At 72.0% G+C, this 57,671-nt stretch carries 43 protein-coding genes and 1 pseudogene (1 of these 44 running past the window's edge); 27 read left to right on the forward strand and 17 right to left on the reverse strand.

What is annotated here, in order from left to right; translation table 11 throughout:
• Positions 1-838 (reverse strand): PucR family transcriptional regulator ligand-binding domain-containing protein (locus ABZY11_RS07890; protein WP_356478290.1); only part of this gene is annotated, 838 nt, incomplete at its 3' end.
• A gap of 187 nt (positions 839-1,025) precedes the next feature.
• Here ABZY11_RS07890 and speB point away from each other — a divergent pair.
• The 6 genes and pseudogenes from speB (at position 1,026) to ABZY11_RS07920 (ending at position 9,609) form a co-directional block, all read left to right on the forward strand.
• Positions 1,026-1,994 (forward strand): agmatinase, encoded by a 969-nt coding sequence (speB, locus tag ABZY11_RS07895; protein ID WP_356478291.1) that lies wholly within the window; start codon positions 1,026-1,028, stop codon positions 1,992-1,994.
• Positions 1,991-2,229: pseudogene (locus ABZY11_RS07900) on the forward strand (thiamine pyrophosphate-binding protein); the annotation flags it as partial. The gene speB and the pseudogene ABZY11_RS07900, both read left to right, overlap by 4 nt.
• A gap of 329 nt (positions 2,230-2,558) precedes the next feature.
• Entirely contained in the window at positions 2,559-3,521 is a 963-nt protein-coding gene (locus ABZY11_RS07905) for a serine hydrolase (RefSeq protein ID WP_356478292.1), read from the forward strand.
• Between the two features lie 152 nt (positions 3,522-3,673).
• On the forward strand, positions 3,674-7,429 hold the full coding sequence (locus ABZY11_RS07910; protein ID WP_356478293.1) for an ABC transporter ATP-binding protein: 3,756 nt from the start codon (positions 3,674-3,676) through the stop codon (positions 7,427-7,429).
• Positions 7,430-7,667: 238 nt separating this feature from the next.
• A complete protein-coding gene (locus ABZY11_RS07915) occupies positions 7,668-8,039 on the forward strand; it encodes a hypothetical protein (RefSeq protein ID WP_356478294.1) in 372 nt (123 codons plus the stop codon).
• A 100-nt stretch (positions 8,040-8,139) separates the two neighbouring features.
• Positions 8,140-9,609 carry a S28 family serine protease gene (locus ABZY11_RS07920; protein WP_356478295.1) on the forward strand — a complete coding sequence of 490 codons (1,470 nt, stop codon included), beginning with the start codon at positions 8,140-8,142 and terminating at the stop codon, positions 9,607-9,609.
• Between the two features lie 57 nt (positions 9,610-9,666).
• Here the strand turns inward: ABZY11_RS07920 and ABZY11_RS07925 are convergent, their stop codons facing one another.
• Together ABZY11_RS07925 and ABZY11_RS07930 are read right to left on the reverse strand one after the other, a co-directional pair.
• Positions 9,667-11,532: a glycoside hydrolase family 3 protein gene (locus tag ABZY11_RS07925; protein WP_356478296.1), complete on the reverse strand. Its 1,866-nt coding sequence runs from the start codon at positions 11,530-11,532 to the stop codon at positions 9,667-9,669.
• 215 nt (positions 11,533-11,747) lie between these two features.
• On the reverse strand, positions 11,748-12,662 hold the full coding sequence (locus ABZY11_RS07930; RefSeq protein WP_356478343.1) for a LysR substrate-binding domain-containing protein: 915 nt from the start codon (positions 12,660-12,662) through the stop codon (positions 11,748-11,750).
• Between the two features lie 114 nt (positions 12,663-12,776).
• Here ABZY11_RS07930 and ABZY11_RS07935 point away from each other — a divergent pair, with 114 nt between their 5' ends.
• Complete coding sequence (locus ABZY11_RS07935; protein WP_356478297.1) at positions 12,777-13,694, forward strand: EamA family transporter; 918 nt, start codon at positions 12,777-12,779, stop codon at positions 13,692-13,694.
• Between the two features lie 30 nt (positions 13,695-13,724).
• On the opposite strand, the gene ABZY11_RS07940 is transcribed toward ABZY11_RS07935, so the two are convergent.
• The 5 genes from ABZY11_RS07940 to ABZY11_RS07960 form a co-directional block, all read right to left on the reverse strand.
• On the reverse strand, positions 13,725-14,513 hold the full coding sequence (locus ABZY11_RS07940) for a sugar phosphate isomerase/epimerase family protein (protein ID WP_356478298.1): 789 nt from the start codon (positions 14,511-14,513) through the stop codon (positions 13,725-13,727).
• 186 nt (positions 14,514-14,699) lie between these two features.
• Entirely contained in the window at positions 14,700-17,618 is a 2,919-nt protein-coding gene (locus ABZY11_RS07945; RefSeq protein WP_356478299.1) for an AAA family ATPase, read from the reverse strand.
• Positions 17,619-17,688: 70 nt separating this feature from the next.
• Positions 17,689-17,877: a hypothetical protein gene (locus ABZY11_RS07950; RefSeq protein WP_356478300.1), complete on the reverse strand. Its 189-nt coding sequence runs from the start codon at positions 17,875-17,877 to the stop codon at positions 17,689-17,691.
• 293 nt (positions 17,878-18,170) lie between these two features.
• Positions 18,171-21,209: a type 2 lanthipeptide synthetase LanM family protein gene (locus ABZY11_RS07955; RefSeq protein WP_356478301.1), complete on the reverse strand. Its 3,039-nt coding sequence runs from the start codon at positions 21,207-21,209 to the stop codon at positions 18,171-18,173.
• Between the two features lie 225 nt (positions 21,210-21,434).
• Complete coding sequence (locus ABZY11_RS07960; protein ID WP_356478302.1) at positions 21,435-22,502, reverse strand: LacI family DNA-binding transcriptional regulator; 1,068 nt, start codon at positions 22,500-22,502, stop codon at positions 21,435-21,437.
• Positions 22,503-22,610: 108 nt separating this feature from the next.
• Between ABZY11_RS07960 and ABZY11_RS07965 the strand changes: the two genes are divergently transcribed.
• From ABZY11_RS07965 to ABZY11_RS07975, 3 genes are read left to right on the forward strand one after another with little or no spacing between them, the layout of a single operon-like run.
• On the forward strand, positions 22,611-23,762 hold the full coding sequence (locus tag ABZY11_RS07965) for a Gfo/Idh/MocA family oxidoreductase (RefSeq protein ID WP_356478303.1): 1,152 nt from the start codon (positions 22,611-22,613) through the stop codon (positions 23,760-23,762).
• Positions 23,763-23,800: 38 nt separating this feature from the next.
• Positions 23,801-24,943, forward strand: a complete 1,143-nt coding sequence (locus ABZY11_RS07970; RefSeq protein ID WP_356478304.1) for a dihydrodipicolinate synthase family protein — start codon at positions 23,801-23,803, stop codon at positions 24,941-24,943.
• A complete protein-coding gene (locus tag ABZY11_RS07975; protein ID WP_356478305.1) occupies positions 24,940-25,767 on the forward strand; it encodes a sugar phosphate isomerase/epimerase family protein in 828 nt (275 codons plus the stop codon). Before ABZY11_RS07970 ends, ABZY11_RS07975 begins: the two co-directional genes overlap by 4 nt.
• 683 nt (positions 25,768-26,450) lie before the next feature.
• On the opposite strand, the gene ABZY11_RS07980 is transcribed toward ABZY11_RS07975, so the two are convergent.
• Complete coding sequence (locus tag ABZY11_RS07980) at positions 26,451-28,016, reverse strand: serine protease (protein WP_356478306.1); 1,566 nt, start codon at positions 28,014-28,016, stop codon at positions 26,451-26,453.
• 142 nt (positions 28,017-28,158) lie between these two features.
• Between ABZY11_RS07980 and ABZY11_RS07985 the strand changes: the two genes are divergently transcribed.
• The 4 genes from ABZY11_RS07985 to ABZY11_RS08000 all read left to right on the forward strand — a co-directional run bounded on the left by ABZY11_RS07985 (position 28,159) and on the right by ABZY11_RS08000 (position 33,878).
• Positions 28,159-28,983, forward strand: a complete 825-nt coding sequence (locus tag ABZY11_RS07985; protein ID WP_356478307.1) for an RNA polymerase sigma factor — start codon at positions 28,159-28,161, stop codon at positions 28,981-28,983.
• A complete protein-coding gene (locus tag ABZY11_RS07990; RefSeq protein ID WP_356478308.1) occupies positions 28,980-30,071 on the forward strand; it encodes a CU044_5270 family protein in 1,092 nt (363 codons plus the stop codon). Before ABZY11_RS07985 ends, ABZY11_RS07990 begins: the two co-directional genes overlap by 4 nt.
• Positions 30,072-30,159: 88 nt before the next feature.
• Positions 30,160-32,391, forward strand: coding sequence for an ATP-dependent RecD-like DNA helicase (locus ABZY11_RS07995; RefSeq protein ID WP_356478309.1), 2,232 nt, complete (start codon positions 30,160-30,162; stop codon positions 32,389-32,391).
• Between the two features lie 197 nt (positions 32,392-32,588).
• Positions 32,589-33,878 (forward strand): citrate synthase, encoded by a 1,290-nt coding sequence (locus ABZY11_RS08000; protein WP_356478310.1) that lies wholly within the window; start codon positions 32,589-32,591, stop codon positions 33,876-33,878.
• Positions 33,879-34,405: 527 nt separating this feature from the next.
• On the opposite strand, the gene ABZY11_RS08005 is transcribed toward ABZY11_RS08000, so the two are convergent.
• The 5 genes from ABZY11_RS08005 to ABZY11_RS08025 form a co-directional block, all read right to left on the reverse strand.
• Positions 34,406-36,844, reverse strand: a complete 2,439-nt coding sequence (locus tag ABZY11_RS08005) for a heavy metal translocating P-type ATPase (protein ID WP_356478311.1) — start codon at positions 36,842-36,844, stop codon at positions 34,406-34,408.
• A 120-nt stretch (positions 36,845-36,964) separates the two neighbouring features.
• Positions 36,965-37,273, reverse strand: coding sequence for a heavy-metal-associated domain-containing protein (locus tag ABZY11_RS08010; protein ID WP_356478312.1), 309 nt, complete (start codon positions 37,271-37,273; stop codon positions 36,965-36,967).
• A 628-nt stretch (positions 37,274-37,901) separates the two neighbouring features.
• Positions 37,902-38,099, reverse strand: a complete 198-nt coding sequence (locus ABZY11_RS08015) for a MarR family transcriptional regulator (RefSeq protein ID WP_356478313.1) — start codon at positions 38,097-38,099, stop codon at positions 37,902-37,904.
• A 208-nt stretch (positions 38,100-38,307) separates the two neighbouring features.
• Positions 38,308-38,760, reverse strand: coding sequence for a peptidoglycan-binding protein (locus ABZY11_RS08020; RefSeq protein WP_356478314.1), 453 nt, complete (start codon positions 38,758-38,760; stop codon positions 38,308-38,310).
• A gap of 98 nt (positions 38,761-38,858) precedes the next feature.
• Positions 38,859-39,818, reverse strand: a complete 960-nt coding sequence (locus ABZY11_RS08025; protein ID WP_356478315.1) for a sugar phosphate isomerase/epimerase — start codon at positions 39,816-39,818, stop codon at positions 38,859-38,861.
• Between the two features lie 132 nt (positions 39,819-39,950).
• Between ABZY11_RS08025 and iolC the strand changes: the two genes are divergently transcribed.
• The 5 genes from iolC to mmsA are packed head-to-tail and all read left to right on the forward strand — an operon-like array spanning position 39,951 to position 46,145.
• On the forward strand, positions 39,951-40,949 hold the full coding sequence (gene iolC, locus ABZY11_RS08030; protein WP_356478316.1) for a 5-dehydro-2-deoxygluconokinase: 999 nt from the start codon (positions 39,951-39,953) through the stop codon (positions 40,947-40,949).
• On the forward strand, positions 40,946-41,875 hold the full coding sequence (locus ABZY11_RS08035; protein ID WP_356478317.1) for a deoxyribose-phosphate aldolase: 930 nt from the start codon (positions 40,946-40,948) through the stop codon (positions 41,873-41,875). Before iolC ends, ABZY11_RS08035 begins: the two co-directional genes overlap by 4 nt.
• Positions 41,872-42,756 (forward strand): 5-deoxy-glucuronate isomerase, encoded by an 885-nt coding sequence (gene iolB / locus ABZY11_RS08040; RefSeq protein WP_356478318.1) that lies wholly within the window; start codon positions 41,872-41,874, stop codon positions 42,754-42,756. Before ABZY11_RS08035 ends, iolB begins: the two co-directional genes overlap by 4 nt.
• On the forward strand, positions 42,753-44,633 hold the full coding sequence (gene iolD / locus ABZY11_RS08045) for a 3D-(3,5/4)-trihydroxycyclohexane-1,2-dione acylhydrolase (decyclizing) (RefSeq protein WP_356478319.1): 1,881 nt from the start codon (positions 42,753-42,755) through the stop codon (positions 44,631-44,633). Before iolB ends, iolD begins: the two co-directional genes overlap by 4 nt.
• A 12-nt stretch (positions 44,634-44,645) precedes the next feature.
• Positions 44,646-46,145 (forward strand): CoA-acylating methylmalonate-semialdehyde dehydrogenase, encoded by a 1,500-nt coding sequence (gene mmsA, locus ABZY11_RS08050; RefSeq protein WP_356478320.1) that lies wholly within the window; start codon positions 44,646-44,648, stop codon positions 46,143-46,145.
• Positions 46,146-46,210: 65 nt separating this feature from the next.
• On the opposite strand, the gene ABZY11_RS08055 is transcribed toward mmsA, so the two are convergent.
• Positions 46,211-46,633, reverse strand: coding sequence for a hypothetical protein (locus tag ABZY11_RS08055; protein ID WP_356478321.1), 423 nt, complete (start codon positions 46,631-46,633; stop codon positions 46,211-46,213).
• Between the two features lie 131 nt (positions 46,634-46,764).
• Positions 46,765-47,493: a VC0807 family protein gene (locus ABZY11_RS08060; RefSeq protein WP_356478322.1), complete on the reverse strand. Its 729-nt coding sequence runs from the start codon at positions 47,491-47,493 to the stop codon at positions 46,765-46,767.
• Between the two features lie 214 nt (positions 47,494-47,707).
• On the opposite strand from ABZY11_RS08060, the gene ABZY11_RS08065 reads away from it, so the two are divergent.
• Positions 47,708-48,313, forward strand: a complete 606-nt coding sequence (locus ABZY11_RS08065) for a DUF4291 domain-containing protein (RefSeq protein ID WP_356478323.1) — start codon at positions 47,708-47,710, stop codon at positions 48,311-48,313.
• A gap of 63 nt (positions 48,314-48,376) precedes the next feature.
• Positions 48,377-49,099 (forward strand): DUF981 domain-containing protein, encoded by a 723-nt coding sequence (locus ABZY11_RS08070; RefSeq protein WP_356478324.1) that lies wholly within the window; start codon positions 48,377-48,379, stop codon positions 49,097-49,099.
• A gap of 5 nt (positions 49,100-49,104) precedes the next feature.
• On the opposite strand, the gene ABZY11_RS08075 is transcribed toward ABZY11_RS08070, so the two are convergent.
• A complete protein-coding gene (locus ABZY11_RS08075) occupies positions 49,105-49,668 on the reverse strand; it encodes a hypothetical protein (protein WP_356478325.1) in 564 nt (187 codons plus the stop codon).
• A 190-nt stretch (positions 49,669-49,858) separates the two neighbouring features.
• On the opposite strand from ABZY11_RS08075, the gene ABZY11_RS08080 reads away from it, so the two are divergent.
• From ABZY11_RS08080 to ABZY11_RS08105, 6 genes are all read left to right on the forward strand, one after another.
• Positions 49,859-52,519, forward strand: a complete 2,661-nt coding sequence (locus tag ABZY11_RS08080; protein ID WP_356478326.1) for an alpha/beta fold hydrolase — start codon at positions 49,859-49,861, stop codon at positions 52,517-52,519.
• The gene (locus ABZY11_RS08085) at positions 52,516-53,394 is read left to right on the forward strand and encodes an ABC transporter permease (RefSeq protein WP_356478327.1); all 879 of its coding nucleotides are present in this window, start codon (positions 52,516-52,518) and stop codon (positions 53,392-53,394) included. The genes ABZY11_RS08080 and ABZY11_RS08085 overlap by 4 nt, the downstream gene beginning before the upstream one ends.
• Before the next feature lie 118 nt (positions 53,395-53,512).
• Positions 53,513-55,114 carry a von Willebrand factor type A domain-containing protein gene (locus ABZY11_RS08090; protein ID WP_356478328.1) on the forward strand — a complete coding sequence of 534 codons (1,602 nt, stop codon included), beginning with the start codon at positions 53,513-53,515 and terminating at the stop codon, positions 55,112-55,114.
• Between the two features lie 47 nt (positions 55,115-55,161).
• Positions 55,162-55,629 carry a DUF1772 domain-containing protein gene (locus ABZY11_RS08095; protein WP_356478329.1) on the forward strand — a complete coding sequence of 156 codons (468 nt, stop codon included), beginning with the start codon at positions 55,162-55,164 and terminating at the stop codon, positions 55,627-55,629.
• Positions 55,630-55,850: 221 nt separating this feature from the next.
• Positions 55,851-57,362, forward strand: a complete 1,512-nt coding sequence (locus ABZY11_RS08100) for an FG-GAP-like repeat-containing protein (RefSeq protein WP_356478330.1) — start codon at positions 55,851-55,853, stop codon at positions 57,360-57,362.
• A 95-nt stretch (positions 57,363-57,457) separates the two neighbouring features.
• Positions 57,458-57,671, forward strand: the 5' end (the start) of a protein-coding gene (locus ABZY11_RS08105) for a sensor domain-containing protein (protein ID WP_356478331.1). The gene runs 737 nt beyond the window's last position; only the first 214 of its 951 coding nucleotides appear in the window; it begins with the start codon at positions 57,458-57,460; the stop codon falls past the right edge of the window.

Genomic DNA, 57,671 nt, shown 5'->3' on the forward strand with positions numbered 1-57,671 from the left:
CGGCCGACCGGCCCGCGGCGTCCGCGCCCTGGTGCGGGGCGGCCAGCAGGGAGAGCAGAACGACCGCGACCCCGGCGATGGTGTGGTCGCCCGCCTCGCGCCGGTCCGTCGCCAGCGCCAGGACGAGCCCCTGCCCGCCGCCCAGCGCGTACGCGGACAGATGGGCGTCCCGCAGCGTGTCGGTGGCGGACGTCGGGGCGGGGCGTGCCCCGGCCGCGACCACCCGGGTCAGCCTGGCCAGCGCCGCCCCGACATCGGGGGCGGGGCGGCGGCCCGAGGCGTGCAGCTCCTCGCCGTCCGCGGCGATCAGCGCCGCCCGGCCCTCCAGCTGAGCCGCCAGCTGGTGCAGCACCGCCGGGACCGGGTCCGCCCGGGCCGCCGCCGCGGCCAGGGCCTGCTGGGCGCGCGTCACCCGGCGCAGCTCACGGTGCCGGGCCTCCGCCATCAGCCGCCACACCGCACGGGCGATCGCGGTGAACGGAGTCTCGGGCGGCACCTCCAGCAGCGGCAGCCCGTGCCGGTCGCACGCCTCGATCAGCGCCTGCGGCACCGTGTCGAACACCGGCGTCACCCCGAAACCGAGCGCCGCCGCTCCCGCCTCCACCAGCCGGGCCACGAACGCGTCCGGGTCCTTCAGCTGCACCCCGGCGCTCAGCAGCAGCTCACCGCCGAGCAGATACGGGTACGGGTCGGCCATCTCCGAGGTGTGCACCCACAGCAGATCCGCCTCGGCAGGACCCGCGATCCGGTGCAGTCCCAGCTCCTCGTGGGCGAGCAGCTCGGTGAGTGGGATCGGGGGAGTGGGCGGCGGGGCAGGCACGACCGGGGCTTCCGGCATGGACGGTCCATCCATCAGAGACTTCAATTATGGATGAAACGTACACTTCAGTGCCGTCTGCGGGCCACCTACCGTCTTCACCGTGTACGACGTGCGCGCATGTGACACAAAGCGCGCACCGCCTCAGCGTCACCCCGCATCGCAACAAGAAGCGGCTCCCCGCATCGCAGCAAGGAAGGCACCCATCATGAGCAGCAACGAAACGCCGCGTGGCCCCGTCGACTCCTCCCGCGTCCCGCGGTACGCCGGACCCGCGACCTTCGCCCGGCTGCCCCGCCTCGACGAGGTCCACGCCGCCGATGTCGCCGTCGTCGGCGTGCCCTTCGACACCGGTGTCTCCTACCGTCCCGGCGCCCGCTTCGGCGGCAACGCGATCCGTGAGGCCTCGCGGCTGCTGCGCCCGTACAACCCCGCGCAGGACGCCTCGCCGTTCGCCCTCGCGCAGGTCGCCGACGCCGGTGACATCGCCGCGAACCCGTTCGACATCAACGAGGCCGTCGAGACGATCGAGGCCGCGGCCGACGATCTGCTCTCCACCGGCGCCCGACTGATGACGCTCGGCGGCGACCACACCATCGCGCTGCCCCTGCTGCGCTCCGTGGCCAAGAAGCACGGCCCGGTCGCGCTGCTCCACTTCGACGCGCACCTCGACACCTGGGACACCTACTTCGGCGCCGAGTACACCCACGGCACCCCGTTCCGCCGCGCCGTCGAGGAGGGCATCCTCGACACCTCCGCCCTCTCCCACGTCGGCACCCGCGGTCCGCTCTACGGCAAGCAGGACCTGGACGACGACGCGAAGATGGGCTTCGGCATCGTCACCTCCGCCGACGTCATGCGGCGCGGCGTCGACGAGGTCGCCGACCAGCTGCGCCAGCGCATCGGCGACCGGCCGCTGTACATCTCCATCGACATCGACGTGCTGGACCCGGCGCACGCCCCCGGCACCGGCACCCCCGAGGCCGGCGGTCTGACCTCCCGCGAGCTGCTCGAAATCGTCCGCGGGCTGTCCTCCTGCAACCTGGTCTCCGCCGACCTGGTCGAGGTCGCCCCCGCGTACGACCACGCCGAGATCACCTCCGTCGCCGCCTCCCACACGGCGTACGAGCTGACGACGATCATGTCCCGCCAGATCGCAGAGGCCCGCACGAAGTGAGCCACGGCCACCATGACGAGCGGCCGCGGCTCACCCCCGAGCGGATCGCGGCCGCTCTGCACCCGCCGGCCGGGCGCAACGGCGGTGACCTCGTCGTCGAGACCCTCCAGGGCCTCGGCGCGACCACCGTCTTCGGCCTGCCCGGCCAGCACGCCTCGGCATGTTCGACGCGCTGCGCCGCTCCTCGCTGACCCACTTCGGGCTGCGCGTCGAGAACAACGCCGGCTTCGCCTCGGTCCGCGAGGCGCTGCCCGACATCGCCCCCAGCTTCTGGGACATGACGATCCTCGCCCACTGGGCCTGGTCCGCCTCAGACGCCCGCCACCCGAACACGATGCCCTCCGCCCGGGGCGCGGGCGGCCTCGCCCACGGCTGAACCGCACGCACGGCACGCGCTCCGGGGTCCGCCCCGGCGCCGGGGCGGAGCGTCGGCAGAGCCCCGGGCGTCACGACCCCGTCACATGACCCGTGCCTCGTGCAACTTTTCGTACGCCAGGGAGTCATTCCTTTCGGGCGTGCAGGGGGCGCGCCCGTACAGATGACTCAGGGGACGGGGAAAGCCTCATGTCTGGATCCCACATATCGCGCCGTGCGCGCGGCGCGCTGTCCGTCGCGCTCGCCGCGGGCGTGCTCGCACCCGTGGCGCTCGGCGCCGCACCCGCCGCGGCGGCGACGCCGACGGTGAGCTGCACATCCGCCAAGGCCGGGCTCGCCGCGAAGCTGTCGAAGGACATCACCGCCGCGCTCAAGGGCCGGAAATCGACGACGGCCGTGGCGCTCCACGACCGCAGGACCAACACCAACTGCACCCTGCGGGCGACCACCGAGTACGACTCCGCCAGTGTCGTGAAGGCGACCGTGCTGGCGACGCTGCTCTGGGACAACAAGAAGCACAACCGCTATCTCACCCAGCGCGAGATCAACCTCGCCACCGCCATGATCACCAAGTCCGACAACAACGCGACCACCAGCCTGTGGAAGCAGCTCGGGGTGACCAAGGTCAAGGCGTTCCTCAAGGCCGCCGGGATGACACACACCGTGCCCGGCTCCGGTGGCTACTGGGGGCTGACCCAGATCACCGCCCAGGACGAGCTGCGGCTGCTGAACCTGCTCACCGCCAAGAACTCCGTGCTGAGCGACAACTCGCGCGCCTACGAGCTGGGCCTGATGCGCAAGGTCGTCTCCTCGCAGCGCTGGGGCACCCCCGCCGGAGCCCCGTCCGGGGTGACCGTGCAGGTCAAGAACGGCTGGCTGCCGCGCGCCACCCACGGCTGGCGGGTGCACAGCATCGGCGCCTTCACGGGCAAGGGCCACGACTACGCGATCACCGTGCTCACCCAGGACAACAAGACGATGAACGACGGCATCAACACCATCCAGGCCGTCGCCCGCGCCGTGCACAAGGACCTCAACACGGCCGCCGCCACCGCGACGACCGTGGCCCCGCCCGCCGCCCCGCAGGAAGCGGTGCCCGCGGTGCCGGAGGCGCCGGCCGTACGGATGCTCACCGCGACGCCGCGGTCGTAGCCGACCGCCCGAGGAGCCCGGCCGTACGCAGGTCGTAGGCAGGACGTCGCACCGGCCTACGACCAGCGGCCCGTCTTTTGTAACGGCGGGATGAAATCCGCTGCCCACCGCGTTGGTGCCTTCCGGTAGACCAGGTCTGACGGGAGGCACCGGTGACGGACGCAGGGGACGTACAGAGCGCGACACAGGCCCCGGGCTGGGCCCGGCGGCTGTGCGGCTACGCATGGCGCTACCGGCGCAATGTGCTGCTGGCGCTCGGCTCATCGCTCGCCGGCATGGCGGTGATGGCGCTCGTCCCGCTGATCACCAAGGTGATCATCGACGACGTCGTGGTCGGCCACACACGGTCCCTCGCCGTCTGGACCGGGCTCCTCATGGTCGCCGCCGCGCTGGTGTACGTCGCCACGTACATCCGCCGGTACTACGGCGGCCGGCTCGCCCTCGACGTGCAGCACGATCTCCGTACCGAGATGTACGGGACGATCACCCGCCTCGACGGGAAGCGGCAGGACGAGCTGTCCACCGGCCAGGTCGTCGGGCGGGCCACCAGCGACCTGCAACTGATCCAGGGGCTCCTGTTCATGCTCCCGATGACCATCGGGAACGTGCTGCTCTTCATCATCTCCCTGGTGATCATGGCGTGGCTCTCGCCGCTGCTCACCCTGGTCGCGATCGCCGTGGCCCCCGCACTCTGGTACATCGCCCGCCGCTCCCGCGCCCGGCTCTTCCCCGCCACCTGGTACGCCCAGGGGCAGGCCGCCGCCGTCGCCGGAGTCGTCGACGGAGCCGTCTCCGGGGTCCGGGTCGTCAAGGGGTTCGGGCAGGAGGAGCAGGAGACCGGCAAGCTGCGCGAGGTCGGGCGCAGGCTCTTCGCCGGGCGGCTGCGGACGATCCGGCTGAACTCCCGCTACACCCCAGCCCTCCAGGCCGTCCCCGCGCTCGGCCAGGTCGCGATGCTGGCCCTCGGCGGCTGGCTCGCCACCCGGGGCGAGATCACCCTCGGCACCTTCGTCGCGTTCTCCACCTACCTCGCCCAGCTCGTCGGCCCGGTCCGGATGCTCGCCATGGTCCTCACCGTCGGACAGCAGGCCAGAGCCGGCGTCGAGCGCGTACTGGAACTGATCGACACCGAGCCGACCATGAAGGACGGCACCAAGGACCTCCCGGCGGACGCCCCCGCGAGCGTCGAGTTCGACGACGTCCGGTTCGGCTACGACGATGAGCGCCCCGTCCTCGACGGGTTCTCGCTGACCATCGAGCCCGGCGAGACCGTCGCCGTCGTCGGCGCCTCCGGCAGCGGGAAGTCCACCGTCTCGCTGCTGCTGCCCCGCTTCTACGACGTGACGCACGGCGCCGTCCTGGTCGGCGGCCACGACGTCCGCGAACTGACCCACGAGTCGCTGCGCGCCGCCATCGGCCTCGTACCGGAGGACAGCTTCCTGTTCTCCGACACCGTCCGCGCCAACATCGCGTACGGATTCCCGGACGCCACCCAGGAACAGATCGAGGAGGCGGCCCGCGCCGCCCAGGCCGACCGGTTCATCGCGGATCTGCCCGAGGGCTACGACACCAAGGTCGGCGAGCACGGACTCACCCTCTCCGGCGGCCAGCGCCAGCGCGTCGCGCTCGCCCGCGCCATCCTCACCGACCCCCGGCTGCTCCTCCTCGACGACGCCACCTCCGCCGTCGACGCCCGGGTCGAGCACGAGATCCACGAGGCGCTGCGCCAGGTGATGGCCGGGCGGACCACCCTGCTGATCGCCCACCGCCGCTCCACCCTCGGCCTCGCCGACCGGATCGCCGTCCTGGAGCACGGCCGGCTCGCCGACATCGGCACGCACGAGGAGCTGGAGCGCCGCTCCCCGCTCTACCGGCGGCTGCTCACCGACCCGGACGAGCTGGGCGGCACCTCGCCCGGACACCAGCCGACCGCCGTCGCGGCCGACACCACCCCCGAGGACGAGCGAGCGCTCCAGGAGGAACTGGACGCCGAGTTCGACGCCGAGCGCGGCATCAGCCCCCACCTGTGGGTCCGCAAGGAGGAGCCGCGCGACACCGGGGCGGCCGGCATGCCCGCCACCCCCGAGCTGCTCGCCCAGGTCGAGGCGCTGCCGCCCGCCACCGACACCCCCGGTATCGACGAGGCACGGGCCGTCGCCGCCGAGGACTCCTACGGGCTGCGCAGGCTGCTGCGCGGCTTCGGGCTGCCGCTGCTGGTGAGCCTGATGCTGGTCGCGGTCGACGCGGGCGCCGGTCTGCTGCTGCCGGTACTGATCCGGCACGGCATCGACCAGGGTGTCTCGCAGCTCGCGCTCGGCGCGGTCTGGGCGGCGTCCGCGCTGGCCCTGGTGGTCGTCCTCGTGCAGTGGGCCGCCCAGATCGGCGAGACCCGGATGACGGGCCGCACCGGCGAACGGGTGCTGTACTCACTGCGGCTGAAGATCTTCGCGCAGCTCCAGCGGCTCGGCCTGGACTACTACGAGCGCGAGCTGACCGGCCGCATCATGACCCGGATGACGACGGATGTGGACGCGCTGTCGACGTTCCTGCAGACCGGACTGGTCACGGCCTTCGTCTCCGTCGTCACCTTCTTCGGCATCATGGTCGCGCTGCTGGTGCTCGACGCGCAGCTGGCCCTGGTCGTCTTCGCGACGCTGCCGGTGCTGGTCATCGGCACCTTCTTCTTCCGCCGCAAGAGCGTCAAGGCGTACGAGCTGGCCCGCGAACGCATCAGCGTCGTCAACGCCGATCTCCAGGAGTCCGTCTCCGGGCTGCGGATCGTGCAGGCGTTCCGCCGCGAGCGCGACGGCGCCGACCGGTTCGCGGAGCGCAGCGACCACTACCGCGAGGCCAGGGTCCGCGGCCAGTGGCTGATCTCGGTCTACTTCCCGTTCGTGCAGCTGCTGTCGTCGGTGGCGGCGGCCGCCGTCCTGATCGTCGGCGCGGGCCGGGTCGACAACGGCACGCTCACCACCGGTGCGCTGGTCGCGTACCTGCTCTACATCGATCTGTTCTTCGCCCCGGTGCAGCAGCTCTCCCAGGTCTTCGACGGCTACCAGCAGGCCACCGTCTCCCTCGGCCGCATCCAGGAGCTGCTGCGCGAGCCGACCTCCACCGACACCGCGGACGAACCGCTGGACGTGCTGTCGCTGCGCGGCGAGATCGCCTTCGAGGACGTGTCCTTCGCGTACGGCTCCGGCGACGAAGCCGAGGAGGCGCTGGCCGGGGTCGACCTGCGGATACCGGCCGGGCAGACGGTCGCGTTCGTGGGCGAGACCGGCGCGGGGAAGTCCACCCTGGTCAAGCTCGTCGCCCGGTTCTACGACCCCACGGGCGGCCGGGTCACGGCGGACGGCACCGATCTGCGCCGCCTCGACCTCACCGCGTACCGGCACCGGCTCGGAGTCGTACCGCAGGAGGCGTACCTCTTCGCGGGCACGGTCCGGGACGCCATCGCCTACGGGCGGCCCGAGGCCACCGACGCCGAGGTGGAGGCGGCGGCGCGGGCGGTCGGCGCCCACGACATGATCGCCACCCTGGACGGCGGCTATCTGCACGAGGTCGCCGAGCGGGGCCGCAACCTCTCGGCCGGTCAGCGCCAGCTGATCGCGCTCGCCCGCGCCGAACTCGTCGACCCGGACATCCTGTTGCTCGACGAGGCGACCGCCTCGCTCGACCTGGCCAGCGAGGCCCTGGTCAACCAGGCCACCGACCGCCTCACCGGCCGCCGCACCACCCTGGTCGTCGCCCACCGGCTGACCACGGCCGCCCGCGCCGACCGGGTCGTGGTGATGGACCACGGCCGGGTCGTCGAGGACGGCACGCACGACGAACTCCTGGCCGCGGAAGGGCACTACGCCGTCCTGTGGCGCACGTTCATCGGGGAGGACGAGCCCGCGCAGGTGTGAGCACCGGGCCGTCCACCGCGGCGCTGTCGCCCGGGGCGCGGAGCGCGTCCGACGCAACCTTCGGATGGTCTCCTGCGTCGTACGCATGTATGCACATGCGCCACCCAAGGGCGTAAGTGTTCGACTGGCGATGGAGTTGCTGGTGTTCAGAAGGACGAGAAAGTCCGGAAAGACCGACTTGTCCGAAGAGGGTGATGGTGCGGGCCGGTCCGGGGGCGGGAGTCGTGGAGCCCGCCGGTTGCTGGTGCGTTCGGTCGTCCTGTCGCTGGTGGCCGCCCTCGGCCTGGTGCTCGGTGGTCCCGCGGTCGGCCGCGCCGACGCCGCGACGGTCTGCGCCGGGCGCCCCGCGAAGACGGTCCCGTTCAAGACCGGCGAACTGCGCGTCTACAAGAACCGTTCCTACGCCTGCGCGATGGCGGTCGCCAAGAAGCCGGGCCCGCGCCGCGCGATGTCCGTGACGATCCAGGCGCGCGGCGGCAGACCCGTCGTCGACAGCGGCAAATACACCAAGCAGGCCGGCCCGGTGACGGTCCACGCACTGAACCGGTGCGTCAGGGCCTCGGCCAAGATCTCCGGCAAGTCGGGCTCCACGGGCTGGATCCTCTGCTGATCGGCCCCGACCCGCGGTTTCTCCGTGCCGACCGGGTCTGGCGGCACGGGAGTTGCCCCGCTAGGTTCACGGCGAAAGCTGTGATTCCTGGGGAGGGTGTATGCGCAAGGCGTTCAGAGGGTTCCTGTCGCTCGCGGTGCTCATCGGCACGGCAGGTGTGACGGGAGCCTCGGCCGGGGCGGCCACCGCCGCGGAACCGGCCGCGTTCCACAGCGGGTCCGCCGCCGACGACGGCACCGGCACGGACATCAAGGACCGCATCCTGGCCATCCCGGGGATGAGCCTCATCGAGGAGAAGCCCTACCCGGGTTACCGCTACTTCGTCCTCAACTACACCCAGCCGATCGACCACCGGCACCCGTCCAAGGGCACCTTCCAGCAGCGCATCACCCTGCTGCACAAGGACACGTCCCGCCCGACGGTCTTCTTCACCAGCGGATACAACGTCTCCACGAACCCCGGCCGTTCCGAACCGACCCGGATCGTCGACGGCAACCAGGTCTCCCTGGAGTACCGCTACTTCACCCCGTCCCGCCCGGCACCCGCCGACTGGTCCAAGCTCGACATCCGGCAGGCCGCCGGTGACCAGCACCGCGTCTTCACCGCGCTGAAGCGGATCTACACCAAGAACTGGCTGGCCACCGGCGGCTCCAAGGGGGGCATGACGGCCACCTACTTCGAGCGCTACTACCCCGAGGACATGGACGGCGTCGTCGCGTACGTCGCGCCCAACGACGTGGTCGACAAGGAGGATTCGGCCTACGACCGGTTCTTCGAGAACGTGGGCACCAAGGAGTGCCGCGACAGGCTGAACGGTGTCCAGCGCGAGGCGCTGGTCCGCCGCGAGCCGATGGAGAAGAAGTACGAGGAGTACGCCGCCGCGAACGGCTACACCTTCGAGACCACCGGCTCGCTCGACAAGGCGTACGAGGCCGTCGTCCTGGACTACGTCTGGGCGTACTGGCAGTACAGCCTGCTCTCCGACTGCGACACCGTTCCGGCCGATGCGAAGTCCGCCCCCGACCAGGCGATCTGGGACTCCATCGACTCGATCTCCGGCTTCTCCACCTACACCGACCAGGGCCTGGAGCGGTACACCCCGTACTACTACCAGGCGGGCACCCAGCTCGGTTCGCCCGACATCCGCCAGCCGTGGCTCGGCGGTCTCAGCCGGTACGGGTACCAGCCGCCGCGCACCTTCGTGCCGCGCTCCATCCCGATGAAGTTCCAGCCGTCGGTGATGCGCGACGTCGACAACTGGGTGAAGCGCCACGCCGACCGGATGCTGTACGTGTACGGGGAGAACGACCCGTGGGGCGCGGAGCGCTTCCGGCCCGGTGCGGGCTCCCGCGACAGCTATGTCATGACCGTGCCCGGCGGCAACCACGGCGCGAGCGTGGCCGGGCTCGCCGAGGACGACCGGGCGAAGGCCACCGCGGCCGTCCTGCGCTGGGCGGGCGTCGCCCCGGCCGCCGTGCGGGACGACCCGGCGAAGGCGAAGCCGCTCGCGAAGTTCGACGCACGGCTCGACAAGCGGGACGTGCTGAACGAGCGCGGGCTGCGGCCGTAGCCGTTCCGGGCGCCGGGGAGGGGCTGTGCGCGCCGCGCACAGCCCCTCCGCGCTCCGCTAGTACGTCAGCCCGTAACCGACCGGGTGCAGCACCTGGGCCGGGTCGTCCGCGCGCTGCACCGGGACCGGCAGGGTGCCCTGCGGTTCGGCGCGGCCCGCGATCACCCGGGCGGCGGCCCGCAGTTCGACATCGGTCCAGGAGTACGTGGCCAGGTTCGCCGCGAACCCGGTCCCGGACAGTTGGGCGATGTCGTACGGATTGCGGATCGCGACCGTGATCACCGGGATGCCGGTCGCCGCGAGGGCGCTCACCAGGGTGCGCTGCGAGCTGGTCGCCGAGACGTTGTACGTCGCCACGACCACCGCGTCCTTGCCCTGCGCGGCCGCCACCGCCTCGTCGATCTTCGCCTTGGCGGGGGCGGTGCCGGTGGACAGCGAGGTCGCCGCGTAGCCCAGTTCGCCGAACGCGGTGGCCAGTGTGGTGGTCGGCGGTCCGGTGGTGCCGGACGGGGAGGCGGGATCGGCGCCGACCACCAGCAGGTTGCGGTGGGAGCGGCGGGAGAGCGGCAGCACCGCACCGTCGTTGGCGAGCAGCGTGGTGGTGCGCTCGGCGATCCGGTCGGCGGCGGCGAGGTGCGACCGGGTGCCCACGGTGCGGTCCACCCCCGCGTGGCTGACGAACGGGTCGTCGAACAGCCCGAGCTTCGTCTTCAGCCGCAGGATGCGCAGGATCGATTCATCAATCCGGGCCTCGCTGATCTCACCGCTCTTCACGGCCTCCAGGACGGCGTTCCAGGAGACGTCGAGGCGCGGCGGGTTGAGCAGCTGGTCGACGCCGGCCTTGAGGGCGAGGACCGGCACGCGCTCGTCGCCGTACTTCGTCCGCACCCCCTCCATGCCGAGCGAGTCGGTCACCACGACACCGTCGTAGCCGAGCTCCTCGCGCAGGATGCCGGTGAGGATCGGGCGGGACAGCGTCGCCGGGTCCTCTGCCGGGTCCAGGGCCGGGACCACGATGTGCGCGGTCATGATCGAGTCGATGCCCGCGGCGATCGCGGCCCGGAACGGCGGCTCGTCCAGCTCCGCCCACTGCTCCCGGGTGTGCCGGATGACGGGCAGGCCGGTGTGGCTGTCGGTGTTGGTGTCGCCGTGGCCCGGGAAGTGCTTGGCCGTCGAGGCGATCCCGCTGCTCTGATACCCCTTCACCTGCGCGGCGACCATCCCGGCCACGGACTGCGGGTCGGAGCCGAAGGAGCGTACGCCGATCACCGGGTTGGCCGGGTTGACGTTGACGTCGGCGTCCGGGGCGTAGTTCTGGTTGATGCCGATCGCGGCCAGCTCGGCGCCCGCGATCTGCCCGGCCCGGCGGGCGTCGGAGCGCGAACCGCCCGCGCCCAGCGCCATCGCGCCCGGCATCAGGGTGGCGGGCTCGCCGACCCGGCAGACGATGCCGTGCTCCTGGTCGGTGGAGACGAGGAGCGGCAGGGGAGTGGGGCCGGCGAGACCGGCGCGCTGGATGCCGTTGGAGAGGTCGGCGATCTGGTGCGGGTCGCGGGTGTTGTGCGCCCAGGCGAAGTAGATGATCCCGCCGACGTGGTACCTGGCGATCATCTCGGCGGCCGTGCGGACCCCGATCTCGGCCAGGTTGGCGTCGATGTCGGCCTGGTCGGGGTCGGTGGCGGAGTGCCCGTACACCCGCATCACGAAGAGCTGCCCGACCTTCTCCTCCAGGGACATCCCGGAGATGATCCGCTTGAGGCGCTTGGTGGTGGCGGCTGAATTGTGCTGTCCGCTGCTGGGTCCGCCGCTTGCGGACCTCTGGGCGGCGACGGCGCCGGGGGCGATGCCCGCGCCCGTGACGGCGACAACTGCCGTCGCGGCGGTGGCGGTGAGGAGGGTGCGTCTGGAGGGGCGGTGGTGCACGTGAGCTCCTTCGGCCGTACTCGGGGACGAGGGGTGGTGAAAGAAACTTCCAAGGAGCACGGATATCCAGAAAATAACTTCCGGTCAAGGGTCCGGACAGATTTGAGCCCGTGCGGCGTGGCCGGGCCCCTGCCGCGGTCGTGCTTCGGCCCCGCCTCGGCCTCGCCCCGGTCCCGCTCTGCCCGGCCCCGCCCCGACTCTGTCTCAGCCCTGCCTCAGTCCTGGCTCAGTCCCACCACGGCCCCGTGCGACCGCAGCGCGGACACCGCCGCCGTGATCGCGGGCCGCCGGGCCGCCTCCGTACGCCACAGCGCGTACAGCCGCCGCACCGGTACGGGATCGAGCGGCACCGCCACCACTCCCGGCGGCAGTTGCCCCCGTCCCAGGCGCGGGATCATCGCGACCCCGAGGCCGGCGGCGAGCAGGGCCAGCTGGGTGTGGTTCTCCTCCGCCTGGTGCCGGATGTCCGGCTCGTAACCAGCCGCCCGCAACGTCCGTACGAGCCAGTCGTGGCAGACCGTCCCCGGCGGCTGGCAGATCCACCGCTCCTTCGCCAGCTCCTCGCGCCGCACGGCGTCCCGTCCGGCCAGGCGATGCCGCTCGGGCACCAGCAGATCGCAGCGGTCGTCACCGATCACCGCCTGTGCCACGCACTCGGGGGCGGGCAGCGGGGCGATGTCCCAGTCGTGCGCGACCGCCAGATCGATCACCCCCTTGGCCACCAGGTCGACCGAGAGATGCGGATCGACCTCGGTCATCCGGACCTCCAGGGCCGGGTGCTCCCGGTCCAGCTCCGCCAGCACCCCGGGCAGCAGCCCGCGCGCCGCGGACGCGAACGCACCGATCGACAGCCGCCCGGTCGGTAGCCCCCTGCGCTCCTCCAGCGTCGTCTCGGCGCGCTCCACGATCGCCAGCAACTGCTGGGCCGTCGCGGCCAGATGGAGCGCCTCCTCGGTCAGCGCGACCCCGCGCCCGCGGCGCTCCAGCAGTGTGGTGCGGGTCTCCCGCTCCAGCTTGGTGATCTGCTGCGAGACCGCCGACGGGGTGTAGCCGAGCGCGGCGGCGGCGCCCGCGACGGAGCCGTGGACGGAGACGGCGTGCAGGGCGCGCAGCCGGGCCAGATCGAGCACGGGAGCCTCCCGGAACAGGACGAGCCGGTCATGGTCATTCATTAGCGACGCTCAATTCCACCATGAAGAAATCCGCGCTGGTGCTACATGGTCGGCGCGGGTGATCCTCGGTGCATGCGTCCCCTCCACATCGCCCTGGCCGCCCTGGTGGCAGCCGTCTGGGGTGTCAATTTCGTCGTCATCGAGATCGGCCTCGGACACTTCCCGCCGCTGCTCTTCTCGGCCCTGCGCTTCCTGGTCGCCGCGCTGCCCGCGGTTTTCTTCGTCGGCCGGCCCAAGGTCGCCTGGAAGTGGATCGTGGGCGTCGGGCTGGTCCTCGGGGTGGCGAAGTTCGGCCTGCTCTTCATCGGCATGGACCGGGGAATGCCCGCCGGCCTCTCCTCCCTCGTGCTCCAGGTCCAGGCGGTCTTCACGGCCCTCTTCGCCGCCGTCGCGCTCGGGGAACGCCCGGGGGGAGTAAGGCTGTTGGGGATGGCGGTGGCGCTCGCGGGCATCGGGGTCGCGGCGGTCGACGAGGGCGCGGGCGGGCCCGTACTCGCCTTCGGGCTGGTGATCGCGGCGGCGGCCTGCTGGGGCGTGTCCAACGTGCTGACCCGCAAGGCCGCCCCGCCCGACTCGCTCAACTTCATGGTCTGGGTCTCGACCGTGCCCGTGCTCCCGCTGCTCGGCCTCTCCCTCCTCTTCGAGGGCTGGGACCGCGACGCGGACGCGCTGGCCGGGCTCGACTGGAGCGGCGCCGGGATCATCGTCTACGTCGCCTGGATCACCACCGTCTTCGGCTTCGGCGCCTGGGGCTTCCTGCTGCGCCACCACCCGGCCTCCTCGGTGGCTCCGTTCACCCTGCTCGTCCCGGTCTTCGGGATGTCCTCGGCCGCGCTGCTGCTGGACGAGTCGGTGAGCCCGCTGCGGTGGTGCGCGGCGGCGCTGCTGGTCGGCGGGGTGGCCCTCACCTCGCTGGCGGGGGCGCGGCGGTCGCGCACCCCGGCACCGGAATCCCCGGCACCGGAGCCGGAGGTGGCGCGGGCCGCCTGAGCGAGCCGCGCCCGGTCCGCCGGACGGGCCCTACCGCTCAGCCGCGCCCAGCCGCAGCAGGTGTTCCCGTCCGGCGGCCAGCAGCCCCGGCAGCTCCGCCGCGCCCGGGTGCCAGCGCTTCTCGTACTCCCAGCAGACCCAGCTGTCCGGGGCCAGCGTGTCCAGACAGGCCCCCAGCGGCAGCACCCCGGCCCCCAGCGCCAACGGCTCGGTGTCCTCGGCCGACGCGATGTCCTTCACCTGTACGTATCCCAGGTGCGGGGCCAGCACCGCATGGCTCGCGGCCGGCTCCTCGCCCGCCAGCCAGGTGTGCATGATGTCCCACAGCGCACCGACCTGTCCGTGCCCGACCGCTCCGACGACCCGGGCCACATCGACGCCGGCCCGGTGCGAGTCATGGGTCTCCAGCAGGATGCGTACGCCCCTGTCCGCGGCGTGCGGAGCGGCGGCGGCCAGCCGCCGGGCAGCGGTCGCGTCGGCCACGGCGGGGTCCTGGCCACCGCCGCCCGGGAAGACACGGACGTTTCGCGCACCCAGGTCGTGCGCCAGGTCCACCAGCCCGGCGAGCTCCTCCAGCACCGGCGCGTCGTCGCCCTCGGCGGCGGCCCGGACATACCCGGCGACGGTCAGGATCTCGACGCCGCCCTGCTTGAACTCCTCGACGACAGCGGCCCGTTCGGCCGCGGAGACACCCGGGTGCACCGGCTCCTCGGGGTGGGCGCGCAGCTCCACCCCCTGATAGCCGTGCCCGGCGGCGAGCCGGACGACATCGGTGACCGGCATCCCCGGGACTCCGAGGGTCGAGAAAGCGAGCTGCACGTGTGTGGTCCTTCCGTCGTCGTCCGGCCGCCCTTCCGGCCCGGCCTCGGCAGGGCTCCCGGAGCAGCTGCTCCAGACTATCCAGCAGCCTCGGCGCGTCCGCCCGCTGCCGGGGCCCCGGCCGCCCGCCCTGCTCCGGCGCACCGGCGCCGGCCGGGGCGTACGCCGTTGCACCCCGGCCCCCTTTCAGTCGCGTTCGGCCGCGCACTGGGCGGAGAACTCGCAGAGTGCCGCGCGGTCCGCGCGCCCCGTCTTGTTCAGCAGACTCGCCATGTGCTTCTCCACCGTGCGCGGCGATATCGACAGCCGCCGGGCGATCTGCTGGTTGCCCGGCCGCTCCGCCAGCAGCACGAAGACCTCGTACTCGCGCGGCGTCACCCCGCTCGTCCGCAGCGGGGCCGGGATGCGGTCCCAGCCGCCCCGGTGCTGCCCGACGCTGGCCCCCGCCTGCCGCAGCGCCGCCCGGCACGCGGCGGCGACCGGCTGGATGCCCGCCCCGTAGAAGTACTCCTCCGAGGCCCGCAGCCAGTTCACCGGCTCGCCCCACCCCTCGGCGAGCGCCGCGCCGGCGACCAGCCGCAGTCCCAGATGGCGGGCGAGCGGAAAGGCGGCGGCGTTGGTGACGGCCGCCCCGACCGACCGGACGGCCCGGTCCGTATCGCCCGCACGGCCGTGCAGGACGCCATCGGCCAGTCGCAGGAACAGCTGGTTCCAGGCCAGGTCCGCGCCGGGGCTCTCCAGTGTCGCGTCGAGCTCCGCCCGGCCGCCTCGGCCGTCGAGTATCCGCAACAGCGGACGCAGACCGTAACGCCCGCTCAGATAGAAGAAACTGGGGTGCTCGCGCTCCCAGGCCAGCGAGGCGTCCAGGTCGGCCAGCGCGCCCTCGCGGTCCTCCTCCAGCAGCGCCGCGAAGGCACGGCAGAGCCCCAGTTGCAGCGGGACGAGCAAGGACTCCTCGCCGCCCGCCCGGCGGAACCGGGCCATGGCCCGGTCCAGGTCCCGTCTTCGGCCCCGGTGCGCGGCGAGCGTCGCCGAGGCCAGCAGCAGATAGCGGTGCGCCCCCAGATTGCGGACCCGGGCGCTGGCGGCCACCGACCGCTCGACGATCTCGTGCGCCCCGTCCCACTCGCCCCGCATCACCGCGTTCATGGCGAGCAGCCCGTCCACGGTCTGCGTCGGCACCAGCGCGCCCAGCGACTGGGCGGCGGTCCGGGCCGTCTCCAGCCGGGCCGGGTCACCTGTGCGCATGAACGTGTTGGCGCCGAGCCGGACCAGCGCCTCCACCCGCCACACCGGCAGGGCGTGCTGCTCGGAGACCGCGAGCATCCGCTCCAGGCACGCGTCGGCCTCGTCGAAGCCGCGCTCCCGGGAGAGCAGCGCCAGTAACTGCCAGGCCTGGCAGGCGACCACGGGAAGCTGCCGCTCCTCCGCGACGGCGGCGGCCCGGCGCGCGGCGTCCTGCGCGCACTTCTGCTGCCCGTGGCCCGCATGACCGGGCAGCAGGGCCAGATGACCGTCCACCACGTCGAGTGCCGCCTCCAGCTCGGGGCGGATGGCCGTACCGAGCATGCTCCGCGCGGTCCGGATCTGCCCGGCCGCCTCGTCCACACGCTCCGCCATCACGGCCGCCCAGGCGATCCGGATGTGGGTCTCGCCGCACTGCTCGGCGGCGTCGGAGCGCGGCGGCACCGGGGGAAGCTCCGCGGTCAGTGCCAGGGCCGTGTCGAGCTCACCGGCCTCGGCATGGGAGACGGCGAGCGACTCGGTGATGCCCCGCAGATCGCTCTCGTGGGCGAGCGAGCGGGCACGTTCCAGCAGGGTGACGGCGGAACCGGACGCGCCCGCGGCCAGCATCCGGCGGCCGACGCCGGCGAACTGGCGGGCGGCGCCGTGCCGGTCGCCCCCGGCCAGTTGCAGTGTGGCCATCAACTGGCGTTGTTCGTCGCCGAGTTCGTGCTCCGCCGCGGCCAGGGACAGAGCCGCGCGACGGGCCGTCGCGGCCCGCTCCGCCGGTGCCAGCGAGGCCACCAGGGCCTCGGCGGTCAGCGCGTGCCGGAAGGTGTAGCGGTCGGGGTCCGCCCCGTCGGGGGCGATGATGTTCGCCTCCACGGCGGAGCGCAGATGGCTGAAGAGCGTACGGTCGTCGAACCCGGTGACGGTCTGGAGCACGGTGACCGAGAACCGGCTGCCCAGCGTGGCCGCGCACAGCAGCAGCTCGCGCACCGGTTCGTCGAACCGGTCCAGCCGCCGTGACCAACTGCGCACCACTCCGGTCGGCACCGACGCGTCGGGGTTGGCGTGCTCCTCCCACCGGTCGCCGGCCCGGCGCAGCTGGCCGGAGTCGAGCAGATCGGCGAGCAGCACCTCGACCAGGTACGGATTGCCGCCCGCCCGGCCGACCAGCCGTTCGTGGGTGGCCTGCGGCACCTCGTCCGGGCGGGCCTCCAGACACGAGGCGGTCATCTCCCGCACGTCCGCGTCACCGAGCGGTGCCAGCTCGCGCACGGTGGCGACCTGCCGCTGTTCCGCCGAGCGCACCAGGTCGAGTGCGGCACCGGGCTCCGGACGCAACGTCCCCAGCAGCAGCACCGGCAGGTCCGCCACGTTGTCGATGACGTACTCCACCACCGCGATCGTCTCGGTGTCGGAGTCGTGCAGGTCCTCCAGCAGGATCACGCAGCCGTGCTCCTGGCCGAGCACCGACAGCAGCCGCAGTAACGCCTCGGCCAGTTCGACCACCGTCTCCGGATAGCCGGGGGAGGGACCCTGGCGCCACTCCGGCACCAGCCGGGCCAGCGCCGGACGGTACGGGTCCAGCTCCGGGTCGGTGGGCGTCCCGGCCGCCCGGAACCGCGAGGACAGCGCCTCGATCAGCGGGCGGAACGGCACCACGAGCCCGGTCGACGTGGCCCTGCCGCGCAGCACCGGCATGCCCCGCTCGTACGCCCGGTAGGCGCACTCACCGGCCAGCCGGGATTTGCCGATGCCCGCGTCCCCGACGAAGAAGACCGCACGCCCCGAACGCCGCGACGCGGTGTCCAGGGCGTTTCTCAGCAGGCCGGTCTCAGCGACACGCCCGACAATCACCGACGAAGTGGCACGCATGGACGCAGGCTACTTGAGCCACTACCCACCGGTCAGTGCGACAAATCGCCTGATCCGAAACGGAATTGACTCAGACCCAGGTCATGGTGGTCCACGGCAGGTCCGAGGTGAGGTCGGTGTTGCTGTCCGTGGCGCCGAGGATTCTGCTGCGCAGACCGAGTCTGCCGCCCGCACCCAGGGCGATCCTGCCGACGGGGTGCTCGTCGGTGACGTCGTCGAACTCGTTGGCGCGGAAGGCGGAAGCTTCGGTGATCTGCATGGTCTGCCTCTTCTCGTGGGAGGTTGTCGTTGCGTGAGCGGTGCGACGAGACGTGTACGACGCGGTGGTACGGGGTGAGGTACTGGTGGTACGTGAGCGGTGCGACGAGACGTGTACGACGCGGTGGTACGGGGTGAGGTGCGGGTGTACGTCAGTGGTGCGGGGCACGGGGCGAGGTGCGGGTGCTACGTGCGAGGCGCAGGGGCGGACGGTGATACATGAGCGGCGTGTGGGCGCCGGTTCCCGCTTTCGCCCTCGTTCCCGCTCCCGCCCTGTTTGCGTCCCGTGACCGTTCAGCCGGGCGCGGTCGGCACGGTGGGTCCGGCGAGCAGCAGTACCGACGGCACCCGGGCGGGGAATCCGGCCCGCAGCAGCCCGTGCCCGATCCCCGCGAGCCCGGTCAGCAGCCCCGGATGCGGGACCTGGCCGGGTGTTCCGCAGCGCGGCTTCGCCCGGTCGGCCGCCGCGAGCAACGCCCCGGCCCGCTCCACCCAGCGGGTGCGGGCGCTCGACGGTTCGCCGCGGCGCAGCAGTTCGAGGACGCCGAGTTCGCCGTGGCACAGGCTGTCGTCCGGCGGCGGTTCGGCCCGTGCGATGTCCGCCGCCGCCTCGCGCGCCCAGGCGGACAGCAGCGGGTCGGCCTGCGCCGCCGGGCTGTCCAGCACGGCCAGCGCCACGCCCGTCCGGCCCCGGCACCAGGAGATGTCGCGGTCCACGGCACCGGTCGCGGCCCGCAGCGCGGCGAGCCCCGAGGCACGGTACGGCTCGCCGCCGCCCGCCTCGGCGAAGCGCAGCAGCGCCCAGCCGATCCCGGCGGACCCGTCGGCGAATCCCGGGGTGCCCGGCAGTGCCGCCTCACGCAGCAGCCCGGCGCAGTGTTCCGCCGCACGCCACACGTCGGCCCGTCCGGTGGCCCGGTACCCGGCGAGCAGACCGACCAGCCCGCCGGCCGTACCCCCGCGCACCCCGTACTCACTCTCGGCGGCGGCCGCCGCACCGGTCAACCGCAGTGCGGGCAGCACCAGTTCACCGAGGCGCGGGTCGTCCAGCGTGTCCGCGACCTGGGCCAGCGCGTACGCGATCCCGCCGAGCCCGGCGAACGCACCCGAGCCCACCGGGCCCAGATCGTCCGGGCGCGAGTGCAGCACGTCCAGCAGCCCGGCGAGGGGCGCCAGCGCGTCCCGGGCAGCCGTGGCGTACCGGTTCGCCCCGGTGAGCGCGGCGAGCTGGGCGAGGAAGCACGCCGTACCGGTGTAGCCGCCCGCAAGGTCGGCGGCCATCGGTCCCAGCCGCCAGTAGCGCTCGTCGAGCAGCTCCAGGCCGATCCAGTTCAGCCGGGTGGGCCCGGAGTAGGCCTGGGACACCAGCTGGTCGCCGACCGACCGGGCCGCCGCGAGCAGTTGCTCCGGCTCCGGCGCGGTCGCGGCCGTACGGACCCGGCGCGGGCCGGGGCGGGGCTCGTGGGCGGGCTCGCGCGAGGTGGTCACCATCGCGGCGCGGATGATGCGTTCCTGGTCCTTGCGGTCCACCGCGTCCATGGCCGCCAGCTTCGCCCGGACCAGGGACAGCCCCGTCCGGGTGAGCGCGCCGGGCAGCAGCCGGCCGGTCCCGCTCCACAGGTCGGTGCGTTCGGGCAGGGCGCTGAACAGGGGCACGTCGCCCGACCAGAGCTGGGCGATCTCCTCGTCCAGGAGGCCGGGCAGCGCGGCGGATCCCAGGGTGTCGGTGCCCAGCAGCGCGAGCACCTCGTGCCGTTCGGCGGCGTCCTTCATCAGGTCCGGGTGCGTGGACTCGTCCAGGAGCGACGTGTAGATCCAAGTGGGCCGCACCACCACCCGCACCTCGTCGTGCGCGAACCGGTCCAGCAGTCCGCCGGTGCGCAGGAGTTCGGCGCGGGCCTCCTTGATCGCGGTGTATCCGGCGCGGAATCCGGCGCACAGCGCGCGGGTGAAGGCGGACGGGTCGGCGGGCGTTCCGGTCAGCCGGGGCCGGTTCGCCGACCCGCCGAACCGGGCCGTCCGGCGCACCAGCCGCATCCGGTCGGTCCCCGCGTCGGCCCAGCCGACACTGCGCACCGGGGAATCGGCCGCCTGCCCACCGCCGATCCCGGACAGGTCGAGTGCCGTCTCGTCCCCGACGAGCAGCTGCGGCAGCAGTCCCACCCGGTGCACCGAGTCGTGCAGGGCGCGGGCCGCCGGATCGTCCGAACCCGCGGTGGGCAGCGGCGGGTGGAACAGCGTCTCGACATCGACGAGTACCGGGTACTCCCCGTCCGCGATCAGGTTCTCGTGGTGCAGGTCGGTGCCGTCCAGCGCGTGCAGCAGGGCCAGCAGCGCGCCCTGGCGCCGGTAGAAGGTCTCGACCTGACGGGCCGCGCGGCAGGGCTGTTCCGCGACGAACTCCACCCAGCCGTACGGGCCCCGGTCCAGCAGGTCGAGCGTACGGAGCCCGGGAGTGCCGGGCAGCGCGTTGAACCACTGGACCAGTTCGTTGAAGTGCCGGTGCGCGGCGAGCGGACGCGGCTTGTAGACCAGCCGGGCACCGTCCCCGAACCGGAGCAGCATCACGGTCCGGCCGCCCCGGTGGCCGTCCCCGGCACCGGGCTCGACCCCCACCAGCCGGCCGTCCCCGGCCCCTTCACCCCGAGCCCCGTGGACGCCCGGCAGCACCGGCCGGTCCGCGGCGAACCGGACCAGCATCTCGGCCAGCGCGGCGGCGGCGTCGAGCGCGGCACGCGCCAGGATCCGGGCCAGTACGGGGTACGTGGTGCAGAGCGCGGCCAGTCCGGACCGGGCGCCGGTCAGCCGCAGGAAGTCGGTGAACCGGTCCTCGGGACCGTCCCCGGCCAGCCGCCCGTCCCGCCGCGCCATGTGCAGCTCCAGGACCAGGGTCCGGGCGGCGAGCCGCGCGAGCCGCCGGGACAGGTGGCGCTCGAAGTCGTCGCGCACGGCGTCCAGATCGACGAACCGGCTCAGCCGCCGCGGCAGACCGTCCTGCATCCGCCGCGCCGCGCAGGCGGTGAACGGGGCGAGGAGGCATTCGAATCCACGCAGCCCCGGCAGCTCCTCCCGGTCGTCGATCACCGCCTGCTCGGGCGCGGCGGAAATCGTGTCCTGGACGAACACCGCCCAGTCCGGAGCGCGTTCGGGCGGCGTTTCACCGGTCAGCGCCGGCCGCCACCACGAACCGTCGGCCCAGGAGGCCCCGTCCGCCGCCGACCGTTCGGCTTCCAGCAGGCCGACCGCATCGGCGGCCGAACCCGCTGCCGCGGCCGGACGTGACGCGGAAGAGACGCCCAGCCGTTCGCCGCCGCCCGCATGAATCTCCGCCATCGCACCTCCTCGGTCCGGCGCCGGCACCACCGGTCCGCCACGCCCCATACTTCCGGCGACGCCTGCCAAGGACATGGGGGCAACGCCCCCATCTTTCTGCCCGTGACCCGAACAGGAACCGGAACGGGCCCCGGGCACGCGCCCGGTCGGAGGCCGGAGCCGGGCCCGAAGCGGTCACGCCCGGACGTACCCGCGAGCGGAGCGCCGCACCGGGCCCACCCGGGCCTACTGCTCCCGCGGCGGCGCCGTGGACCCCCGCACCATCAGCTCCGCCGCGATCGTCGCGATGCCCCCGGGCGGCGGCGCCTCCTTGCCCATCGCGAGGCGGCCCGCCCGCGCGCCCGCCTCGAAGAGCGGCAGCCGTACGGTCGTCAGCGCCGGGACCGCGTCCACCGAGAACGGCAGGTCGTCGAAGCCCGCCACCGAGATGTCCTCGGGGATGAGCAGCCCGCGGTCCCGGATCGCCGCGCTCGCGCCCAGCGCCACCGTGTCGTTGGCGGCGACGACCGCAGTCACCTGCGGTTCCCGGCGCAGGAGTTCGAGCGTGGCGTCGTAGCCGGAGCGGCGGTCGTAGGGGCCGTGGACGGTGAGGCGCTCCTCGTCGCCGACGAGCCCCGCCGCCCGCATCGCGTCGCGGTGGCCCTCCAGCCGGTGGCGGGTCGTCGTCCGCTCCAGCGGGCCCGCGACATAGCCGATCCGCCGGTGGCCGAGCGAGAGCAGATGCTCGGTGAGGCGGCGCCCGCCGCCCCGGTTGTCGAAGGCGAGCGCGGCCACGACCGCCTCGCCGTCCGGCAGCGGGGGCCGCCCGCACAGCACCACCCGGGTGCCCGCGTCCGCGAGCCTGGCCAGCTTGGCGGAGACCGCGGCCTGGTGCGCCGGGTCCTCCACGGCGCCGCCGGTCAGCACGACGGCCGCGGCGCGCTGGCGCTGGAGCAGCGTGAGGTAGGTGAGTTCGCGCTCGGGGGAGCCGCCGGTGTTGCAGACGACCGCGAGCTTCTCGCCGCCCGCCCGGCCGGAGCCGTCCCCGGGCCCGCCGATCTCGGTCTGTGCCGCCCCCGCCATGATCCCGAAGAACGGGTCCGCGATGTCGTTGACCAGGATGCCGACCAGGTCGGACGTGGCCGCCGCGAGCGAACTCGCCGGCCCGTTGAGTACGTAGTCCAGCTCGTCCACCGCACGCAGGACCCGTTCGCGGGTGGACGCGGCCACCGGGTAGTTGCCGTTCAGTACGCGGGAGACGGTGGCCGGCGACACCCGGGCGCGAGCCGCCACATCCGCCAGGGTGACTGTCATCGCTTTCCTCCGAGGGTTTTGGGCCGGGCCCTCTTGTCCGGGCCGCTGTCGGCAGGCTAGCGTCATCCCGGATAGAAAGCGCTTGCTACGGTGTATGGAGGAAGTTTCGTGACACGCAGGACAGTGCGCATCGCCATGAACGGCGTCACGGGTCGCATGGGATACCGGCAGCACCTGGTGCGCTCGATCCTCGCGATCCGCGAGCAGGGCGGCCTCGACCTCGGCGACGGCGACGTGCTGTGGCCCGAGCCGGTGCTGGTCGGCCGCCGCGCCCACGCGCTGGAGGAGCTCGCCGCCCAGCACGGCCTGACCGAGTGGTCGACCGACCTCGACGCGGTCCTGGCGGACGACACCATCGACATCTACTTCGACGCCCAGGTCACCTCGGCCCGCGTGGACGCGATCAAGAAGGCGATCGCCGCGGGCAAGCACATCTACACCGAGAAGCCCACCGCCACGGATGTCGAGGGCGCCCTGGAGCTGGCCCGGCTGGCCGGTGAGGCCGGGATCAAGCACGGCGTCGTCCAGGACAAGATCTTCCTGCCGGGCCTGCTGAAGCTGAAGCGCCTCATCGACGGCGGCTTCTTCGGCGAGATCCTCTCCGTGCGCGGCGAGTTCGGCTACTGGGTCTTCGAGGGCGAGTGGCAGGAGGCCCAGCGCCCGTCCTGGAACTACCGCGCGGAGGACGGCGGCGGCATCGTCGTCGACATGTTCCCGCACTGGGAGTACGTGCTCCACGAGCTGTTCGGCCGGGTCTCCACCGTCCAGGCACACGTCCAGACGCACATCCCGCAGCGCCGGGACGAGCAGGGCAAGCCGTACGCCGCGACCGCCGACGACGCCGCGTACGGCATCTTCCAGCTGGCGAGCGGCGCGGTCGCGCAGATCAACTCCTCCTGGACGGTCCGCGTCAACCGCGACGAGCTCGTCGAGTTCCAGGTCGACGGAACGCACGGCTCCGCCGTCGCCGGCCTGCGCAACTGCCGCGTCCAGCACCGCTCGGCCACCCCCAAGCCGGTCTGGAACCCCGACCTCCCGGTCACCGAGTCCTTCCGCGACCAGTGGCAGGAAGTCCCCGACAACGCGGTCTTCGACAACGGCTTCAAGGCCCAGTGGGAGCTCTTCCTGCGCCACATCGTGCTCGACGAGCCGTACACCTGGGACCTGATGGCCGGTGCCCGCGGCGTGCAGCTTGCCGAGCTGGGCCTGAAGTCCCACGCCGAGGGCCGCCGTCTCGACGTACCGGAGCTGTCGCTGTGACGAGCCACCCCACGTACGGCGCATCGGAGCTGATCTGAGTGACCATCCACCTCCCGCAGGGTCCGTACGAACCCCGCACCACCCCGCTCGACCTGGCCCCCGGTGGCGGCCCGCTCGCCTCGCGCACGGTCTTCTCCGCCGCCCATGTCGTCGCCGACCCGTATGCCGACATCAGCCCCGACTCGCCGGCCGCCGTCGACTGGGACGCCACCCTCGCCTTCCGCCGCCACCTCTGGTCGCACGGCCTCGGCGTCGCCGAGGCGATGGACACCGCCCAGCGCGGCATGGGCCTGGACTGGGCCGGCGCGGCCGAACTGATCCGCCGCTCCGCCGCCGAGGCCAGGGCGGTCGGCGGCCGCATCACCTGCGGCGTCGGCACCGACCAGCTCACCGGCCCCGCCACCCTCGCCGAGGTGCGGTCCGCGTACGAGGAGCAGCTCGCGCTCGTCGAGGAGAGCGGCGCCCAGGCCATCCTGATGGCCTCCCGCGCGCTCGCCGCGGCGGCGCGGGGGCCCGAGGACTACCTGGAGACGTACGCACACCTGCTGCGCCAGGCTTCGGAACCGGTCGTCCTGCACTGGCTGGGCCCGATGTTCGACCCCGCGCTGGACGGCTACTGGGGCTCCTCGGACCTCGACACCGCCACCGACACGTTCCTGAAGGTCATCGCGGAACACCCGGACAAGGTCGACGGCATCAAGATCTCCCTCCTCGACGCGGAGCGCGAGATCGACGTCCGCCGCCGTCTCCCGGGCGGAGTCCGCTGCTACACCGGCGACGACTTCAACTACCCCGAGCTGATCGCGGGCGACGACCGGGGCTTCAGCCACGCCCTGCTCGGCATCTTCGACCCGCTGGGCCCGCTGGCCGCACACGCGGTACGGGTTCTCGACACGGGTGACACCCAGGGCTTCCGCGATCTGCTCGACCCCACGGTCGAGCTGTCCCGGCACCTCTTCCAGGCGCCCACCCGTTTCTACAAGACGGGTGTGGTCTTCCTCGCCTGGCTGGCCGGCCACCAGGACCACTTCACCATGGTCGGCGGCCTGCAGTCCGCCCGCTCGCTGCCGCACCTGGCGAAGGCGTACGAACTCGCGGACCGGCTGGGCCTGTTCCCCGACCCGGAGCTGGCCGAATCCCGGATGCGCGCCCTGCTCGCGGTCAACGGAGGCACCCGATGAGCGACGGCCGTCTCTCCATCAACCAGGAGACCATCAAGCAGTGGTCGCTGCCCGAACTGGCCGAGGGCTGCGTCAAGGCGGGCATCGACAAGGTCGGCCTGTGGCGGGCCCCCGTCCAGTCGTACGGCATCGAGCGCACCGCCCGACTCCTGTCCGACTCCGGCCTGTCCGTCACCAGCCTCTGCCGAGGCGGCTTCTTCACCGCCCTGGACCCGGCGGAACGGGCCCGCGCCCTGGACGACAACCGCGCCGCGATCGACGAGGCGGCGGCCCTGTCCACCGACACCCTGGTCCTGGTCTCCGGCGGCCTCCCCGAGGGCAGCAAGGACCTGCACGGCGCCCGTGAGCGCATCGCGGACGCCCTGGGCCAACTGGCCCCGTACGCGGCCGAACGCGGCGTACGCCTGGCCATCGAACCGCTGCACCCGATGTTCGCCTCGGACCGCTGCGTCGTCTCCACGCTCTCCCAGGCCCTGGACATCGCGGAGCGCTTCCCCGCCGAACAGGTGGGCGTGGTCGTCGACACGTACCACATCTGGTGGGACGACCAGGCGCCCGCGCAGATCGCCCGCGCGGGCGCGGGCGGCCGCATCCACTCCTTCCAGCTGGCCGACTGGATCACTCCGCTCCCGGCCGGTGTCCTGGTGGGCCGCGGCCAACTCGGCGACGGGGCGGTCGACTTCCGCGCGTTCCGCTCCCTGGTCGAGGCCACCGGCTTCGACGGCCCGATCGAGGTGGAGATCTTCAACGAGGCCCTCTGGGCCCGCGACGGCGCCGAAGTCCTCACGGAGGTGGCGTCCCGGTACGCCGAACACGCCTGCTGACAAGGCGCTTTGCCGGCAAGGCAAAGAGATCGTCAAGCCGTACAACCGTACGGCACCTTGCCGGGTCGTATCTGGCGTCGGGCGCTTCCGGGGAGGGATCCGGGGGGATCGGGAAGCCCCGACGGAGGGGGAAAGCGAGGGGGGTCCGGTCTTCTGACCGGGCCCCGTTTCGCCTTCTGCTGCCGGGGCGCTTTCCGGCACGTTTTCCGGCGCGGGGCCGTTTACGCGTGTCCCGGGTCCGCCCTGTCCCGGATCGAGCGGGGCCGGTCGACGGGTATCGCGTAGCGGATGCGGGCGTTCGTCGTCGCCGCTGTGGCGGTAGTTCGAGGACCGGATCGCCTGGCGTGCGGATGCGCCCGAGGCGAGGTCACAGTGGATTCCCGGGCAGTTGGCCGTCCACCAGTGCGTGCCCCGGAGCGGTGCGCAGCGACGTGCTCTCGCGGCCGTTTCGTTTGCCGACCACCAAGCCGGCGGCGCGCAGGAGCGTGCAGCCGGTCCGTGAAAAGGGAGGCGCGTACGGGCATGTGGACGGTGCCGGTTGCGGCCACGCGCGGAGGGCCGCTACGAGACGACGGCCTCGTAGCGGCCCTTGAGCCTGTCGTGCCCGGCGTAGGTCACGGCCCCGTGCCGCCGCCGGACACCCGCCCGGACATCGGCCCGTGGACCTGCCCGGATCTAGGCGGTCACTGTGTGCGGTAGGCGTCGATGACGGTCTGGGTGAGGGTGTTCCCGCCGGTGTCGGTCAGCTCCGCGCGCAGGGAGACGCCGGTGCCCGCCTTCGGATTGGAGATCGTGACCGCGTCGCGGTCGACGGGGGCCCGGGTCCATGAGACGCCGCCGTCGGTGGACACCGAGACCTTCAACGAGCGCGTGTGTCCGTTCGCGGCGGCACCCTGCACGGTGACCGGGACACGCAATGCCGTGTTCGCCGCCGCGGTGCCGGTCGGGCTGAGCTCGGGCGAGAAGCGGACGACGCTCACCGGCGTCGGGGTCGGACCGGTCGTCGTGCCCGAGTCGAAGGTCCACGACGCGGTCACGCGGGTGGCGGTGCCGGCCGCACCCTTGCGGTTCACGGTGCTGGTCATGCGGTACGCGGCCGGCGCCGACGGCACGGTGAACTCGGCTCGTCCGGGGGTGCCGGACTGGGTACCGACGAGCACGCCGTTGCGGTGCAGCGTGGTCGAGGCCGTGTCGAAGGCTGGTGACGACGGTACGTGGCCGTCGCCGTCGGCGAGCATCGGGACATTGGCCGTGATCTTGTCGCCGTCGCGTTCGACGCCGGGGCGGTCGGTGAGGTCGGGGCCGAAGACGGCGTTGTCGAAGGTGTGCGTGGTCGTGGTTCCGGCGCGCACCGCGATGCGGTTGGCGAAGTAGCGGGTCGGCGCCGCGCCGGGACCACTGGCGGGCGCGTAGCTGACGTCCCAGGTGCCGCGCTGGGGTGTGACGAGGAAGGTTGCGGTGCCGGGGGTCGCCAGGGTCTCGGCGACGCCGACGGTCGGTCCGGCTGTCGGTTGCAGGTCGAAGGACGCGGTCCCTGTGGTGCCCGGCCGGGCCGCGCCGCGGATCCGCAGGGTGGCCAGTTCCTGAGCGGAGTACTGCCGGGTGAGCCCGGTCAGGGCGCGGGTGCCTGTGAAGGTCTGGCCGAGCGCGTAGCCGGCGGTCTCGGCCCTCCAGTACGCGTCGAACCACTGCTTCACCGACCCGGCTTCGGCGTCGGGGCCCAGGTGGGCGACGCGCAGGGTCGGCGTGGAGTTGATGATGTTGGCCATGCGGGTGGTGCCGTCGTGAGTGACCTCGACGATCATCGCGCTGCGCTGGAAGTCCGCGGAGCGGTCGGGCGGCCGTACGTCCACGGGGGCGGTGGTCCGCGCGTCGACGGTGATGGTCGTGTCGCGGTCCAGGTCGAGGCGCGGCTGGACGATCCAGTCCGTGCCGTCCGCCTTGTCGCCGCCGGTCAGCGAACTGTCCAGGAGGTAACGGCCCTTGGGCAGGCGCACGGTGGTCGTGCCGGAGGCGTCGTAGGGATGGACGGCCTGGTCGGCACCCGGGCCGGAGATCCCGGTGACGTTGGTCTCGTAGTTCCCGGTCTTGTGGCCCGTGCGGTCGAGGTGAGTGATCGTGAGGGCGTACGTCGCCGGCTCCGCGGCGATGGCGGCGGTGTCCCATACGGGCGTCGCGCTGCCGACCAGGGCGACGGCGAGAGCCATGGTCCGCAGGACGCTCCGGCGGGGTACGGAAGAATTGGTCATGACCTGCACTGCGCTGCCGGGTGCCGGAGTTCCCGTGAGCCGCGTCACACTCGGTACGAGGTCATGCCCCCGGTCGGCGCGTGTGGCGCACGTCACGGGAACCCGCGCGGCGGACGTGGCAGGGCAGAGTGTGGAATCACTCATGAGGAATCGCTTCCGCCGCGGGGACCGCGGCGCCTTGGGAGAGCTGTACGACGAGCACGCCCAGGTGCTGTACCGCTATGCCCTTCGCGTGACCGGGGACTGGGCGGAGGCCGAGGACGTCGTCTCGGCGACCTTTCTGGAGGCATGGCGCAGCCGGGAGAAGCTGCGCCCCGAGGGGGACGGTCTGCGCCCGTGGCTGCTGGGCATCGCCACCAACATCATGCGCCGCAACGCACGCGCACGCCGACGCCGTGAGATCGCGCTCGCCCGCGTCCCGGAACGCGGCTCCGTACCGGACTTCGTCGACGATCTCGTCACGCATCTCGCGGATTCCGAGCAACTGCGTGCCGCGCACGCCGCACTCGCCCGACTGCGACGCCGCGACCGGGAGGTCTTCACCCTCGTGGTGTGGGAGGGCCTGGAGTACGCGGCCGCTGCCGAGGCGCTCGGCGTTCCGGTAGGCACCGTGCGGTCGCGTCTGTCCCGCGCCCGTACCCGACTGCGCGAGCTCGCCGACGCCGAGGCCCGCGCCGCACGCTCGCAGAACGCGCACGGCTCACAGGACGCGCAAGGCGCATACGGCGCGCAAGGCGCATACGGCGCGCGAGGCATGCGCAGCGCGCAGGCCCCACAGGCCGAACAGAACACGCAGGCCACGCAGTTCACGCAGGCCACGCAGTTCACGCAGGCCACACAGTTCACCCAGGCCGAAGCCGAACGGCCGACCGAGGCGGGGAGCAGGAAGCTCTCCGCCAACACCGACACGTCACTACCGGGCCGCCTTTCCGCAGCCCGGCCGTTGATCCAGGAGAACCACGGATGAACATCACCTCGCGGCGCCGCACACACCACCGGTCCGAGGACGCCGAGCGCCTCGAACTCGCCGGTCTGCTGCCCCCGCCCCCGGTCCCCGGCCTGGACCCCGACCGCGAACTGCTGCTGAAGGAGGCACTGCTGCGCAAGGCCACCGCCGCCGAGCAGCCCGGCGGCCGCGGCAGCCGGGTCCCCCGCCCGCGCCGGCGTCTGGTCAGGGTCATGGTGCCGGCCGTCGCCTGTGCCCTGACCGTCGGCGGCGTCGTGGCGGTGAACCTCCCGGACACCTCAGGACGTGACACCGGCGCTGTCGCGGACGGCCGCACCCGGAACGTGCCCGAAGCGGTACAGCTCCTCGACCGCATCGCGCTGGCCGCCGGCGACAGGAAGCAACCGTCGGTCCGCGCCGACCAGTTCGTGTACATCGAGAGCAGGGTCGCCTACGCCGGGCAGAGCGCCGGGGGAGGCCCCGTGACCATGCCGCCCGCGCACACCCGGCAGGTCTGGCTGGCCGCCGACGGCAGTCGCCCCGGCCTGCTGCGCGAGGAGGGCGAGCCCGACTCCCTGCTCGGCGTCGACGGGCCGGTCGGCCACCTCGACGGCCCGGGGGCGACGCCCCGGCCGGGCACCTTGGGCGAGGGCCCGTCGATCGACAACCCGACCCACGAGTACGTCGCGTCGCTGCCCACCGACCCGGACGCGCTGCTGAAACTGATCCGGGACGAGACCCGCGGCGAAGGCCGGGGCGCGGACCAGCGGGCATTCACCGCGATCGGCGACCTGCTGGCCGAGACCTGGGCGCCGCCGAAGGTCGGCGCCGCGCTCTACAAGGCTGCCGCGAAGATCCCCGGGGTCACGGTGGTCCGTGCGGCCACGGACGCCTCGGGACGCGAGGGCGTCGCCGTCGCCCGTACGGCACACGGGCAGCAGACGCAGTGGGTCTTCGACCGGACCACGTACGCGTTCCTCGGCGAGCGCACGGTCCTCACCGAAGCCGGTGACGCCGGCCCGGCCGGAACCGTTGTCGGCACCTCGGCGGTCCTCACCAGGGCCGCGGTCGACCGGGCGGGCGACAAGCCCGTGCCGACGACGGCGTAGCGCGGCGGCTCCGGCACCTCCACCCCGTGAACGAGGCGCCTTCGAGGCCGGGAACCGCGTTGTCGGTGGGAAACGGTAGCGTCGGAACATGTCCAACATGGCCGTCCTCGAAGGGGTCCTGGAGCGGATCACCTACGCCAACGAGGAGAACGGATACACGGTCGCCCGCGTCGACACGGGCCGGGGTGCCGGTGATCTGCTGACCGTCGTCGGGTCGCTGCTCGGCGCCCAGGTCGGGGAGTCCCTGCGGATGGAGGGACGCTGGGGTTCGCACTCCCAGTACGGCAAGCAGTTCACGGTGGAGAACTACACGACCGTGCTGCCCGCCACGATCCAGGGCATCCGCCGCTATCTCGGCTCCGGTCTGATCAAGGGCATCGGCCCGGTCATGGCCGACCGGATCACCACGCACTTCGGCGTCGACACCCTCGACATCATCGAGCAGGAGCCGAAGCGCCTGGTCGAGGTCCCCGGCCTCGGCCCCAAGCGCACGAAGATGATCGCGGCTGCCTGGGAGGAGCAGAAGGCGATCAAGGAGGTGATGGTCTTCCTCCAGGGCGTCGGCGTCTCCACCTCCATCGCCGTCCGTATCTACAAGAAGTACGAGGACGCCTCGATCTCCGTCGTGAAGAACCAGCCCTACCGGCTGGCCGCCGACGTCTGGGGCATCGGCTTCCTCACCGCCGACAAGATCGCCCAGGCCGTCGGCATCCCGCACGACAGCCCGGAAAGGGTCAAGGCCGGGCTCCAGTACGCGCTGTCGCAGTCCACCGACCAGGGGCACTGCTTCCTCCCCGAGGAGCGGCTGATCGCGGACGGGGTGAAGCTGCTCCAGGTCGACACCGGACTGGTCATCGAGTGCCTCGCCGAACTGGCCGAGGACCCGGAGGGTGTCGTACGGGAGAAGGTGCCGTCGCCCGAGGGCGGCGAGCTCATCACCGCCGTCTACCTGGTGCCCTTCCACCGCGCCGAGATCGCCCTCGCCGCCCAGGTACAGCGGCTGCTGCGGACGCCCGAGGAGCGGATGCCGGCCTTCGCGGACGTGGACTGGGACAAGGCGCTGGCCTGGCTCGGCACGCGTACGGGGGCGAATCTGGCCCCCGAGCAGGAGGCGGCGGTCCGGCTCGCGCTCAGCCGCAAGGTCGCGGTGCTGACCGGTGGACCCGGCTGCGGGAAGTCGTTCACCGTCCGGTCGATCGTGGAGCTGGCGCGGGCCAAGAAGGCCAAGGTGGTGCTGGCCGCGCCGACCGGGCGGGCGGCCAAGCGGCTCTCCGAGCTGACCGGGGCCGAGGCGTCCACCGTGCACCGGCTGCTCGAACTGAAACCGGGCGGCGACGCCGCCTACGACCGGGACCGTCCGCTGGACGCCGATCTGGTCGTCGTCGACGAGGCGTCGATGCTCGATCTGCTGCTCGCCAACAAGCTGCTGAAGGCGGTGGCACCCGGTGCCCATCTGCTGCTCGTCGGGGACGTCGACCAGCTGCCTTCGGTCGGCGCGGGGGAGGTGCTGCGCGATCTGCTCGCCGACGGCAGCCCCGTCCCCGCGGTCCGGTTGACCACGGTCTTCCGCCAGGCCCAGCAGTCCGGCGTCGTCACCAACGCCCACCGGATCAACTCCGGGATCCCGCCCCTCACCCAGGGCCTCAAGGACTTCTTCCTCTTCGTGGCGGACGAGACGGAGGACGCCGCCGTGCTCGCGGTGGATGTCGCGGCCCGCCGCATTCCGGCCAAGTTCGGCCTCGACGCGCGGCGCGACGTACAGGTCCTCGCCCCGATGCACCGGGGCCCGGCCGGCGCGGGCACGCTCAACGGACTCCTCCAGCAGGCCATCACCCCGGGCCGCCCGGACCTCCCCGAGAAGCGGTTCGGCGGCCGGGTCTTCCGGGTCGGCGACAAGGTCACCCAGATCCGCAACAACTACGACAAGGGGGAGAACGGCGTCTTCAACGGCACGGTCGGCGTCGTCACCGCCCTTGACCTGGACGAACAGAAGCTGACGGTGCTCACCGACGAGGACGAGGAGATCGGTTACGACTTCGACGAACTGGACGAGCTGGCCCACGCGTACGCCATGACGATCCACCGCTCCCAGGGCAGCGAGTACCCGGCCGTCGTCATCCCCGTCACCAAGAGCGCCTGGATGATGCTCCAGCGGAACCTGCTGTACACCGCCGTGACCAGGGCCAAGAAGCTCGTCGTGCTGGTCGGTTCACGGCAGGCGATCGGCCAGGCGGTCCGCACGGTTTCCGCAGGCAGACGCTGTACGGCGCTGGATTACCGGCTGTCAGGGGGCTCGGGCGGAGGATCGGCGGAAAAATGATCGATCAAATCGGTGGGAAACATCACGCAGCCCTTCCGGAACCGGAACCGAGGGGGCAGGATGAGTAGGCTCGCGGCACTCAGTGCCGCGAGTAGGTCCAATGGACGACCTCGAGTGCACTCTCCTGAGCCAAATGGGGGAGGGTGGAGACAGTCAGGGAACCTCGAAGAAGAGGCACTACGTCGGTGAGGGATGACGTGAGCGACAACTCTGTAGTACTGCGGTACGGCGACGGCGAGTACACCTACCCGGTGATCGACAGCACCGTCGGCGACAAGGGCTTCGACATCGGGAAGCTCCGGGCCAATACCGGTCTGGTGACGCTGGACAGCGGATACGGCAACACCGCAGCCTATAAATCCGCCATCACCTACCTCGACGGTGAGCAGGGCATTCTCCGCTACCGCGGCTACCCCATCGAGCAGCTCGCCGAGCGCTCGACGTTCCTGGAGGTCGCGTACACGCTCATCAACGGTGAGCTTCCCAAGATCGACGAGCTGTCGACCTTCAAGAACGAGATCACCCAGCACACGCTGCTGCACGAAGACGTCAAGCGTTTCTTCGACGGCTTCCCGCGCGACGCCCATCCGATGGCCATGCTGTCCTCGGTCGTCAGCGCGCTGTCCACGTTCTACCAGGACAGCCACAACCCGTTCGACGAGGAGCAGCGCCACCTCTCGACGATCCGGCTGCTCGCCAAGCTGCCGACGATCGCGGCGTACGCGTACAAGAAGTCGATCGGCCACCCGTTCGTCTACCCGCGCAACGACCTCGGGTACGTCGAGAACTTCCTGCGCATGACCTTCTCGGTCCCCGCCCAGGAGTACGACCTGGACCCGGTCGTCGTCTCCGCGCTCGACAAGCTGCTCATCCTGCACGCGGACCACGAGCAGAACTGTTCGACCTCCACCGTGCGTCTGGTCGGCTCCTCGCAGGCGAACATGTTCGCCTCGATCTCCGCCGGTATCTCGGCGCTCTGGGGCCCGCTGCACGGCGGCGCCAACCAGTCGGTGCTGGAGATGCTCGAAGGCATCCAGGCCAACGGCGGCGATGTCGACTCCTTCATCCGCAAGGTGAAGAACAAGGAGGACGGCGTCCGGCTGATGGGCTTCGGCCACCGCGTCTACAAGTCCTTCGACCCGCGTGCCAAGATCATCAAGGCCGCGGCCCACGACGTGCTGTCCGCGCTCGGCAAGTCCGACGAGCTGCTCGACATCGCGCTGAAGCTGGAGGAGCACGCGCTCTCCGACGAGTACTTCGTCTCGCGCAACCTCTACCCGAACGTGGACTTCTACACGGGTCTGATCTACCGGGCCATGGGCTTCCCGACCGAGATGTTCACCGTGCTCTTCGCGATCGGCCGCCTCCCCGGCTGGATCGCCCAGTGGCACGAGATGATCAAGGAGCCGGGCTCCCGCATCGGCCGCCCGCGCCAGATCTACACCGGCGAGGTCCTGCGCGACTTCGTCCCGGTCGAGGGCCGCTGAACCTCGTAACACCCCCCGCACGACCCCCGGCCGCCGAGGCCGGTCGACTTCGCCCCGCGTACCGCGCTTTCGCACAGAGCGCGGTGTCCGGGGCGATTTGCTGCCCGGCGCGGTGGCGAGGGCGTGTGTCTGCCGGCAGGGCGGGTGTCCGCGGACAGAGAGAAGCGCCCCGCCATCGATCCCCCCACGGGCCGACAGCGAGGCGCTTCCCGTGTCCCGGAGCGGATTCCCCCCACGGGATCCGGCCGGGCGTCTGTGGGAGCCGAAGCTCCTGCGTTCCTCGGCTACTGCGCTCTGCGTTGTGCGTTCTTCACTTGTACTTCTCTGCGATCTGCCGGGGTACGTACGCACGGGAGGGCCGCTCAAAGCTCCCCGGTGCACGTGCCCCGGCCAACGCTTGCCCGGAGCGTCCCCCAAGACGCTCCGACGGACGTCCCCCAAGACATCCTTGGCATCGCACTCTTAGACTCACGAACCCGCCGGATGGTTACCCTGAAATCCATGTGATCTGGATCTCTTTGTGGAAATTACGTGAAGGCGCGCAACCGCAGGCTGTTCGTCACGACGAAGACCGATGAGAACGCCATCGCCGCTCCCGCAATCATAGGGTTGAGCAGGCCAAATGCCGCAAGGGGCAGGGCGGCTACGTTATAACCGAATGCCCAGCACAGGTTGCCCCTGATGGTGGTCAGGGTGCGCCGGGAGAGCCGGATCGCATCGGCGGCCACCTTGAGATCTCCACGAACCAGGGTGAGGTCACCGGCCTCGATCGCGGCGTCCGTGCCGGTCCCCATCGCCAGGCCGAGGTCCGCGGTGGCGAGGGCGGCCGCGTCGTTGACGCCGTCACCGACCATGGCGACGGAGCGCCCATCGGCCCGGAGCCGCTCGATGACGTGCGCCTTCTCCTCGGGCAGCACCTCGGCGTGGACCTCGTCGATCCCGACGGCACGGGCCACGGCGTCGGCCACGGCACGGTTGTCACCGGTCAGCAGAACGGGGTGGAGGCCAAGGGCGCGGAGCTCGGCGACGGCCCCCGCGCTGGACTCCTTGATCTTGTCGGCCACCGCGAGGACGCCGCGCGCCTGCCCGTCCCAGGCCACCATGATCGCGGTCCGGCCCTTGGCCGCCGCGTCGGCGACGGCGCCGGACAGGGCGTCGGGGACGGCGATGCCCGCGTCGGCGAGCAGTTGCGGACGGCCGACGAGGACGGCGTGTCCCTCGACGGTGCCCTGGACGCCGAGGCCGGCGATGTTGGTGAAGTCCTCGGGGGTGGGCAGGGGTGCGCCGGTGCGTTCGGTGGCTCCGGCGGCGACGGCCTGGGCGATGGGGTGTTCGGAGGAGTGTTCGAGTGCGCCGGCGAGGCGCAGTACGTCGTTCTCGGTGGTGTTGTCGGCGGTGTGGACGTCGAGCAGGGTCATGCGGCCGGTGGTGACGGTGCCGGTCTTGTCGAGGACGATGGTGTCGACGCGGCGGGTGGTCTCCAGGACTTCGGGGCCCTTGATCAGGATGCCGAGCTGGGCGCCGCGGCCGGTGCCGACCATGAGGGCGGTGGGGGTGGCGAGGCCCAGGGCGCAGGGGCAGGCGATGATCAGTACGGCCACGGCGGCGGTGAACGCGGCGGTCACGTCGTCCGTGACGAGCAGCCACCCGACCAGGGTGACGAGCGCGATCAGCAGCACCACGGGTACGAAGACCGCGGAGATCCGGTCGGCCAGGCGCTGGACCTCGGCCTTGCCGCTCTGGGCGTCCTCGACGAGCTTCGCCATCCGGGCCAGCTGGGTGTCGGCGCCGATCCGGGTGGCCTCGACGACGAGCCGGCCGGAGGTGTTCACGGTGGCCCCGGTGACGGGGTCGCCGACGCCGACCTCCACGGGCACGGACTCACCGGTCAGCATCGAGGCGTCCACGGCCGAGGCGCCGTCGACGACGGTGCCGTCGGTGGCGATCTTCTCGCCGGGGCGGACGACGAAGCGGTCGCCGACGGTGAGCCGGGCGACGGGGACACGTACCTCCGTACCGTCCCGGAGGACGGAGACGTCCTTCGCGCCCAGGTGCATCAGCGCGCGCAGGGCGGAGCCGGCCTTCCGCTTGGACCTCGCCTCCAGATAGCGGCCCAGCAGGATGAAGGTGACGACCCCGGCCGCGACCTCCAGATAGATGGTGGACGAGGCACCGGCGCGCGAGACGGTGAAGTCGAAGCCGTGTCGCATCCCGGTCATGCCCGCGTCGCCGAGGAAGAGCGCCCACAGGGACCAGCCGAAGGCGGCGAGCGTGCCGATCGAGACCAGGGTGTCCATGGTGGCCGCGCCGTGCCGGAGGTTGGTCCAGGTCGCGCGGTGGAAGGGCAGTCCGCCCCAGACGACGACGGGGGCGGCGAGGGTGAGCGAGAGCCACTGCCAGTTGTCGAACTGGAGGGCCGGGACCATCGCGAGCAGGACGACGGGGGTGGCGAGGACGGCCGAGACGATCAGACGCTGCCGCAGCGAGGCGAGAGCCCGCTCGGCGCTCCGCTCACCGGCGTCGCCGACCTCGGCGTCGGCCTGGGTTCCGGCGTCGGCTTCGATGTCGGTCCCGGCGGTCCCGGCCTCGACCCCGGCCTCGACCCCTGCCCCAGCCCCGGCTTCGGGGCGTGCTCGGGCGGTGGCGGTGGCCGGTGTGCCGGTGCGGGCCCCGGTCGTGGCCGGTAGCGGGGCGGGTGCGGGTGCGGGCGGTTCGGGGCGGCGTACCGGCTGCGCCGTATAGCCGGTCCTCTCGACCGTGGCGATCAGATCCGCGAGGCCGGTCCCCGGGCCGAAGGCGACCTTGGCCTTCTCCGTCGCGTAATTGACGGTGGCGGTGACGCCGTCCATCCGGTTGAGCTTCTTCTCGACGCGGGCCGCGCAGGAGGCGCAGGTCATCCCGCCGATCGTGAGTTCAGCGGTCGAGCCCTCCGCCGTCCGGGCCTCGACCTCTGTTGCGCTGTGCATGTCCGAACTCCTGAAATGCCGACCGGGCCGTTCCCTACCAGTATCTGCTGGTCGGTCCGGCCCGGTGGCAAAGGGGGTGATGCGGGTGCATCCGGCGTATCGGGAGTGCCCCGACGGTGTTCAGGCCCGGCCGACGAGCTCGTAGCCCGCCTCGTCGACCGCGGCGCGCACGGCTTCGTCGGCCAGCGGGGCCGCGGAGACGACGGTCACCTGGCCGGTGGAGGCCACCGCCTTCACCGAGGTGACACCCTCGATGCCGGAGATCTCCTCGGAGACGGCACCCTCGCAGTGCCCACAGGTCATGCCGGACACCTGGTAGACGGTGGTCACCTCGCCCGCCTGCGCACCGGCGTCCGCGCCGTCGTGGCAGGAGCCACTGGGCGAGCAGCAGGAGCCGGTGGCCTGGGGGAGCTGGGTCTCGGCGGTCATGGTGTTCTCCTCTTCGACAAGCACAAAGGGTTGTGGGTCAGGTGAGCCCGGTGAGCCCGGTGCGCCCGGTGCGCCCGGTGCGCCCCCGACACACTCACACTATACCCCTAGGGGGTATGAATGCGAGTGCCCTGCCGCCCGTTCGTTCCGGCGATCCGCGTACCGCGTGCCAGGGACCGCAGCCAGGTCGGCGCGACGAGCGTGATCACGACCGGGCCGCCGACCGAGAAGAGGGTGAACAGATGCTGCTGCTCGTCGGTGGGGGCCGGGATGTATCCCTGTGCGAAGGGCGCACGGCTCAGGCCCGTGTCGGTGACGACCGCGGTCAGCAGTCAGAGGGTGAGGCCGCCCCACAGGCACCGCTTCCAGAGTCCCGGGCGTGGCTGCGGGGGAGCCGGCTGGTCCTGGGGGCGCGGCGGGGCGGACTGCGGCCGCCGGGCGGAAGGGGTGGCGGGTGACGGGCCGCCGGGGTCGCTGTACCGGCTCACGCGGACCCCCGATATCTCGCGTATATCTCCTAATTTGTCCGCACTTTATGGTGTGGTGGGCTCTACGGCATTCGAGGGAGGGGCGGGCGCCCCGTACGGCGGCGGGTGGGGTGCTCGCCGCCGTACGGGGCGCCCGGATGTCAGTCCCCGCGCCCCCGGTTGCCGGGTCTTGAGGCGACCCAGGTGCGGATGGTGTCCGCGTACCAGTAGGGCTTGCCGCTCTCCACATGGTCGGGTGACGGGAGGAGCCCGTGTTTCCGGTAGGACCGGACGGTGTCCGGCTGCACCCGGATGTGCGCGGCAATGTCCTTGTAGGACCAGAGCCTTCTGTCCGTCATAAGTGACACCTCTCTGCACCGCAGCGGCGGCCCGGAAGGCCGCCGGGGGAGCTGCGCGCCGCTGACGATCACTCAGCCTGCGCCCGGTGCAACGACATCGGGTGAGCTCCGGGGAGGGGCTGTCGAGCGACTGTGACGGAAGGCCCGCGTAATGGTGACATCCGTGACGAGGGCGTGAACTCCGTGACAGAAGGCATGCATGGTGCGATCAAGGCGCCACGGGGAAGGGGGAGTTGGTTACGGGAAAGGGGAGCGGGGACACGCGGTTCGGTCCCGCGTGCCAGAGGGCCGACCAGGTGGCCGTGGTGACCCGGCCGTCCGGTACGAGCGGAGGGTGGTCCACCTGGAAGCGCTGCACGGCGACCAGCGTCTCGGGCCCGAACCTCCCGTCGACCGCGGACCACGGCAGGTAGTGCCGGTTGGCCAGCAGGCACTGCACCTGGGAGACCTCTTCGCCCTGCTCGCCGAAGGCGGTCGGCCGGTCGCCGTCGTAGAAGGCGCAGACCGGGCTGGAGCCGGGCGGCGGCGCCGGGTTGCCCTCGTCGGCCGAGGCCCCCGGCGCCGAGGCGAGGGCGGTGACCAGGCAGAACGTGGCCAGGGTGGTCGCGGTGAGTGCCGGGGTCGCGGTCGTCCTGCGGGACGGCAGCATCTTTCGGATCATGGTGAGCTGCTCCTTGTGCGGTGGTGTGGCGTACGGCGGTGGGGCGCGACCGGGACCGCGCCCCGACTTCTCACCGAGGACAACACCGCACACCGCCGCTACGTCACTTCTCCGGACCGTTCGGCGTGTCCGGCCGCCGGCCGCGCCGCCCCGCCGCAGGAGCGGAGGAAGTCCCGGGTGCGCCGGGCGATGGGGAAGGGCTTGTCGGGCGGGCACGGGTACATGTCCTGCTCGACGATGGCGAACAGGTCGACGTCCAGCCCGCGGGCGGCGGCCAGCACGGGTTCCAGCGCGGGCACCCCGCCCGGCGGTTCGCACATCACACCGCGCGCCACGGCCGGGCCGAACGGCACCTCGTCCGCGACGACTTGGGCCAGGACCTCCGGGTCGACCTGCTTGAGGTGCAGATAGCCGATCCGTTCGCCGTAGGTCTCGATCAGCTTGACGCTGTCGCCGCCGCAGTAGGCGTAGTGCCCGGTGTCGAGGCAGAGCGACACCAGCTCCGGATCGGTGGCGTCGAGGAAGCGGCCGACGTTCTCCTCGGTGTCGATATGGGTGTCGGCATGCGGATGGACGACGACGCGCAGCCCGAATCGGTCCCGCACCTCGCGCCCCAGCCGCTCCGTCTGGGTGGTGAGGTCGCGCCACTGCTCCGCGGTGAGGCTGCGGTCCTCCAGGACCTCGCCCGTCTTGTCGTCGCGCCAGAACGAGGGGATGACCACCAGATGCCCGGCGCCCATCGCCCGGGTGAGTGCCGCGATGCCGGCGACATGCGCCCAGGTCCGGTCCCAGACGTCCGGTCCATGGTGCAATCCGGTGAAAACGGTCCCGGCCGAGACCGAGAGGCCGCGGCGGCGGGTCTCGTCGGCGAGGCGGACCGGGTCGGTCGGGAGGTAGCCGTACGGGCCGAGCTCGATCCACTCGTAACCCGCCGCGGAGACCTCGTCGAGGAAGCGCTGCCAGGGCACTTGCCGCGGATCGTCGGGGAACCACACCCCCCACGAGTCGGGTGCCGAGCCGATACGGATACGGGCCGGGGTCACTGCGGAGGAGGTCATGCCGTCCAGACTTCCGGCCGGGGAAGCGGGTGTCAATCATTCGTCCGTATGTCCGGACAAAGCATTGACACGGTTCCGGGGGAGGGCTAGACCTGGGGGCAGTCACCCCGGACGCCGGTCGAAGGGATGCTTATGCCTGAGCGGTACGACGTCATCACCATGGGGCGGATCGGTGTGGATCTCTACCCCCTGCAGACCGGTCTGCCACTGGCCCGGGTCGAGACCTTCGGGAAGTTCCTCGGCGGCTCACCCTCCAACGTCGCCGTCGCGGCGGCCCGGCTCGGCCGGCGGACGGCGCTGGTGACACGCACCGGCCGCGACGCCTTCGGGGAGTATCTCCACCACCAGTTGCGGGAGTTCGGGGTGGACGACCGGTGGGTGACGCCCGTCGACGCATATCCGACACCGGTCACCTTCTGCGAGATCTTCCCGCCCGACGACTTCCCCCTCTACTTCTACCGGCAGCCCAAGGCCCCCGACCTGGAGATCCACACCTCGGAACTGGACCTCGAAGCGATCCGGTCCGCCCGGGTCTTCTGGATGACCGGCACCGGGCTGTGCGCCGAACCGAGCCGCACCGCGACCCTCGCCGCACTGCGCGCCCGCGACCGCTCCGGCATCACCGTCTTCGACCTCGACTGGCGCCCGATGTTCTGGAACACCACGGAAGAACCCGCGTCCGGCTCCACCCCCACCGCCCGCTACCGCGAGGCCCTCGCCCTCGCCACCGTCGCCGTCGGCAACCTCGACGAGTGCGAGATCGCGACCGGCGAGCGCGAACCGCACGCCGCCGCCCGCGCCCTGATCGGCGCGGGCATCGAACTCGCCGTCGTCAAACAGGGCCCCGAGGGCGTGCTCGCCGTCCACCGCGACGGCGCGGTGGCCGAAGTGCCGCCGCTGCCCGTCGATGTCGTCAACGGCCTCGGTGCCGGTGACGCCTTCGGCGGGGCGCTCTGCCACGGGCTCCTCGCGGGCTGGGAGACCGGGCGCATCATGCGGTACGCCAACGCCGCGGGGGCCATCGTCGCCTCCCGGCTCGCCTGCTCGTCCGCGATGCCGTTCCCGTACGAGGTCGAAGCGGCCCTGACCGAAGGTGCCGTCACCTCCCGCCACACCGGAGCCACCCCATGACGCCCCCGGCCTCCTCCGTCTCCGAACTCGTCCAGCTGCGCATGCGCCACCCCGAGGCCGTCGCCGAAGCCGCCGCGCGACGCCGCAGACGCCCCCTCGTCGGCGACGGCGGACGGCTGATGATCATCGCGGCGGACCATCCGGCCCGCGGCTCCCTCGCCGTCGGCGACCGCGCACTGGCCATGGCCAACCGCTTCGAGCTGCTGGAACGGCTCCGCCTGGCCCTCTCCCGCCCCGGCGTCGACGGAGTGCTCGCCACCGCCGACATCCTCGACGACCTCTTGCTCCTCGGCGCGCTGGAGAACAAGGTCGTCATCGGCTCGATGAACCGCGGCGGACTCGCGGGCGCGGCCTTCGAACTCGACGACCGGTTCACCGGACACCGCCCCGAAGACCTCGCCCGCCTCCGCTTCGACGCGGGCAAACTGCTGCTCCGTATCGACTACGACGACCCCGGCTCGCTCGACACCATGCATGCCACCGCCCGCGCCATCGACGCCATGGCCGCGCACCGGCTGCCGGTCTTCGTCGAACCGTTCCTCTGCCGTCGCACCGACGGCCACGTCCGCAACGACCTCGGCGCGGAGGCGGTCACCACCTCGATCGCCATCGCGTCCGGGCTGGCCGGGACCTCCGCGTACACCTGGCTCAAGGTCCCCGTCACCGAGGACCCCGACGACATGGCCCGGGTGATGGAGGCGTCGACGCTGCCCGCGGTGCTGCTGGGCGGGGAGGTGGGCGACGACCTGGACGGGGCGTTCGAGAAGTGGCGCACCGCGCTGCGACTGCCCACCGTCCAGGGGCTGGTGGTGGGGCGTTCGCTGCTCTACCCGGCCGACGGAGAGGTGGCCGCGGCCGTCGACACGGCCGTTTCGCTGCTGGAGCCGAGAGGAACGGAACCGAGAGAGAGGGAGCCGGGAACATGACGACGGACGACGGCGGATCGCGGTGCCACCTGAAGGCCGGGAGCGCGGCGAGCGGCTCCTACACGCTCGACATCGACCCGGAGCGGGCCGGCTGGGACCGGTCGAGCCTGCGTGTCCTCGAACTCGCGCCCGGCGGAGTTCACACGCTCGTCACCGGGGAGAGCGAGTGGATCGTGCTGCCGTTGACCGGTGGCTGTACGGTGCACTCCTCAGGTGAGATCTTTGAACTGCTGGGCCGGGAAAGCGTGTTCAGCGGGGTATCCGACTTCGCGTATGTACCGCGTGACGCCCATGCACAGATCGCCTCCGGCGCTGGAGGCCGCTTCGCCCTGGCAGGAGCGAAGTGCGAGCGACGACTCCCCGCTCGCTACGGCCCCGCGCCGGAGGTACCCGTCGAGCTGCGCGGCGCCGGGAACTGCTCCCGGCAGGTCAACAACTTCGCCGCCGCCGACACCTTCGAGTGCGACCGGCTGATCGCCGTCGAGGTCCTCACCCCCGGCGGCAACTGGTCGTCCTACCCACCGCACAAGCACGACGAGCACCGCCCCGGTGCCGAGTCCGTGCTGGAGGAGATCTACTACTTCGAGGTGGAGCACGACGGCCTCGGCTACCACCGGGTGTCGCCGTCCCGGGACGGCGGTACGGACGTCCTCGCCGAGGTCCGCAGCGGCGACGCGGTCCTGATCCCCGACGGCTGGCACGGCCCGTCCATCGCCTCCCCCGGCCGCACCCTCTACTACCTCAATGTGATGGCGGGCCCGGGGGAGCAGCGGGAGTGGCTGATCAGCGACCACCCGGACCACGGCTGGATCCGCGACACCTGGCCCGCGCAGCCGGTGGACCCCAGACTCCCGTTCCACGCGACGGAGGAGCGCTCATGAGTACCCGCAGGCTCACCACCGCACAGGCCCTGGTGTCCTTCCTGTCCCGCCAGTACACCGAGCGCGACGGCCGACGGCAGCGCCTGATCAGCGCCACCTGGGGCATCTTCGGCCATGGCAACGTCGCCGGGGTCGGCCAGGCACTCGTCGAGTCCGGCCGTACGATGCCCTACCTCCAGGGCCGCAACGAACAGGCCATGGTGCACGCCGCCGTCGGCTACGCCCGCCAGTCGGGCCGGCTCTCCGCGCACGCCGTCACCACCTCCATCGGCCCCGGCGCCACCAACCTCGTCACCGGCGCCGCCCTCGCCACCGTCAACCACCTCCCCGTCCTCCTGCTGCCCGGCGACACCTTCGCGACCCGGCCCGCCGACCCCGTGCTCCAGCAGCTCGAAGTCCCGTCCGCGGGCGACATCTCCGTCAACGACTGCCTGCGCCCCGTCTCCCGCTACTTCGACCGGATCACCCGCCCCGAGGCCCTGGTCCCGGCCGCCCTCCAGGCCATGCGGACCCTGACCGACCCGGCGGAGACCGGTGCCGTGACCCTCGCGCTGCCGCAGGACGTGCAGGCCCAGGCGTACGACTGGCCGGAGGAGTTCTTCGCCGAGCGCGTCTGGTACGTACGCCGGCCCGCCCCCGATCCGTACGAACTCGACCGGGCGGTACGGGCGGTGCGCAGCGCCCGCAGGCCGCTGATCGTGGCGGGCGGCGGGGTCCACCACAGCGCGGCCGAGGAGACCCTCGCCGCGTTCGCCGCCGCCACCCGCATCCCCGTCGCCGCCACCCAGGCCGGCAAGGGCTCGCTGCGCCACGACCACCCCGCCGACGTCGGCGGCATCGGCCACACCGGCACGGCGACCGCCGACGAGCTGGCCCGCACCGCCGACCTGGTCATCGGCATCGGCACCCGCTACTCCGACTTCACCACCGCCTCCGGCACGCTCTTCTCGAACCCGGCGGTCCGCTTCCTCAACATCAACATCACCGGCTTCGACGCCCACAAGCTGGGCGCCCTCCCGCTCGTCGCCGACGCCCGCGCCGCGCTCGAAGCCCTCACCGCCGCGCTCGCCGCCCGCAACCACCGCGTCGACCCCGCCTACGAGACGGAGTACACCGACGCCAAGGAGAAGTGGGAGCAGCGCGTCACCGCCGCGTTCACCGCCGAGGACCCGCACGCCCGGCCCACCCAGGCCCAGGTCCTCGGCCTCCTCGACGCCCTCGTCACCGAGGACGACATCCTGATCAACGCGGCCGGTTCGCTCCCCGGCGACCTGCACAAACTCTGGCGGGCCCGCTCCCCGCACCAGTACCACGTGGAGTACGGCTACTCCTGCATGGGCTACGAGATCCCGGCCGCGATCGGCGTCCAGCTCGCCGCCCCCGGCCGTCCCGTCTGGGCGCTGGTCGGCGACGGCACCTATCTGATGAACCCCACCGAGATCGTCACCGCCGTGCAGCAGGAACTTCCCGTGAAGCTGGTCGTCCTCCAGAACCACGGCTACGCGTCCATCGGCGGCCTCTCCGAGCAGGTCGGCGCCGAGCGCCTGGGCACGGCCTACCGGCACCGGGCCGCGGACGGCACGTTCACCGGCCCGCCGCTCCCCGTCGATCTGGCGGCCAACGCCGGCTCGCTCGGGATGCGGGTGCTGCCTGCCAAGACGGTGCGTGACCTGCGCGAAGCCCTCGCCGAGGCGCGTGCCGCCGACCGTCCCACTTGTGTCTACGTCGAGACCGAAACGGCAGACACTGTGTCGGGCCCCCCTCCGGCGCAGGCGTGGTGGGATGTTCCCGTAGCCGAAACGGCCACCCGGCCGTCGGCCGTGAAAGCCCGGGAAGCGTACGACCGTCACGTCACCGACCGACGCCACCACCTCTGAAGGAGTTTTGTCATGAAGACCGTCAACCACTGGATCGGTGGCAAGACCGTCGAGGGCGCGTCGGGCAACTACGGCCCGGTCACCGACCCGGCCACCGGCGCCGTCACCACCCAGGTCGCGCTCGCCTCCCTCGAAGAGGTCGACGCCGCGGTCGCCGCCGCCAAGGACGCCTACGCCACGTGGGGCACGTCCTCGCTGGCCGCCCGCACCGCGGTCCTGTTCCGCTACCGGGCGCTGCTCGACGCCCACCGCGACGAGATCGCCGCGCTGATCACCGCCGAGCACGGCAAGGTGCACTCGGACGCGCTGGGCGAGGTCGCCCGCGGCCTGGAGATCGTCGAGCTGGCCTGCGGCATCACCACCCAGCTCAAGGGCGAGCTGTCCACCCAGGTCTCCAACCGGGTCGATGTCTCCTCGATCCGCCAGTCGCTCGGCGTCGTCGCGGGCATCACCCCGTTCAACTTCCCGGCCATGGTGCCGATGTGGATGTTCCCGCTCGCCATCGCCTGCGGAAACACCTTCGTGCTCAAGCCCAGCGAGAAGGACCCGTCGGCCGCGAACCTGCTGGCCGAGCTGGCCGCCGAGGCCGGCCTGCCGGACGGCGTGCTGAACGTCCTGCACGGTGACAAGGTCGCCGTCGACGGGCTGCTGAACCACCCGGACGTCGCCGCGGTCTCCTTCGTGGGCTCCACCCCGATCGCCCGCTACATCCACACCACCGCCTCCGCCAACGGCAAGCGCGTCCAGGCGCTCGGCGGTGCGAAGAACCACATGCTGGTGCTGCCGGACGCGGACCTCGACGCCGCGGCCGACGCCGCCGTCTCCGCCGCTTACGGCTCCGCCGGTGAGCGCTGCATGGCGATCTCCGCGGTCGTCGCGGTCGGCTCCATCGCCGACGAGCTCGTCGCGAAGATCAAGGAGCGCGCCGAGAAGATCAAGATCGGCCCCGGCAACGACCCGGCGTCCGAGATGGGCCCGCTGATCACCGCCGCCCACCGGGACAAGGTCGCCTCCTACGTCACGGGCGCCGCCGCCCAGGGCGCCGACGTCGTCCTGGACGGCACCGGCTACACCGTCGAGGGCTTCGAGGACGGCCACTGGATCGGCCTCTCCCTCCTCGACCACGTGTCCACCGACTCGGACGCGTACAAGGACGAGATCTTCGGCCCGGTGCTGTGCGTCCTGCGCACCGAGACGTACGAGGAGGGCGTCGCCCTCATGAACGCCTCGCCGTTCGGCAACGGCACCGCGATCTTCACCCGCGACGGCGGCGCCGCCCGCCGCTTCCAGCTGGAGATCGAGGCCGGCATGGTCGGCGTCAACGTGCCGATCCCGGTGCCGGTGGGCTACCACTCCTTCGGTGGCTGGAAGGACTCGCTCTTCGGCGACCACCACATCTACGGCAACGACGGCGTGCACTTCTACACCCGCGGCAAGGTCGTCACCACCCGCTGGCCGGACCCGGCCGACGCCCCGGCGGGCGTGGACCTGGGCTTCCCCCGCAACCACTGATCAGCGGCCCGGCCCGACGGCCCGTACGGATGCGCCCGCGTCCGTACGGGCCGTCGCCGTACGTCCTACAGCCGCCGCAGCCCCGCGTACTGGAGCGCGGCCATCGCCGCCACCGCCAGGCCCTGGAACACGATCCAGAAGTCGCCGACGCCCGTGGCGGTCAGCGCGTCCACCGCGACCATCACCACACCGGCCACGGCCCACGCCGTGTTCAGGGCGATGATGACGGCGACCGCGCCGCGGCCGATGTTCTCCTGGCGGGAGACGGCCAGCACCCACAGGGCGTACACCGTGAGGAACACCCCGACCGGGTAGAGCACCGAGCGGTCCACGCCGAGGAACGAGTCCAGGACCGTGGCGAGCACGAGATAGCCGATGCCGTTCGCCCCGGTGAGGAGCACGTCCGAGACGAGGGCGAACCGGAGCAGCCGGTCGGAACGGGCGGTGTCCGCCGACCGGACCGCGCTCGCGTTCTGGGACGACATCATGGGGGTCTTCCTTCCGTTGTCATGCAGTCGCGCAGGCAACGAAGAACCGCGTGCCTGTCCGGGAACGGTAGGGACGGGCACGGGGCCCACTCAATTACCTCCGGGGTAATCGAGCGGGCATCCCGGGCCCGTCAGCGGGCGGTGTCCGCAGTCTTCCCGGCACCGACCGCCTCGGCGAGCATCCGCTCCATCGGAACCGCGCCCACCCGCCCCGAGACCAGGAACGCGCACACCATCGTCGCCACCATGACCACCGTGCCGAGCCACACCATCGTCTCCACCGGCAGCGTGTACGCCCCCACGGCCCGCACCACGCACTCGCCCAGCAGCGCCGCACCCCACACCGCCGAGAACCGGATCTCCGCCCGCCGGAACGCCGCCGACCCGGCCGAGAGCCGCTGCCAGGCGGTGTCCTTGGCCGCGTCGCCCTTGACCAGCCAGGGCCGCACCCCCGCGGTCATCATCGGCTGCCCCTTCAGCGCGGTCACCAGGATGACGAGCCCGATGATGCTGCTCACCCCGCTGTCCTTGGCGAGCATCAGCCGCGGGTCCCCGACCGCCAGGCTCGTCAGCAGCCCGACCGCGTTGACCGTCACCATCAGCGCCGCCAGTCCGTTGAGCCGGCGCTCGCGCAGCACGCCCCACACGGTGCGCACGGCCGGCAGCACACTGCTCCAGGCCAGCGCGGCGAAGGTGCTCAGGCCCGCCGCCTTCAGCGCGTAGTACGAGACGAGCGGCACCCCCACATCCACCAGCAGCGGCATCAGGCTGTCCAGCAGGGCCCTGCGCGGCGCGAACGGGGCGGTGGCGGCCGGGGCATCTGCGACCGGGGCGGTGACGGTGGCGGCCGGGCTGGTCATGAGGGGTTCCTCTCCCGCTTCGGCGGGTGCCTTCGCGGCCCCGCTCTCGATACGTACAGACTGGCCGCCGGGACCCGGTGCCCGGCAGAGCCGCGTGTACCGGGCTCCGTATGACGAATGTCAGCCCCCGCCGGTGACACGTCCGCCCACCTGGACTTCGTTACGCCCGTAAACCGTTCGCCGCGCCCGGCGAACGGGTGTTCAGATGGGGGCCATGACCGCTCCGACCAGGCCGCCGTACGAGATCCGCGCCCAGCACACGGCCACCACCGTCACCGTCTACCAGGCGTACGCACCCTTCATCGGCCTTCCCGCCGTCCGTGACGGGCGCTTCCCCGACGCCTGGAAACGCGACCGCATGACATGGATCAAGCCGAGCTTCCTGTGGATGATGTACCGCTGCGGCTGGGCCATGAAGGAGGGTCAGGAGACCGTCCTGGCCGTCGAGATCACCCGTGAGGGCTTCGACTGGGCCCTGGAGAACGCCGAACTCTCGCACTATGTCAGGGGAGTCCACCCGGACCGCACCACCTGGCAGAAGAACCTGCGCCGCGCCCCGGCCCGCGTCCAGTGGGACCCCGAGCGCGACCTCCGCCTGGACCGGCTGCCGTACCGCTCCCTCCAGCTCGGGCTCTCCGGCGAGGCGTCACGGCGGTACGCGGACGAGTGGACGGTCTCCATCCGCGACGTCACCCCGCTCGCCCGGCAGATCCACGAACTGGTGCGGGCCGGGCGGCTCGACGAGGCGGCGGAACTCCTGCCGCGGGAGTCCCCGTACCCGCCGTCCGGCGCGGCGCTCGCGGCGGGGGCGACAGCCTGACCCGTGACCCGGGCAAAAGGGTTAATGCCCCATAAGGGATATACCTGGCGTTACGCTCCGCGCATGACCCACCATGCCATCCCCCTGGCGGCATCCGGCCTGAAGATCGACTGGGCCAGGATGCCGACGTACAACACGATCATGGCGGTGGCCGCCGGTGCCGGGCTGTTGCTCGTGGTGGCGCTGGGGCGTCAGCTCCTCACGTCCGGGCGCACCATCACCCCCGACGGCTGGGTGCTGGCGTTCGGGGCCGTCGGCTTCACTCTTGTCACCACCGGCCTCCATATGACCCTGACCTGGCCGCTCGCCGGACAGGGCTTCCCGTTCGACAACGTCATCTTCGGCGAGCCGGCCCTCGCCTTCGGCGTCTTTCTGCTGGCCGCTTCCTTCTACCTCTGGAAACGCGGCGCCGAACTCAACAGCGCCGACCGCATCGTCCGCACGGCCCGCGTCGCCTCACCCATCTCCGTCTTCGTGTTCGGCCTCGGGCTCGCCTGCTTCGGGATCGCCGCCGCGGGCTGGAAGTACACGCTCTTCGCCGCGCCGCCCGAGGAACCCGTCTCGGGCGAATTCGCGAAGTGGCCGATGGTGGAAGCGAGCTTCATGTCCGGGCTGTACGTCCTCGTGGGCATCGGCGCGCTCCTTTTCCCGTTCGCGCTGCACCGGCCCAGGAGCTGGATGGCTCCGGTCATCGGAGTCGTCTGGGGCCTGGCCGGACTGGTGTTCCTGGTCTTCGGAGGGCTCAACTACTTCACCCACATCGGCCTCGTCATCAACACCATGTGAGTCACTCAGGACCGCGGTGGACCCGGTCGGACGGCCGGGTCCACCCACCCCGTGACGGCAACCAACTCGCGCGCGATGTCCGTCACCTTCCGCCCGTCCGTCGCCACCCGGACCGTGTCCGCCGGTGAATGCTCGTCCAGGAGACGGGCCTTGCGGAGACTGTTCGCCACCTCGCGGTCCAGTTCCGAGCCGATCTCGCGTCCCGAGAGCCGGTCGTACGTCGTGGCATCGGAGGCGGTGAGCAGGATGCGGACGATCCGTACGTCCGCACCCATCGCACGCTCGAACATCGCCGCCGACTCCGGCAGCACGCTCACCGTGTTCGTGTAGATCAGGCGCCGGTAGCCGAGTTCCGCGAAGTTGGACCAGGCCGCCGTCAGATTGCGCTCGGTGATCCGCGCGCGGTGCGGATCGCCCTTCGGCGCCGGATGGACCTGTCCCATCAGATCGCCCTCCAGGACCGCGTGCGCCGCCTCGGCGGCCCTCAGTTGCGCCGAAACCTCCCAGGCCACGGTCGACTTGCCGACGCCCGCGCGCCCGCCGATGAGCAGTACCTCTGCGTGATTCATGTCGGCAGGGTGCCAGCCCACGTGGGCCCCCGCGATCCGATTACGCGGCCGTGTCGAACGCGCCCGCCCGAACGGCGTGGCATACCGCGCATGGAGTACGGCGGGGGAGTGCCGTACGCCGCAAGAAGGTCGGAGAGTTCCCCCTGGCGGCTGCCTGCGCACGGCGACTGTCGGCTTAGGGTCGTGAACCATGGAGACCCCTATTGCGCGTACGTCCCGGTGGCGGCGACTGCTGCCCCGCCCACGCGGCCGGTGGGCCGCGGGCCTCGCGGCGCTCGTCGTGCTGGCCGGTGCGGGCACCTGGACCGCGACTGCCGACGACGGCGGGCCCGCCGTGCAGCGCCAGGACCGGATGATGCGCATGGACGGCGTGTCCATCGACACCTCGTACTTCACCACCGGGGGCACGCAGCGCAGGCCGGCCGTGCTGATCGGGCACGGCTTCGGCGGCAGCAAGGACGATGTGCGGGCGCAGGCCGAGCAGTTGGCCGGTGCCGGGTACGCCGTGCTGACCTGGTCCGCCCGCGGCTTCGGGAAGTCGGGCGGGGAGATCGCGCTCAATGCCCCCGACCGCGAGGTCAAGGACGTGTCCCGGCTGATCGACTGGCTGGCGGACCGGCCCGAGGTGGAGCTCGACGTCGAGGGCGACCCCCGGGTCGGGGTCACCGGGGCCTCCTACGGCGGAGCCGTCTCGCTCCTCGCCGCCGGGTACGACAAGCGCGTCGATGCCGTCGCACCGCAGATCACCTACTGGAACCTGGCCGACGCCCTCTTCCCCGACGGGGTCTTCAAGAAGCTCTGGGCCGGAGTCTTCGTCACCACCGGGGGCGGCTGCCAGAAGTTCGAGAAGCAGCTCTGCGAGATGTACGAACGGGTCGCCGTCAGCGGAAAGCCGGACGCCGCCGCGCGTGCGCTGCTGACCGAACGTTCACCGAGCGCCGTCGCAGACCGGATCAAGGTGCCCGCGCTCATCGTGCAGGGACAGTCCGACTCCCTCTTCCCGCTCGGCCAGGCCGACGCCATGGCCCGGGCCATCAGCGGCAACGGCGCACCGGTCGCCGTCGACTGGATCGCCGGCGGACACGACGGCGGCGACCTGGAGACCGACCGGGTGCACCGGCGGATCGGCGGATGGTTCGACCGGTACCTCAAGGACGACAAGGGCGCCGACACCGGCCCCGGCTTCCGCGTCACCCGGACCGGAGGTATCGACTCCACCGACGGGGCCGCCCTGCTGCGCGGGGCGAGCAGCGATACGTACCCGGGGCTGGACAACGGCACGGAGGGCGTCGACCTGGGCCGGGACACGAAGACGTTCCGCAACCCCGCCGGGGCCGGCCCGCCCGCCATCTCCGCCGTCCCCGGAGTCGGCGGCGGCCTCGCCCAGCTCTCGTCCCTCGGCGTCGGGCTCTCGATCGACTTCCCCGGACAGTACGCCCGCTTCGACTCGGCCCCGCTGGACGAACCGCTGAGCGTCACCGGCTCGCCGGCCGTCCGGGTCGACGTCGAGGCGAAGCGGGGCGACGCGGTGCTGTTCGGCAAGGTGTACGACGTGTCGCCGGACGGCAAGCAGCAGCTGCTGCCCTCCCAGCTCGTCGCACCCTTCCGGATCACCCCGGACCGGCAGGGCAAGGAGATCCGGCTGACCCTCCCCGCCATCGACCACCGGTTCGACGCGGGACACCGGCTCCGCCTCGTCCTCTCCGCCACCGACCTCGGCTACGCCTCACCGGCCGAGCCGACGACGTACACCGTGACCCCGGCCGGTCCGCTGACCGTCCCCACCGCGCCCGCGCTGAAGACCGCACCGGCCACCCTGCCCTGGTGGACCTGGGGACTCCCGGGCGCCGCCGTCCTGATCGCCGCCGTGCTGCTGCTCACCGCCCGCCGCCGCACCGCGACGCCCGCACCCGATCCGGCACTGGCCGACGTACCCCTCCAGGTCACCGGCCTGGCCAAGAAGTACGCCAGGTCCACCGACCGGTACGCCGTGAAGGACCTCTCCTTCCGGGTCGAGAAGGGACAGGTGCTCGGCCTCCTCGGACCCAACGGCGCGGGCAAGACCACGACCCTGCGCATGCTGATGGGGCTCATCACCCCCGACGACGGCGAGATCCGGGTCTTCGGGCAGGCCATCCGGCCGGGCGCACCCGTGCTGTCACGGGTCGGCTCGTTCGTCGAGGGCGCCGGTTTCCTGCCGCACCTGTCCGGGCGCGCCAACCTGGAGCTGTACTGGCAGGCCACCGGGCGCCCCGCCGAGGACGCGCACATGGAGGAGGCCCTGGAGATCGCCGGGCTCGGCGACGCCCTGGCCCGCGCCGTCCGTACGTACTCGCAGGGCATGCGGCAGCGGCTCGCCATCGCCCAGGCCATGCTCGGCCTGCCGGACCTGCTCATCCTCGACGAACCGACCAACGGCCTCGACCCGCCCCAGATCCGCGAGATGCGTGACGTGATGATCCGTTACGCGGCCGGGGGCCGGACCGTCATCGTCTCCAGCCACCTGCTCTCCGAGGTCGAACAGTCCTGTACCCACCTCGTGGTCATGGACCGCGGCCGGCTCGTCCAGGCGGGCCCGGTCGCCGAGATCACCGGCTCCGGCGACATGCTGCTCGTCACCACCGCGCAGGAGGTCACCGAACCGCTCGCGGAGAAGATCGCCGCGCTCGCGGGCATCGGCTCGGCGGTCCGCACCGACGACGGACTCGGGCTGCTGGTGCGGCTCGACGGCGCCACCCCGTCCGGGCTGATCGCCGAACTGGTCAAACTGGACGTGCCGTTGACCGGTGTCGGACCGCACCGCCGCCTGGAGGACGCGTTCCTCACCCTGATCTCCGGAGGCTCCGCATGAGTGCCGCAGTCGATCTCACCGGGACCGCCGAAGCCCCCGGCTACCGGGCCCGGCACACCCTGCCGCTGCGCGTCGAGGCGGTACGCCAGCTGCGCAGGCGCCGCACCCTGATCATGGGCGGGGTGCTGGCCGCGCTGCCGTTCGTCCTGATCGTCGCGTTCGCGATCGGCGGCACCCCGGACTCGCGGGGCGGCGGCAGCGACCGGATCACCCTGATGGACACCGCGACCGCGTCGGCCGCGAACTTCGCCGCGACCTGCCTGTTCGTCTCCGCCGGGTTCCTGCTGGTCATCCCGGTCGCGCTGTTCTGCGGGGACACCGTCGCCTCCGAGGCCGGCTGGTCGTCGCTGCGCTATCTGCTGGCGGCGCCCGTGCCGCGGGCCAGGCTGCTGTGGAGCAAGCTCGTCGTGGCGCTCGGCTTCAGCCTGGCCGCGATGGTGCTGCTGCCGCTCGTCGCACTGGCCGCGGGAGCCGCCGCGTACGGCTGGGGGCCGCTCCGGCTGCCCACCGGAGGAGCGCTCGCCGCCTCGGAGACCGTGCCGCGGCTCGCGCTCGTCGTCGCGTTCGTCTTCGTGTCCCAACTGGTCACCGCCGGGCTGGCGTTCTGGCTGTCCACGAAGACGGACGCACCGCTGGGCGCGGTCGGCGGCGCGGTCGGGCTGACCATCGTCGGCAATGTGCTGGACGCCGTCACCGCGCTCGGGACCTGGCGCGAATTCCTGCCCGCGCACTGGCAGTTCGCCTGGGCGGACGCGCTCCAGCCGGATCTGGAATGGGCCGGTATGGCCAAGGGGGCGGCGATCTCGGTGACGTATGCCCTGATCCTGTTCGCTCTCGCCTTCCGGGGGTTCAGTCGTAAGGACATCGTGTCCTGAGCCAGGGTTCCGGCCTGTTGCCGCATCGAGATCCATCCGCAATGTCCTCGTCGGCTCCTCGGCGCCGTCTCGCACGTCACATTCACAAGTGCTGATACGACGACGTTGGGGGCAGGCGATGGAACGCCGGACAGGCGAGTGCGCGAGGCGGTACGGGCTGACATGGCGGGGGGCACTCGGTGCGCTGCTGGCGGGCGGGGTGCTGCTCACCGGGTGCTCGGGCACGGCGAGCGAGAACAAGGCCACCAGCGACAGCCGGGGCGGCGGCCCGCTCCCGGCTCCCGCAGCCGCCGCGTCGGGCGGCGCCGCCGACAGCGACGGCGCGCAGAAGCAGGACGGGCTGCGGGAGTCCGCACCGCCCGACTACCTGTCCACCTTCGCCCTGGACGTCGACACCGCCTCGTACGGCTACGCGCGCCGCACCCTCGGCGACGGCGGCCTGCCGGATCCGTCCACCGTGCGGCCCGAGGAGTTCGTCAACAGCTTCCGCCAGGGCTACCGGCGCCCGGACGGCAACGGATTCACCGTGAACGTCGACGGGGCCCGCGCCGGGGGCAAGGCCGACGACTGGTCGCTGGTGCGGGTGGGCCTGGCCACCCGGGCCGCCCCCGACCGTGACGAACGCCCGCCCGCCGCGCTCACCTTCGTCGTCGACATCTCCGGCTCGATGGCCGAGGCGGGCCGCCTGGACCTGGTGAAGAAGTCCCTGGACATCCTCACCGACGAACTCCGCGACGACGACTCGGTCTCCCTGGTCACCTTCAGCGACGAGGCCGAGACCCTGCTGCCGATGACCCGGCTGCGGGACCACCGGGGCAGGATCCGCGACCGGGTCGACTCCATGGAACCCACCGACTCCACCAATGTGGAAGCCGGCATCCGGACCGGGTACGACGAGGCGGTCGACGGCCGCGTCGAGGGCGCCAACAACCGGGTCGTCCTGCTCTCCGACGCCCTCGCCAACACCGGCGAGACGGACGCGGAGGCCATCCTGGAACGTATCGGCTCCGCCCGCCGCGACCACGGCATCACCCTCTTCGGGGTCGGCGTCGGCAGCGACTACGGCGACGCGTTCATGGAGCAGCTCACCAACAGGGGCGACGGCCACACCACGTACATCGCCGACGAGGACCAGGCCCGCAAGGTCTTCGTCGACCAGTTGCCCGCACACCTCGAACTGACGGCCCGCGACGCCAAGGCCCAGGTCGCCTTCGACCGGGACACCGTCAAGCAGTTCAAGCTCATCGGGTACGAGGACCGCAAGGTCGCCGACGAGGACTTCCGCAACGACCGCGTGGACGGCGGCGAGGTCGGCCCCGGGCACACGGTGACCGCGCTCTACGCCGTACGTCTCCGGGCGGGCGCCTTTGGCCATGTGGCGACGGCGACCGTGCGCTGGCTGGACCCCAGGACCCGGGCACCGCACGAGCAGCAGGGCACGGTCGGGACGGACGCGATCGACGGCCCGCTGTGGGGCAATGACAGCAAGCGCCTCCAAGTGACCGCGGTGGCCGCCTACTTCGCCGAGGAACTGCGCGGCGAACAGCTGCCCGGCGCGCCCGGCCTCGGCGAACTCTCCTCGCACGCGAGGAAGCTGGCCGCCGAGACCGAGGACGAGTCGGTCCGGAAGCTGGCGACCGCGATCGGCCAGGCCGACCGGCTCAGGGGCGGCGCGGGCGACGGCGGTTCCGATGGAGCGCGGGAGGGCGAACTGGACTGAACGGGAAGGGCAGTTATTAGTACAGGGATGGCGACATGATGTCCCTCATGTCGTCCTCCCTGTCCTCCCTGTTCCTGGCGCTCGCCCTGATCACGACGGGCCTCTACGCCGGATTCATGCTGACGTTCCTGATCGCGATCATGCCCGGCATCGCGGCACTGCCCGACGAGCGGTTCACGGCGGCCATGCGCCGCTTCAACGAAAAGGTGCCGGGACCGGCCTTCCTGGTCCTCTTCCTCGGTGTGATCGCCTTCCCGGCCGTCGTGGCCCTCGGCGGCGACGGCGGCCGGGGCCGGGTGCTCGCCGTCGCGGCGCTGGTCTGTGCGGTCGCCGGCCACCTGATCACGATCGCCGGCAACATCCCGCTGAACAAGGCGCTCGCGGAATCCGAGGGAGGCGACGACAGCGCGGCCCGCGCGGCGTTCGAGTCCCCCTGGAACAGGCTCCACCGCATCCGGACGGTCCTGACCCTCGCCGCGTTCGCCCTGCTGGCCGTGGTCGGGGCGGAGTTCTAGGGCCCTCCGGATGGTGCGCATCCTGCTGTTCAACTCCGGCCACGGCGACCGGATTTCGTCGCCCGGAGTTCGCCTGCCGTTCGGGTGGAGGAGCTGTAACGGTCGCTCCGGGGAGGCAACCGTCGCGCGCCGCCGCCGGTCTGAGACTGCGCAGCGCCGGTGCTCCACCGACGCACCGCACTGTCCACCCGAACCTTCCGAAACCTAACGAAGGAGTCCACGTGGCATCCCGTGCCCTAGGAACCACCGTGGTCCTCGCCATCACCGTGGCGACCGCCGTGATCACCTTCCCCACCGCCCAGGCGTCGACGCCCGACCGCGCCACGACTTCGGTGTCGGCGTCCGCGAGCGAGGCCGTGCCCGCGCCGGCCCCACGACGCGACGACTTCAACGGGGACGGCTACCCGGACCTGGCGTTCACCGCGCCCGGTGCCACCGTCGACGGCAGGACGAAGGCCGGGTACGTGGGTGTGGTCTACGGCTCCAAGAACGGGCCGCAGACCTCCACCAAGCAGGTCTTCACCCAGAACTCACCCGGAATACCGGACTCCGCCGAGACCGGCGACGCGTTCGGCAGCTCGATGGTCTCCGCCGACCTCGACAAGGACGGATACAGCGACCTCGTGGTCGGCGCGGGCGGCGAGAGCAACGGCACGTCCAAGCAGGCCGGTTCGCTCACCGTCATCTGGGGCGGCAAGCAGGGGCTGTCCGGCGGCGCGACCCTCCTGACCGGCGACGAGCAGTACGACGGGATCGGCTCCAAGGCCGCCGTCGGCGACTTCGACGGCGACGGCGCCATGGACATCGTCACCCTCGAAATGAGCAACATCCATGTCCTGTCCGGCCCGTTCAAGCGCGACGGCAGCGCGGCGGCCCCCGTCCGGGAGATCCGCGACATGGACGATCTGCGCTACATGGACGTCACCGCGGGTGACTTCAACGGCGACGGCCGCGACGACCTGGCCGGCGTCGTCCACGACGGCGACGAGTACGACGCCCGGCGCATCCTGATCCGTAACGGCGGTGCCACCGGTCTCACCGAGGACTACACCACCGTCAACCGGCCCAACGGCTACCGCCTCCAGGGCGGCGAGACCATCACGGCCGGGCACATCAACGGCGACAAGTACGCCGACCTCGTCGTGGGCCGCACGGTCGAGGGCTACGACAGCGATCTGGACTATCCGCTCGCCCTGGGCGGCATGATCACCTACGTACCGGGCAGCGCCACCGGCCCGCGCGGCGACCGGGCCAAGGTATTCAACCAGGACAGCGCCGGTGTCCCCGGTGCCGCCGAAGTGCACGACGGATTCGGCGCGTCGCTGTCGATCGGCGACATGAACGGCGACGGCTACGGTGACATCGCCGTCGGCGTCCCCCAGGAGGACATCGGCACGAAGAAGGACGCGGGCTCGGTCCTGATCCTCCCCGGTACCGCGTCCGGCCCGACCGGGACCGGCACGGTGGGCTTCAACCAGGACACGGCGGACGTCCCCGGCGCGGCCGAGGCCGGCGACCTGTTCGGCGGCGCCGCCAGGCTGGTCGACGCCAACCGCGACGGCCGCAGCGAACTGGCCGTCGGCGCCCCCGGCGAGAACGGCAACGCCGGCTCCCTGTGGGTCTTCCCGACCACGGCGGCGGGCCCGACGGCCAAGGGCTCGTTCACCTTCGGCCACGGAACGCTGGGCACCGTGGGGACGGCCGCGACGCTGGGATCGTCCTTCAACCGCTGACCCCGCGGCCCGGCCCCGGGGGTGGGGCCGGCCCTACCCCCGGGACTCGGGCAGCACGGATGTTCCCGCCCGGGGCCGCCTTCTACGGTGAGGCCATGACCCGAACGAGCGGCCCCGGCACCGGCACCGGCACGGGCCCCGGCACCGTGTGGCAGGCCCTGCCGTCGCCCCGCTATCCGCTGTCCTCCTGGCCCTGGCGGTCGGCCGGTTACCTGATCAGCGGCGCCCTGACCGGCGCGGTCGTCCTGGTGGTGACCGTGACCGGTGCGGTCGTGGGCGCCGCGCTCTCCGTCGTACTGATCGGACTGC

Origin of the sequence: Streptomyces sp. NPDC006510 (assembly GCF_040611955.1) — a bacterium.
Taxonomy (GTDB): Bacteria; Actinomycetota; Actinomycetes; order Streptomycetales; family Streptomycetaceae; genus Streptomyces.

Coding starts and splice junctions, on each gene's coding strand:
- ABZY11_RS07980 (WP_356478306.1), bottom strand. CDS start 28,016: ATGACCAATTCTTCCGTACCCCGCCGGAGCGTCCTGCGGACCATGGCT.
- ABZY11_RS08095 (WP_356478329.1), top strand. CDS start 55,162: ATGTCGTCCTCCCTGTCCTCCCTGTTCCTGGCGCTCGCCCTGATCACG.
- ABZY11_RS07950 (WP_356478300.1), bottom strand. CDS start 17,877: ATGCAGATCACCGAAGCTTCCGCCTTCCGCGCCAACGAGTTCGACGAC.
- ABZY11_RS08065 (WP_356478323.1), top strand. CDS start 47,708: ATGACCGCTCCGACCAGGCCGCCGTACGAGATCCGCGCCCAGCACACG.
- mmsA (WP_356478320.1), top strand. CDS start 44,646: ATGAAGACCGTCAACCACTGGATCGGTGGCAAGACCGTCGAGGGCGCG.
- ABZY11_RS08055 (WP_356478321.1), bottom strand. CDS start 46,633: ATGATGTCGTCCCAGAACGCGAGCGCGGTCCGGTCGGCGGACACCGCC.
- ABZY11_RS08085 (WP_356478327.1), top strand. CDS start 52,516: ATGAGTGCCGCAGTCGATCTCACCGGGACCGCCGAAGCCCCCGGCTAC.
- ABZY11_RS08035 (WP_356478317.1), top strand. CDS start 40,946: ATGACGCCCCCGGCCTCCTCCGTCTCCGAACTCGTCCAGCTGCGCATG.
- ABZY11_RS08005 (WP_356478311.1), bottom strand. CDS start 36,844: ATGCACAGCGCAACAGAGGTCGAGGCCCGGACGGCGGAGGGCTCGACC.
- ABZY11_RS07960 (WP_356478302.1), bottom strand. CDS start 22,502: ATGACAGTCACCCTGGCGGATGTGGCGGCTCGCGCCCGGGTGTCGCCG.
- ABZY11_RS08075 (WP_356478325.1), bottom strand. CDS start 49,668: ATGAATCACGCAGAGGTACTGCTCATCGGCGGGCGCGCGGGCGTCGGC.
- speB (WP_356478291.1), top strand. CDS start 1,026: ATGAGCAGCAACGAAACGCCGCGTGGCCCCGTCGACTCCTCCCGCGTC.
- ABZY11_RS07920 (WP_356478295.1), top strand. CDS start 8,140: ATGCGCAAGGCGTTCAGAGGGTTCCTGTCGCTCGCGGTGCTCATCGGC.
- iolB (WP_356478318.1), top strand. CDS start 41,872: ATGACGACGGACGACGGCGGATCGCGGTGCCACCTGAAGGCCGGGAGC.
- iolD (WP_356478319.1), top strand. CDS start 42,753: ATGAGTACCCGCAGGCTCACCACCGCACAGGCCCTGGTGTCCTTCCTG.
- ABZY11_RS07935 (WP_356478297.1), top strand. CDS start 12,777: ATGCGTCCCCTCCACATCGCCCTGGCCGCCCTGGTGGCAGCCGTCTGG.
- ABZY11_RS08070 (WP_356478324.1), top strand. CDS start 48,377: ATGACCCACCATGCCATCCCCCTGGCGGCATCCGGCCTGAAGATCGAC.
- ABZY11_RS07995 (WP_356478309.1), top strand. CDS start 30,160: ATGTCCAACATGGCCGTCCTCGAAGGGGTCCTGGAGCGGATCACCTAC.
- ABZY11_RS08010 (WP_356478312.1), bottom strand. CDS start 37,273: ATGACCGCCGAGACCCAGCTCCCCCAGGCCACCGGCTCCTGCTGCTCG.
- ABZY11_RS08020 (WP_356478314.1), bottom strand. CDS start 38,760: ATGATCCGAAAGATGCTGCCGTCCCGCAGGACGACCGCGACCCCGGCA.
- ABZY11_RS07975 (WP_356478305.1), top strand. CDS start 24,940: ATGAGCGACGGCCGTCTCTCCATCAACCAGGAGACCATCAAGCAGTGG.
- ABZY11_RS07945 (WP_356478299.1), bottom strand. CDS start 17,618: ATGCGTGCCACTTCGTCGGTGATTGTCGGGCGTGTCGCTGAGACCGGC.
- ABZY11_RS08080 (WP_356478326.1), top strand. CDS start 49,859: ATGGAGACCCCTATTGCGCGTACGTCCCGGTGGCGGCGACTGCTGCCC.
- iolC (WP_356478316.1), top strand. CDS start 39,951: ATGCCTGAGCGGTACGACGTCATCACCATGGGGCGGATCGGTGTGGAT.
- ABZY11_RS07955 (WP_356478301.1), bottom strand. CDS start 21,209: ATGGCGGAGATTCATGCGGGCGGCGGCGAACGGCTGGGCGTCTCTTCC.
- ABZY11_RS08015 (WP_356478313.1), bottom strand. CDS start 38,099: ATGACGGACAGAAGGCTCTGGTCCTACAAGGACATTGCCGCGCACATC.
- ABZY11_RS07990 (WP_356478308.1), top strand. CDS start 28,980: ATGAACATCACCTCGCGGCGCCGCACACACCACCGGTCCGAGGACGCC.
- ABZY11_RS08090 (WP_356478328.1), top strand. CDS start 53,513: ATGGAACGCCGGACAGGCGAGTGCGCGAGGCGGTACGGGCTGACATGG.
- ABZY11_RS07905 (WP_356478292.1), top strand. CDS start 2,559: ATGTCTGGATCCCACATATCGCGCCGTGCGCGCGGCGCGCTGTCCGTC.
- ABZY11_RS08060 (WP_356478322.1), bottom strand. CDS start 47,493: ATGACCAGCCCGGCCGCCACCGTCACCGCCCCGGTCGCAGATGCCCCG.
- ABZY11_RS07985 (WP_356478307.1), top strand. CDS start 28,159: ATGAGGAATCGCTTCCGCCGCGGGGACCGCGGCGCCTTGGGAGAGCTG.
- ABZY11_RS08025 (WP_356478315.1), bottom strand. CDS start 39,818: ATGACCTCCTCCGCAGTGACCCCGGCCCGTATCCGTATCGGCTCGGCA.